This is a genomic window from Amycolatopsis ruanii, assembly GCF_003385175.1.
In the GTDB taxonomy this organism is placed as follows: Bacteria; Actinomycetota; Actinomycetes; order Mycobacteriales; family Pseudonocardiaceae; genus Amycolatopsis_E; species Amycolatopsis_E thermalba.
Map to the genome: position 1 here is coordinate 1 of NZ_PQHY01000012.1, position 56,548 is coordinate 56,548.

General features: G+C 71.5%; 53 protein-coding genes (1 of these 53 cut by a window edge). 23 read left to right on the top strand and 30 right to left on the bottom strand.

The window, feature by feature from the left end; translation table 11 throughout:
• On the bottom strand, positions 1–468 hold a 468-nt coding region (locus D0D28_RS08965; RefSeq protein WP_162831023.1), incomplete at its 3' end, for a transposase family protein.
• 391 nt (positions 469–859) lie between these two features.
• On the opposite strand from D0D28_RS08965, the gene D0D28_RS08970 reads away from it, so the two are divergent.
• Positions 860–1,126, top strand: a complete 267-nt coding sequence (locus tag D0D28_RS08970) for a hypothetical protein (protein WP_116110320.1) — start codon at positions 860–862, stop codon at positions 1,124–1,126.
• A gap of 152 nt (positions 1,127–1,278) precedes the next feature.
• Here the strand turns inward: D0D28_RS08970 and D0D28_RS08975 are convergent, their stop codons facing one another.
• Positions 1,279–1,986, bottom strand: coding sequence for a histidine phosphatase family protein (locus D0D28_RS08975; RefSeq protein ID WP_116110321.1), 708 nt, complete (start codon positions 1,984–1,986; stop codon positions 1,279–1,281).
• A 29-nt stretch (positions 1,987–2,015) separates the two neighbouring features.
• Positions 2,016–3,170 (bottom strand): PEP/pyruvate-binding domain-containing protein, encoded by a 1,155-nt coding sequence (locus tag D0D28_RS08980; RefSeq protein WP_116110322.1) that lies wholly within the window; start codon positions 3,168–3,170, stop codon positions 2,016–2,018.
• A 50-nt stretch (positions 3,171–3,220) separates the two neighbouring features.
• On the opposite strand from D0D28_RS08980, the gene D0D28_RS08985 reads away from it, so the two are divergent.
• Both D0D28_RS08985 and D0D28_RS08990 read left to right on the top strand, forming a co-directional pair.
• Complete coding sequence (locus D0D28_RS08985; protein ID WP_116110323.1) at positions 3,221–3,625, top strand: DNA-binding protein; 405 nt, start codon at positions 3,221–3,223, stop codon at positions 3,623–3,625.
• A complete protein-coding gene (locus tag D0D28_RS08990) occupies positions 3,622–4,095 on the top strand; it encodes a transcriptional regulator (RefSeq protein WP_116110324.1) in 474 nt (157 codons plus the stop codon). Before D0D28_RS08985 ends, D0D28_RS08990 begins: the two co-directional genes overlap by 4 nt.
• Before the next feature lie 35 nt (positions 4,096–4,130).
• Here the strand turns inward: D0D28_RS08990 and D0D28_RS08995 are convergent, their stop codons facing one another.
• The 3 genes from D0D28_RS08995 to D0D28_RS09005 are packed head-to-tail and all read right to left on the bottom strand — an operon-like array spanning position 4,131 to position 8,744.
• Positions 4,131–5,093, bottom strand: a complete 963-nt coding sequence (locus D0D28_RS08995) for a LysR substrate-binding domain-containing protein (protein ID WP_240323138.1) — start codon at positions 5,091–5,093, stop codon at positions 4,131–4,133.
• Between the two features lie 16 nt (positions 5,094–5,109).
• A complete protein-coding gene (locus D0D28_RS09000; protein WP_094008213.1) occupies positions 5,110–6,765 on the bottom strand; it encodes an amidohydrolase in 1,656 nt (551 codons plus the stop codon).
• An 11-nt stretch (positions 6,766–6,776) separates the two neighbouring features.
• Positions 6,777–8,744 (bottom strand): primary-amine oxidase, encoded by a 1,968-nt coding sequence (locus tag D0D28_RS09005; protein ID WP_275895891.1) that lies wholly within the window; start codon positions 8,742–8,744, stop codon positions 6,777–6,779.
• A 100-nt stretch (positions 8,745–8,844) separates the two neighbouring features.
• On the opposite strand from D0D28_RS09005, the gene D0D28_RS09010 reads away from it, so the two are divergent.
• Positions 8,845–9,462, top strand: coding sequence for a TetR/AcrR family transcriptional regulator (locus D0D28_RS09010; RefSeq protein WP_094008211.1), 618 nt, complete (start codon positions 8,845–8,847; stop codon positions 9,460–9,462).
• Here D0D28_RS09010 and D0D28_RS09015 read toward each other — a convergent pair.
• Positions 9,453–10,913: an aldehyde dehydrogenase gene (locus tag D0D28_RS09015; RefSeq protein WP_116110326.1), complete on the bottom strand. Its 1,461-nt coding sequence runs from the start codon at positions 10,911–10,913 to the stop codon at positions 9,453–9,455. The genes D0D28_RS09010 and D0D28_RS09015 overlap by 10 nt on opposite strands.
• 246 nt (positions 10,914–11,159) lie before the next feature.
• On the opposite strand from D0D28_RS09015, the gene D0D28_RS09020 reads away from it, so the two are divergent.
• The gene (locus D0D28_RS09020; RefSeq protein ID WP_094008209.1) at positions 11,160–12,602 is read left to right on the top strand and encodes a purine-cytosine permease family protein; all 1,443 of its coding nucleotides are present in this window, start codon (positions 11,160–11,162) and stop codon (positions 12,600–12,602) included.
• Positions 12,603–12,665: 63 nt separating this feature from the next.
• Here the strand turns inward: D0D28_RS09020 and D0D28_RS09025 are convergent, their stop codons facing one another.
• Positions 12,666–13,601 (bottom strand): helix-turn-helix domain-containing protein, encoded by a 936-nt coding sequence (locus D0D28_RS09025; RefSeq protein WP_116110327.1) that lies wholly within the window; start codon positions 13,599–13,601, stop codon positions 12,666–12,668.
• 100 nt (positions 13,602–13,701) lie between these two features.
• Between D0D28_RS09025 and D0D28_RS09030 the strand changes: the two genes are divergently transcribed.
• Both D0D28_RS09030 and D0D28_RS09035 read left to right on the top strand, forming a co-directional pair.
• A complete protein-coding gene (locus D0D28_RS09030) occupies positions 13,702–14,712 on the top strand; it encodes a saccharopine dehydrogenase family protein (RefSeq protein ID WP_116110328.1) in 1,011 nt (336 codons plus the stop codon).
• Between the two features lie 18 nt (positions 14,713–14,730).
• On the top strand, positions 14,731–14,910 hold the full coding sequence (locus D0D28_RS09035; RefSeq protein WP_205413209.1) for a hypothetical protein: 180 nt from the start codon (positions 14,731–14,733) through the stop codon (positions 14,908–14,910).
• A 34-nt stretch (positions 14,911–14,944) separates the two neighbouring features.
• Here the strand turns inward: D0D28_RS09035 and betA are convergent, their stop codons facing one another.
• The 3 genes from betA to D0D28_RS09050 are packed head-to-tail and all read right to left on the bottom strand — an operon-like array spanning position 14,945 to position 19,649.
• Complete coding sequence (gene betA, locus D0D28_RS09040; protein ID WP_094008206.1) at positions 14,945–16,603, bottom strand: choline dehydrogenase; 1,659 nt, start codon at positions 16,601–16,603, stop codon at positions 14,945–14,947.
• Between the two features lie 11 nt (positions 16,604–16,614).
• On the bottom strand, positions 16,615–18,135 hold the full coding sequence (locus D0D28_RS09045; protein ID WP_094008205.1) for an APC family permease: 1,521 nt from the start codon (positions 18,133–18,135) through the stop codon (positions 16,615–16,617).
• Between the two features lie 44 nt (positions 18,136–18,179).
• On the bottom strand, positions 18,180–19,649 hold the full coding sequence (locus tag D0D28_RS09050) for an aldehyde dehydrogenase family protein (RefSeq protein WP_094008204.1): 1,470 nt from the start codon (positions 19,647–19,649) through the stop codon (positions 18,180–18,182).
• Positions 19,650–19,816: 167 nt separating this feature from the next.
• Between D0D28_RS09050 and D0D28_RS09055 the strand changes: the two genes are divergently transcribed.
• On the top strand, positions 19,817–20,374 hold the full coding sequence (locus D0D28_RS09055) for a TetR/AcrR family transcriptional regulator (RefSeq protein WP_429727787.1): 558 nt from the start codon (positions 19,817–19,819) through the stop codon (positions 20,372–20,374).
• Between the two features lie 37 nt (positions 20,375–20,411).
• Here the strand turns inward: D0D28_RS09055 and D0D28_RS09060 are convergent, their stop codons facing one another.
• Positions 20,412–21,581 carry an NAD(P)/FAD-dependent oxidoreductase gene (locus tag D0D28_RS09060; RefSeq protein WP_116110330.1) on the bottom strand — a complete coding sequence of 390 codons (1,170 nt, stop codon included), beginning with the start codon at positions 21,579–21,581 and terminating at the stop codon, positions 20,412–20,414.
• Complete coding sequence (locus D0D28_RS09065) at positions 21,581–21,901, bottom strand: bifunctional 3-phenylpropionate/cinnamic acid dioxygenase ferredoxin subunit (protein WP_094008201.1); 321 nt, start codon at positions 21,899–21,901, stop codon at positions 21,581–21,583. Before D0D28_RS09065 ends, D0D28_RS09060 begins: the two co-directional genes overlap by 1 nt.
• Positions 21,902–22,021: 120 nt before the next feature.
• Between D0D28_RS09065 and D0D28_RS09070 the strand changes: the two genes are divergently transcribed.
• A complete protein-coding gene (locus tag D0D28_RS09070) occupies positions 22,022–22,810 on the top strand; it encodes an IclR family transcriptional regulator (RefSeq protein WP_094008200.1) in 789 nt (262 codons plus the stop codon).
• 104 nt (positions 22,811–22,914) lie between these two features.
• On the opposite strand, the gene purU is transcribed toward D0D28_RS09070, so the two are convergent.
• Both purU and D0D28_RS09080 read right to left on the bottom strand, forming a co-directional pair.
• Positions 22,915–23,763, bottom strand: coding sequence for a formyltetrahydrofolate deformylase (gene purU, locus D0D28_RS09075; RefSeq protein WP_094008199.1), 849 nt, complete (start codon positions 23,761–23,763; stop codon positions 22,915–22,917).
• Between the two features lie 10 nt (positions 23,764–23,773).
• A complete protein-coding gene (locus D0D28_RS09080) occupies positions 23,774–25,147 on the bottom strand; it encodes an L-serine ammonia-lyase (RefSeq protein WP_116110331.1) in 1,374 nt (457 codons plus the stop codon).
• Between the two features lie 61 nt (positions 25,148–25,208).
• Between D0D28_RS09080 and D0D28_RS09085 the strand changes: the two genes are divergently transcribed.
• Positions 25,209–25,883 (top strand): GntR family transcriptional regulator, encoded by a 675-nt coding sequence (locus tag D0D28_RS09085; protein WP_094008197.1) that lies wholly within the window; start codon positions 25,209–25,211, stop codon positions 25,881–25,883.
• 5 nt (positions 25,884–25,888) lie between these two features.
• On the opposite strand, the gene folP is transcribed toward D0D28_RS09085, so the two are convergent.
• Genes folP through glyA form a run of 9 tightly spaced genes read right to left on the bottom strand, consistent with a single transcriptional unit; the run spans position 25,889 to position 36,877 of the window.
• Positions 25,889–26,734, bottom strand: a complete 846-nt coding sequence (gene folP / locus D0D28_RS09090; RefSeq protein WP_116110332.1) for a dihydropteroate synthase — start codon at positions 26,732–26,734, stop codon at positions 25,889–25,891.
• Positions 26,735–26,741: 7 nt separating this feature from the next.
• The gene (locus tag D0D28_RS09095) at positions 26,742–27,581 is read right to left on the bottom strand and encodes a bifunctional 5,10-methylenetetrahydrofolate dehydrogenase/5,10-methenyltetrahydrofolate cyclohydrolase (protein WP_116110333.1); all 840 of its coding nucleotides are present in this window, start codon (positions 27,579–27,581) and stop codon (positions 26,742–26,744) included.
• The gene (locus D0D28_RS09100) at positions 27,578–28,198 is read right to left on the bottom strand and encodes a cyclodeaminase/cyclohydrolase family protein (RefSeq protein ID WP_116110334.1); all 621 of its coding nucleotides are present in this window, start codon (positions 28,196–28,198) and stop codon (positions 27,578–27,580) included. The genes D0D28_RS09095 and D0D28_RS09100 overlap by 4 nt, the downstream gene beginning before the upstream one ends.
• A gap of 11 nt (positions 28,199–28,209) precedes the next feature.
• The gene (locus tag D0D28_RS09105; protein ID WP_116110335.1) at positions 28,210–30,675 is read right to left on the bottom strand and encodes a GcvT family protein; all 2,466 of its coding nucleotides are present in this window, start codon (positions 30,673–30,675) and stop codon (positions 28,210–28,212) included.
• Between the two features lie 20 nt (positions 30,676–30,695).
• Positions 30,696–31,283: a sarcosine oxidase subunit gamma gene (locus D0D28_RS09110; protein WP_094008192.1), complete on the bottom strand. Its 588-nt coding sequence runs from the start codon at positions 31,281–31,283 to the stop codon at positions 30,696–30,698.
• Positions 31,276–34,056, bottom strand: coding sequence for a 2Fe-2S iron-sulfur cluster-binding protein (locus D0D28_RS09115; protein ID WP_116110336.1), 2,781 nt, complete (start codon positions 34,054–34,056; stop codon positions 31,276–31,278). Before D0D28_RS09115 ends, D0D28_RS09110 begins: the two co-directional genes overlap by 8 nt.
• Positions 34,053–34,334 (bottom strand): sarcosine oxidase subunit delta, encoded by a 282-nt coding sequence (locus D0D28_RS09120; protein ID WP_116110337.1) that lies wholly within the window; start codon positions 34,332–34,334, stop codon positions 34,053–34,055. Before D0D28_RS09120 ends, D0D28_RS09115 begins: the two co-directional genes overlap by 4 nt.
• A gap of 9 nt (positions 34,335–34,343) precedes the next feature.
• On the bottom strand, positions 34,344–35,579 hold the full coding sequence (locus tag D0D28_RS09125; protein ID WP_116110338.1) for a sarcosine oxidase subunit beta family protein: 1,236 nt from the start codon (positions 35,577–35,579) through the stop codon (positions 34,344–34,346).
• On the bottom strand, positions 35,576–36,877 hold the full coding sequence (gene glyA, locus D0D28_RS09130) for a serine hydroxymethyltransferase (protein WP_094008188.1): 1,302 nt from the start codon (positions 36,875–36,877) through the stop codon (positions 35,576–35,578). Before glyA ends, D0D28_RS09125 begins: the two co-directional genes overlap by 4 nt.
• A gap of 307 nt (positions 36,878–37,184) precedes the next feature.
• Here glyA and D0D28_RS09135 point away from each other — a divergent pair, with 307 nt between their 5' ends.
• Positions 37,185–38,342 (top strand): aromatic ring-hydroxylating oxygenase subunit alpha, encoded by a 1,158-nt coding sequence (locus D0D28_RS09135; RefSeq protein ID WP_116110339.1) that lies wholly within the window; start codon positions 37,185–37,187, stop codon positions 38,340–38,342.
• Positions 38,343–38,463: 121 nt separating this feature from the next.
• Positions 38,464–40,113, top strand: a complete 1,650-nt coding sequence (locus D0D28_RS09140; protein WP_116110340.1) for a BCCT family transporter — start codon at positions 38,464–38,466, stop codon at positions 40,111–40,113.
• A 32-nt stretch (positions 40,114–40,145) separates the two neighbouring features.
• On the opposite strand, the gene D0D28_RS09145 is transcribed toward D0D28_RS09140, so the two are convergent.
• The 3 genes from D0D28_RS09145 to D0D28_RS09155 are packed head-to-tail and all read right to left on the bottom strand — an operon-like array spanning position 40,146 to position 44,436.
• The gene (locus D0D28_RS09145) at positions 40,146–41,858 is read right to left on the bottom strand and encodes an ABC transporter ATP-binding protein (protein WP_116110341.1); all 1,713 of its coding nucleotides are present in this window, start codon (positions 41,856–41,858) and stop codon (positions 40,146–40,148) included.
• Positions 41,855–43,603: an ABC transporter ATP-binding protein gene (locus D0D28_RS09150; RefSeq protein ID WP_116110342.1), complete on the bottom strand. Its 1,749-nt coding sequence runs from the start codon at positions 43,601–43,603 to the stop codon at positions 41,855–41,857. The genes D0D28_RS09145 and D0D28_RS09150 overlap by 4 nt, the downstream gene beginning before the upstream one ends.
• Entirely contained in the window at positions 43,600–44,436 is an 837-nt protein-coding gene (locus D0D28_RS09155; RefSeq protein ID WP_116110343.1) for an alpha/beta fold hydrolase, read from the bottom strand. The genes D0D28_RS09150 and D0D28_RS09155 overlap by 4 nt, the downstream gene beginning before the upstream one ends.
• Before the next feature lie 94 nt (positions 44,437–44,530).
• On the opposite strand from D0D28_RS09155, the gene D0D28_RS36635 reads away from it, so the two are divergent.
• The 8 genes from D0D28_RS36635 (at position 44,531) to D0D28_RS09200 (ending at position 53,043) form a co-directional block, all read left to right on the top strand.
• The gene (locus D0D28_RS36635; protein ID WP_240323140.1) at positions 44,531–44,863 is read left to right on the top strand and encodes a transposase; all 333 of its coding nucleotides are present in this window, start codon (positions 44,531–44,533) and stop codon (positions 44,861–44,863) included.
• A gap of 242 nt (positions 44,864–45,105) precedes the next feature.
• The gene (locus D0D28_RS36640; RefSeq protein ID WP_240323141.1) at positions 45,106–45,285 is read left to right on the top strand and encodes a transposase; all 180 of its coding nucleotides are present in this window, start codon (positions 45,106–45,108) and stop codon (positions 45,283–45,285) included.
• Positions 45,286–45,294: 9 nt separating this feature from the next.
• Complete coding sequence (locus tag D0D28_RS09165; RefSeq protein ID WP_205413210.1) at positions 45,295–46,200, top strand: helix-turn-helix domain-containing protein; 906 nt, start codon at positions 45,295–45,297, stop codon at positions 46,198–46,200.
• 233 nt (positions 46,201–46,433) lie between these two features.
• The gene (locus D0D28_RS09175) at positions 46,434–48,275 is read left to right on the top strand and encodes an AMP-binding protein (RefSeq protein WP_162831016.1); all 1,842 of its coding nucleotides are present in this window, start codon (positions 46,434–46,436) and stop codon (positions 48,273–48,275) included.
• A gap of 3 nt (positions 48,276–48,278) precedes the next feature.
• Positions 48,279–49,583, top strand: coding sequence for a condensation domain-containing protein (locus D0D28_RS09180; protein ID WP_116110346.1), 1,305 nt, complete (start codon positions 48,279–48,281; stop codon positions 49,581–49,583).
• A 44-nt stretch (positions 49,584–49,627) separates the two neighbouring features.
• Entirely contained in the window at positions 49,628–50,980 is a 1,353-nt protein-coding gene (locus D0D28_RS09185; protein WP_143266241.1) for a condensation domain-containing protein, read from the top strand.
• 200 nt (positions 50,981–51,180) lie between these two features.
• Positions 51,181–51,999, top strand: a complete 819-nt coding sequence (locus D0D28_RS09190; RefSeq protein ID WP_162831017.1) for an alpha/beta hydrolase — start codon at positions 51,181–51,183, stop codon at positions 51,997–51,999.
• Between the two features lie 276 nt (positions 52,000–52,275).
• A complete protein-coding gene (locus D0D28_RS09200; protein ID WP_205413211.1) occupies positions 52,276–53,043 on the top strand; it encodes a glycosyltransferase family 2 protein in 768 nt (255 codons plus the stop codon).
• Between the two features lie 21 nt (positions 53,044–53,064).
• Here D0D28_RS09200 and D0D28_RS09205 read toward each other — a convergent pair whose 3' ends face one another.
• Entirely contained in the window at positions 53,065–53,361 is a 297-nt protein-coding gene (locus D0D28_RS09205; protein WP_094008176.1) for a hypothetical protein, read from the bottom strand.
• A 219-nt stretch (positions 53,362–53,580) separates the two neighbouring features.
• On the opposite strand from D0D28_RS09205, the gene D0D28_RS36090 reads away from it, so the two are divergent.
• Complete coding sequence (locus D0D28_RS36090; protein WP_205413212.1) at positions 53,581–54,366, top strand: enoyl-CoA hydratase-related protein; 786 nt, start codon at positions 53,581–53,583, stop codon at positions 54,364–54,366.
• A 90-nt stretch (positions 54,367–54,456) separates the two neighbouring features.
• The gene (locus tag D0D28_RS09220; RefSeq protein ID WP_116110350.1) at positions 54,457–54,912 is read left to right on the top strand and encodes an SRPBCC domain-containing protein; all 456 of its coding nucleotides are present in this window, start codon (positions 54,457–54,459) and stop codon (positions 54,910–54,912) included.
• A gap of 2 nt (positions 54,913–54,914) precedes the next feature.
• On the opposite strand, the gene msrA is transcribed toward D0D28_RS09220, so the two are convergent.
• Positions 54,915–55,436 carry a peptide-methionine (S)-S-oxide reductase MsrA gene (msrA, locus tag D0D28_RS09225; RefSeq protein WP_116110351.1) on the bottom strand — a complete coding sequence of 174 codons (522 nt, stop codon included), beginning with the start codon at positions 55,434–55,436 and terminating at the stop codon, positions 54,915–54,917.
• Positions 55,437–55,557: 121 nt separating this feature from the next.
• Positions 55,558–56,271 (bottom strand): ArsR/SmtB family transcription factor, encoded by a 714-nt coding sequence (locus D0D28_RS09230; protein WP_162831019.1) that lies wholly within the window; start codon positions 56,269–56,271, stop codon positions 55,558–55,560.
• Between the two features lie 55 nt (positions 56,272–56,326).
• On the opposite strand from D0D28_RS09230, the gene D0D28_RS09235 reads away from it, so the two are divergent.
• On the top strand, positions 56,327–56,548 hold the start of the coding sequence (locus D0D28_RS09235; protein WP_116110353.1) for an MFS transporter. 1,005 nt of this gene lie beyond the right edge of the window; only the first 222 of its 1,227 coding nucleotides appear in the window; its start codon is at positions 56,327–56,329; the stop codon falls past the right edge of the window.

The following is a 56,548-nucleotide window of genomic DNA, read 5'->3' on the forward strand; positions in this document are numbered from 1 at the left end:
GCGGCTGCCTGGTTGCGGGTCGCCGGTGGCGATCACCAGCCGGGTCTCGGGGTCGATCGCGACCTGCACGTTGGTGGAGTACCGGTAGTTCTTCGACGGCGTGGCCAGCCGGTGATCGCGGGTCGGGGCGAGGGTGCCGTCCACGATCGCGACCGCATCGATCCGGCGTTTGCGGACCGGGGCCAGCGCCGGCAGCGGTCCGACCGTGTCGATCATCCGATGAGCCGCGGAATGCGACACGCCGAACAGCGGCCCGATCTGGCGCATCGTCAGGTTCGTCCGCCAGTAGGTCGCCACCAGCAGAACGCGGTCGGCCAGCGGCAACGCCCACTGTCGGCCTGCTCGGCCGTCCGCGATTTCGTCCCCGCCTCGCTTGGCGACCAGCCGCACGAGCGTGCGGAACTGGGCCGGCTCCAGCCCGGTGAACGGGCCAATCCACTCCGGCCGCGATGCTGTGATCACCCGCACCACAGCATCATGATCAACTACCGGAGCAGCTAGCCCGGCACCGGGTTACGAGACATCCCTTAGAGCGGCATTAAACGGAATTGAACGGAACCGCACTGCCCCAAAGTGCCCCAGCCAACCAGGGAATCCTCCAAAGCCGCAGGTCAAGCGGTCTAGCGCACCACACTGGCAGTGTGAGGGGTCGGCGAGGTGGATCGCCAGGTGCTGGAGGTCAGTTCACGTTCAGCTGGAATGTAGTGGCGCTGCAATAGGGTGGATGGGAAGCGTGCGCCTCGTCGATTGCAAGATCAGCAGGCGGGAGCAATTTGGAGTGAGGCTCAGGACGTCAAGGAGGCAGGACCGTGGGGGAGCTACACTGATGTCGAAGTCATCTTCACCGGATAACAGTGGCGTGGACGAGGCATTCACTGAGGCCGGGCGGATGGTCGTAGCCGGCGGTTCGCTTGCCGAACTGATCTCGTACATGAGATCGGCGCCGTTCGCGGCTACGCCCTTCAATCTCCTCAGGGTGCTTACTCAGGAGGTTGGTATTCCCCTTGCGCGTGCCAGAGAAGTGCTGACTCTCATCGATCAGGACCTCGGGTCTGCGGAGGGACGCGACGCCGAACGGGAGTGGGATGCCATCGTGGGGCAATACCGGACCGGCCAGGTCCGGTGACCCAGCGGCCGCGCGAACCGGTGCGGTCGCCGGCCGAGTTCACCAATGGGGGAGCGGGAGCGAAACCAGCGCGCGCGGTGTTCCACGCCGACCCAGACCAGCGCGACTGTGCCGCAACTGCCCCATGCTGTACTGGGAAATTCTCTATTTTCTCAGGGGCAGCGGCCCGTTATCCAGGTAGACGGGCCGCTGCGTCTTTCTATGCGAGAACTGCCCAGGGCGTGCCACCGCCGGCGTCGCCGTGATTGTCTTTGCCGTTCAGGGGCGCGGTGTCTTGGGGAACCCGTCCATCGGAGGTCGGGGGGTAGGTGGCTCATCTCGTTGAACATGACGACGCTCGGCGGTAGCTTGGGCCGGTTCTCGATGACCGTCAGCGCCGCGTTGGCGCTGCTGAGTCCCAGCCACCGCACCGCTGGGGCGGCCAAGGCGTGGCGGACGAGCCACGCGATCGGGTAGGCGTGGGTGATCAGCACTTCGTGAACGTCGTCGTCCTGGTCGGGGGCGGTGGCGAACCTCGCGGTGAGGCTTTGGGCGATCTTGTGGCCCGCCGCGGCCTCGTCGGCGTCGTAGCCGTCGAAGAACGGCACCCAGGACGGTGGGGTTTCCTCCGGCGCCGGCACGTAGGGCACGTGGTCGATCAGTTCGGCCGCCTCACCGACAGGGGCACTGCCGCTGAGGAAGATGTTCAGTTCCCGTGCACTGTCGGCAGCGCGGGGCAGCGGGGAATGCCACACGGCGTCAATGGGTAAGTGCGCCAGGCGCCGGCCGAGCAGGCGGACTTGCCGTCGCCCGGTGTCGGTGAGATTTCCGAAGGCGTCGGCGTCACCGTGGCGGGCGATGTAGAGGTATCTGGTTGCCACGAGCGTGTCCTTTCCGCGGGTGGGCCGGGTCAGCGGACGGTGATGGTTCCGGCTGTCCCGTCGAGCGCGATCCGGTCACCGTTGCCGATGCGGGTGGTGGCATCCGCGACACCGAGGACGGCGGGGATGCCGTACTCCCGGGCGACGATCGCGGCGTGCGACAGCGCGCCGCCGGTCTCGGTGACGACACCGGCGGCGATGGTGAACAGCGGCGTCCAAGCGGGATCGGTGTAGGGGTAGACGACGATTTCACCGGGGCGCACGCGCGGGAAGTCCGAGGGACCGCGCACGATCCGCGCCGCCGCGGTGACCGCTCCGTGGGAGCCGGGCGTTCCGCTCAGTGATCCGATCGCGCCGGGCACGCGGCTCGGGGGCAAGGGCGCGGTGATGGGGCGTGCCTGCAGAATCCACACCGCACCTTCGGCGACCGCCCATTCGATGTCTTGCGGGGTTCCGAGAATCCCCGCTACGCGCGCGCCCAAATCCGTCAGCGTCGCTGCCGTGGCGTCATCCAGTGCTCGCGCGGCCTGCTTGTCCGGTGCGACCGTGCTGGTGACGACGCCGCTGTGCTCGTGGTCGAGGTCCGTTCGAGTCCGTTTGCTTCCGACCCAGCAGCCGATGGTTCCGTCGGGCGCGACCTCGTAGGTGTCGGGGGTGACGGTGCCGCCCACGACGGCCAGGCCCAGACCCCACGATGCGTCGATCCGAGTCGGTGCTCCCGGCTGTTGGGGTGTGAACAAGACGCCGGACACCTCCGCCTCGATCACGCGCTGCACGAGCACCGCCATGCCGGGAACGAGGTGTGCGGTGCGGCCGGCTGTCCGGCTCCAGTACTCGCCCACCCGCGTGGCGCGGACCGACTCCCAGCAGGCCGCTATCGCCTCACACACGTCGTCGACACCCCGAGCGCCGATGACGCTCTCGTACTGGCCCGCCGCCGAAGCACCGGCGGTGTCCTCGTCCGTCGCGGAAGAACGCACCGCCACCACCGGGTCACCCAGCCGCGCAAGCTCCCGGGCGATCGCGTCGCGTAGCGAGCGCCCGACCGCGGAACCGGGCTGCTGCCGGCCGCAGGGCACCACGAACCCATCCGGCACCGGCAACCCCTCGCGCAGCAGCACACCGAGCGTTGCGGCCTTGCCTCCCGAGTTCGCGCGGGTCGCGTCAGTGAGCGCCGCCGGCATCAACACGCCTATCAACGAAACGTTGACAACAATATGTTGATAGTAGCAGGATGGTTGTCGTGGAACGGAAGCGCGATCTCGAACGACGCGTCAGCGCCGAGCATGCGCAGGCTCAGCGTGAGCGCGACGCCCAAGACGTCCTGCTCGAACTGGGCGCGGACGAACTCGAACCGCGCCCGTGGCGACCCGCGCCGGTCCCGCCGACGGCGGTCGATCTGACGCAGTACGCGCTCTGGCGCTCAGCCGACCTGACCCCCGATGAGCTCCTGGCCGCGCTGGCACTGCTCCCGGCGGCTCGGGCCGAGGTCGAGGGTGTGGAGATCGGTCTGCTCTTCACCGCGCGAAACCAGGGGCTGACGTGGGCGCAGATCGCGGAGGCCATGGGTTTCCGCTCCCCGCAGGCGTGCCAGCAATACGTGAACCGGCTCAGCGCCAGACAGGACAAATCGCCATGACCGATCAGTCGTTGCTGGAACTGCCCGTCCTGCACGCGGTACGCCTCCTGGGGTTCGCGAACAGCCGGGCAGTAGCCGAGCGTGCCGGAACGAACCATGACGAGGCACTGCGGGTGCTGCGCGAGTCTGAGCGCGCGGGCTGGGTGCAGCATGGCGCGTTCGCCGACATCGACGGGTGGTCGGAAGACGTGGTAGCGGCTGTCTACCGCGAGTTCCTGCCGCTCAACGCGCGCCTGCTGCGGGCCGTAACGGACTGGCAGATCAAACCGGCCGGGACGGACCGGTTCGCTCCCAACGGCCACAGTGACAGGGCCTACCGATCGGCGCTGCGCAAGGCCAGAAGCGGGCAGCACAACTGGATCGGCAAGACCGATGTGGACTCCTGCCACCGGGTCTGGTTCCAACTCCACGAAGACCTCGTCGCCACCCTCGGCATCGACCGGCTGACCGAAAGCCAGGCTCCGAAGTAGACGAAGACCAGCCGGCGTCCGGACCAGGGCCCGGATCAACCGCCCGCAACCGCGGGGAACTCGTCGGCGCAGCCGGGAAATCCGTGAGCCGTCGGGTCCTCGGTGACCGCCGGGCGGCATCGCGCGTACATCTGCCGGCAGAGTGTGATGAACTCCTGCGCCCTGCGGGTCGTGCGGGCGCCCCGCATCCACGCCACCACGATGTCCAGCGGCTGGACGTCGTCGCTCAGTTCCAAGGGGACCGCGCGTGCTCCGGCGTACGTGGTCTCCGCTGGGGGGCGCTGGTTGAGCAGCGCGAAGCCCTGACCGTGCGCCACCAGGGCCCGCACGGTTTCGTAACCGGCGCTGCGGTGCCGGATGCGCGGTTCCACCCCCGCCTCGCGCAGGATCGACTGGAGGTACTCCCGGCTGTTGGGCAGGTCGAGCAGCACCATGGGCTCTCCGGCGAGCTGCGCCAGCGACACCGTGCCGCTCCCGGCCAGTGGGTGGTCGGGGCCCACGAGGGCGTACGGCGGCGCGGTGTCCACCACGACGTGATCGATGTCGTCGTCGAGGTCGTAGCCGTACAGCAGCGCGACCTCGTACTCCCCGCCCCGCAGCGCGGCCTTGATCGCGGAGTGCTCGCCTTCCCGCACGGACACCACCACCCGCGGGTGCCGGTGTTCGAACTCGGCCAGCAGGCCCGGCAGGCGGAACGGCGCGAGCGTGGCGAAGCAGCCGACCGTCAGCGTGCCCACCAGCTCCGTACCCGCCTGTCGCGCCGCCTCGACGAGTTCGGCGCCGTGGGCCAGGAAGTCGAGGACCCGCCGGTGGAACGCCTGCCCCGCCGTGGTCAGGCTCAGCCCACGAGCGTGGTGGCGCAGCAGCAGCTGCACCCCCAGCTCCCGTTCGAGCTGGGCGACCGCGGTGGAGACCGCCGACTGCGACACCATCAGCTCGCGTGAGGCGGCGGTCATGCTCAGGTGCCGGGCCGCCGCCTCGAAGTACCGCAGCTGCACGAGGGTGAAGGAGGGCTCAGATATCGCGATGCACCTCCTCGCCCCCCACGAGCGTGAGCACCGTCTTCGCGGCGCTGACCTGCTCACCGGACAGGATCGGCCGGTCCAGCAGGGCGAGGTCGGCGAGCATGCCCGGCGCGATCACTCCCGTCTCGCCGTCCGCGTGGTTGGCGTAGGCCGAGCCCGCCGTGTACGCCGCCAGCGCCACCCGCAGGTCGATGGCCTGCACCGGTTCCAGCGGCTCGGACAGCACACCCTCGCCGACCGCGTGCGGGTCCTCCGGCGGGCCGAGCCGGGTGGCGGCCGTGTAGATCGCCCACAGCGGGTTCGGGTCGGTGACCGGCCAGTCGCTGCCCATCGCCAGCCGCGCCCCGGCCCGGTGCAGCGCTCCGAACGGGAAGTGGTGCGGCTCCCGGTGCGGGCCGAGCAGTGGCAGCTTGCGCTCGACGATCTCCCGGTCCCGCCGCGCCCACAGCGCCTGGATGTTGGCGATGACCCCGAGCTCGGCGAACCGCGGCACGTCGTCGGGGGAGACCACGTCCACGTGCGCGATCTGGTGCCGGTTGTCGTGCCCGGGGCCGGCGGCGCGGGCGGCTTCCAGCGCGTCGAGGCATTCCCGGACGGCCCGGTCGCCGACCGCGTGCATGTGGATCTGGAACCGGCGCCGGTCCAGCTCCACGCAGATCCGCTTCAGCTGCTCCGGATCGATGAACGACAGCCCCGACTCCGTGCCGTGGTGGAAGTTGCCGGCGTACGGTTCGAGCATCGCGCCCGTGCAGTTCTCGCACACACCGTCCTGCATGATCTTCACCGTCGTGGCGCGGAACCGGCCGACGGTGCCTGCCGCCCGCCGTTCTTCCAGCGAATCCAGCTGGCCGAGACCGTCCTCCGCCGACCACCACAGCGCGCCGGCGACCCGTGCGGTCAGCCGGCCCTCGCCCGCGAGCTTCAGGTAGGTCGGCAGCGGGTCCGGCAGCCCCCACAGCGAACCGACGCACGCGTCCTGCCACCCGGTGACACCCATCGAGTGCAGGTGCCGCTGAGCGGCCAGCAGCGCGGCTTCGGCGAACTCCGCGGTGATCGGCGGCAGCAGCGAGGTGATGAGATCGCCCGCGCGTTCGACGAGCACCCCGGTGGGGCGCCCGTCCGGATCCCGGTTGATCCGGCCGTTGGGCGGGTCGGGGGTCTGCTCGCCGATCCCGGCGCGTTCGAGGGCCCGGCTGTTGGCCCACACGCCGTGCCCGTCGTGGCTGACGAAGACGGCGGGCCGGTCCGGCAGGATCTCGTCGAGGAAGTCGCGGTGCGGCAGCCCGCCCGGGAAGGTGTCGCCGAACCAGCCGTTGCCGCTGATCCACTCGAGCCCGGGATGGTCCTCGGCGTAGGCCCGGATCGCCGCCCGGTACCGCTCGGGTGAGTGCGGCAGCCGGGACAGGTCGCACGTCAGCAACTGGACGCCGGCGGCCAGCGGGTGGACGTGGGCGTCGGTGAACCCGGGCAGCAGCGTCGCGCCGCGGGCGTCGACGACCTCGGTGCGCGGACCGGCCAGCTCGTCCAGGGGTGCCCGGCCGACCGCCTGGATGCGCCCGCCGCTGATCGCCACCGAGGTGGCGCCCGGTGCGGCCGAGAACACCTCGGCGTTGACGATGACCAGGTCGGGATGGCTGGTGCTCACGGTGGCCCCCGTCACTGCTGGGCCGGGTGGCAGCAGGAGGCGTGGCGCGGCTGCGGGGCGGGTGTGTCGAGCGCCGGGTTGGTGTCGAAGAAGCCGGTCGGCTTGAGCACGAACCCGGTGTGGTCCACCGGCATGATGGGCCAGTCCTCGGTGCGCGGGTAGTGGGTGAGCCCGAAGGTGTGCCACACCACCACGTCGGCGCCGTCGAGGTCGCGGTCGGCGCGGACCCAGGTGTCGATCCCGGTCCGGCCGTCGTTCTGGTTCACGTACTCGCCCGACGGGAACCGCTCGTTCTCGTCGTAGGCGGTGACCCACAGGTGCTTGCGGGTGAACGCCGCCCGGCGCGCGATGGACGACTGATCGTCGGCCAGCAACGTCGGCAGGCCCTCCGGGTGCAGCGTGTAGGCGACGGGCCGGCCGAGCGCGTTGCGCCGTTCGGTGTTGCTGATCCGCCACACGCGGCCCCGGTTGCCGTCGGCCAGCCGCGCGGCCTCGGACTCCTTGGCCAGGCGCGTGATCCTGCGGGTGAACCCGTTGCCGTACGGGTTGGACGGTCCCATCGGGACGCGCTGGACGTCGATTTCGTCGACGGCGTTGGTCAGGCCGTCGACCATCATGTCCAGCCGGGCGGAGAACAGGTGCTGGTGGTAGGGCGCCCCCACGCCGGGCGCGATCTCGCTCGCCCACGGGTACTCGGCGCCGTCCGGCCCGTCACCGGGGTAGGCGGAGGCGAACACGATGCCGGTGGCCTTGCACTCCAGCTCGATCGTGCCGTCGAGGTAGAAGTACCAGTAGAAGCCGTAGTCGTAGTTGCCGACGGTCACGAAGAACGACACGACCATCCGGCGCTGGCGGCGGGTGGAGACGCTGCCGTTGTAGCCGTCGGTGTGCTTCCACAGCACGCCGGCGTCCTCCTCGTGCATGCAGATCGCGTTGCGGATCGTGCGCGGGTGGCCGTCGTCGTCGTGCAGCGTGGCGTCGAGGTAGTGGATCTCGCCCAGGCAGTCGCAGCCCAGCGTCAGCGAGTTGGCCTCCTTGCCCAGCGAGTACTCGCCGGCGTCGAAGTAGTTCTGCCAGAACCGCACCGGGCCGGGGTCGCCGTAGGGCACGACCATCTCCGCGACCGAGGCCCGGTAGACGATCGGCCGCACCCGGTCGCCGTCGGCGAAGCCGATCTGGTGCAGGGTCAGGCCCTCGACGGCGTTGAAGCCGACGCGGAACTGCCACTTCTCCCACGTCACGACGTCGCCGTCGACGGTGAAGCTGGGCCCTTCGGGCTGGGTGATCTCGATCGGCTTCTGCGTGGTCCGCGACGGCCGGGCCGGGTCGTCCAGGTGGTAGTCGTAGGCGGTCACCGGGATCTCCACCGGGCCCTCGTCGATGAGGTCGTGCACGCGGCGGCCGATCAGGTCGACGTAGGCCACGACCCCGTCGATCGGGTGCGCCCAGATGTTGTCGTCCTCGTTCAGCTGCAGGAACGCCAGGCAGCGCACCAGGCGCAGGCCCTCCTCCCCGGGGATGCCGAAGCAGCCGGCGCTCAGGGCGGACACCCGGACCGAGCGCGGTTCGGTGATGCCGCGCCGCCGCATGGCCGCGTTCCAGGCCTCGTCCTTCCAGAGGATCTCCTCGACCAGGTCGAACTCCTCGTGCAGGATCGGTGGCTGCCCCTCGGCGACCACGGCGACGACCCGGTCGGCCAGCACGCGGCCCTCGGTCACCGAGACCAGCACCTCGCGTACCTCCCCGGTGCGGCGGTCGAGCAGCAGCGACCGGACCCGCCGGTCCAGCGCCTGGCCGGGGGCCCACGCCAGCACCTCCGCCTTCGCGGGCTCGTGCAGCGACACCAGGGCGAAGCGGGTGTCGGCGGTGGCGATCCCGGCGTCGTGGAGCAGCTCGCGGTTGCGGGCGACCTCATCGCGGGTCAGGCGGGCGAGGGGGTGGTTCATGCGCGTCTCCGTATTCTTTGCGACGTAGCGCAAAGAATGACCGCAAGGCAGCCAGATGTGCAAGACTTGCGCCCAGGAACTTCGGCGAGAGGCGGCGTGAGTTTTTTGATGCAGACCATCAAGAATTCAGATCGTGGCACGACCTAAGGACCAGGCGAAGCGCCGCGACGAGATCGTGGCCGCGGCAGGCCGAGCCATCCTGCGCCGGGGCCTGACCGGGCTGCGCGTGCGGGACGTGGCCGAGGAGGCCGGTCTGTCGGCCGGGCTGGTCAGCTACTACTACCGCGACCTCGACGAGCTGCTGCTCGAGGTGCACCAGGACGCGGTCGACCGGTTCTACTGGGGACGCGCGGAGGCGGCGGACAGCGAGACCGATCCGCGGGGCCGTCTCGTGCGGATCGTCGAGGCCGGGCTGCCCGCCGACGAGAACGACCCGGTGTGCCGGGTGCTGTACGAGACGCACGTCCACGCCTCGCGCAGCCGGACCCACGCCGCGCTGATGACGGCGCTGTGGGACCGCGAGGTGTCGCTGTACTCCGCCGCGCTCGCGCACGGCCGCGACGCCGGCGTGTTCCGGCTGCGGGGGCCGGTCGCCGACGTCGCCGCCAACGCGGTCGCCCTGGAGGACGCCTACGGGTTGCACGTCGTGGGCCGGAATTCGAGCGTGTCGGTGCCCCGGGCGCGGGCGCTGGTGTTGCGTTACCTGGAGACCGAGACCGGCTGCGAGCTCACCGGCGGCGGTCAGGCGTAGGCGGTCCAGACGGTCTTGAGCCCGGTGTACTTGTCGAAGGAGTGCACCGACAGGTCCCGGCCGAAGCCGGACTGCTTGAACCCGCCGAACGGAGTGGCCGTGCTCAGCGCGTCGACGGTGTTGACCGACACGGTGCCGGCGTGGATCTCCCCGGACACCCGGTGGGCCCGGGCGAGGTCGCGGGTCCACACCGAAGCGGCGAGCCCGAAGGGGGTGTCGTTGGCGAGACGGATCGCCTCGGCCTCGGAGTCGAACGTCAGCGCCGCCAGCACGGGGCCGAAGAGCTCCTCGGCCACGAGCGGGTCCTCCGGGCGCAGCCCGGAGACGACGGCCGGATCCAGGAAGGCGCCGCGCCGGGATCCTCCGATGTGGACGGTTCCGGTGCTCTCGGTGACGGCGCGCTGGACGCGGATCGCGGCGGCTTCGTCCACCATCGGCCCGAGCTTCGTGGCCGGGTCCAGCGGGTCGCCGGGCACCCACTTCCGCACCTCGGCCACGAGCCGGTCGAGGAAGTCCGCGGCGATCGACCGCTGGACCAGCAGGCGGGTGGTGGCCGAGCAGACCTGGCCGGAGTTGGCGCAGAACCCGAACGCGACCAGGCCGGCCGCCGCGTCGAGATCGGCGTCGTCGAACACGACCACCGGGCTCTTGCCGCCGCATTCCAGCCAGACCTGCTTGAGGTTGGACTCCCCGGCGTAGCGCAGGAAGAGCCCGCCCACCGGGGTCGAGCCGGTGAACGCGAGCACGTCGACGTCCGGGTGCCTGCCCAGCGCCTGCCCGGCGGTCTCGCCGAGACCGGGCACGACGTTGAGCACGCCGTCCGGAATGCCCGCTTCGACGGCCAGCTCGGCCAGGCGCAGCGCGGACAGCGGGGACTGCTCGGCGGGCTTGAGCACCACGCTGTTGCCCGCGGCCAGCGCCGGCGCGAGCTTCCAGCCGGCGATGTCGAGCGGGAAGTTCCACGGCACGACGGCGCCGACGACGCCCAGCGGCACGCGGCGGATGACCGCGAAGTTGCCCGGGGGAGTGGGCGCGACCTCGTCGTAGAGCTTGTCGATGGCCTCGGCGTACCAGGCGAAGCAGTCCGCGGTGGCGGGCACGTCCATGCCGGACGTGTCGGCGATCGGCCTGCCGACGTCGGCCGTGTCGCACAGCGCCAGCTCGTCCGCGTTGTCCCGGATCAGCCCGGCGAGGGCGAGCAGCCGCCGCTTCCGCTCGGCGACCGCCAGCCGCGACCACCGGCCGTCCTCGAACGCCCGCCGCGCCGCGGAGACCGCGAGGTCGATCTCGTCGGCCTCACACGCGACGACCTCGGCGACGACCTGTCCGGTCGCGGGGTTGGTGTCGGTGAAGGTCTTGCCGGACTTCGCCTCGACCCAGTCGCCGTCGACGAAGGCCGCGGTCCGCGGCCGCAGCCGCGCCGCCGCACGCACCCAGTCGCCATGGTTCATCACGTGGACACCTTTCGTCGGAGCTGCGTCTACTATCGCCACCAGCGGGAGGCCGGGAAAGCGGAGGTTTCCGGCGGTGTGCATCGGAAACGCCGATGCAGGCTTGAATCTGAACGGCAGATGCAGAGTGTCGATTAATACGATTTTACAGAAGCCAGGGTGCGATCTAGCGTTTCCCCAACGGCAGGCTGTGTGACGGCCGGATTTCCGGGCAACGGTGCCCGAATTCGCCAGGGAAGGCTGGAAATGGCGCCCAACGAGACCCTCCAGGTCGAGAAGCATTCGATCGATTTCGTCCCCCATTCCGAACGGTACGGGAAGGCGCGCGGCCTCTTCCCGATCTGGTTCACCGTCAACGCGAACATGCTCACCATCGCCACCGGCGCGGTCGCGGTGGCGCTGGGACTGCCGCTCGCGTGGGCGATCGTCGCGGCGGTGGCCGGTCACGGCATCGGCGCGGTCTTCATGGCCGCGCACTCCGCGCAGGGACCGGTGCTCGGCATCCCGCAGATGATCCAGAGCCGCGCGCAGTTCGGGTACCGCGGCGCGGTGCTCCCGCTCGTGCTCGTCGTGCTCATGTACCTCGGCTACATCGCCAGCGGCGCGGTGCTCGCCGGCAACGCCCTCGCCGAGTTGCTGGGCTGGGACGTCGACGTCAGCATCGTCCTGACGACCGTCGCCGCGACGGTGATCGCGATCTTCGGCTACCGGTTGATGCAGGTGTGGGTCAACGCGGTCTCCTGGGTGACGGCGATCGCGTTCGCCGTCCTGACCATCGGGTTCTTCTTCCGCAACGACGTCGGCGGCGCCTTCGCCACCGGCGAGTTCAGCTGGGGCGTGTTCCTGCTCGCGGTCACGCTGTCGGCGACCTGGCAGCTGACCTACGCCCCGTACGTCGCCGACTACAGCCGCTACCTGCCCGCCCGCACCTCGGCCAAGGCGACGTTCTGGTGGACCTACGCCGGCTCGGTCGTCTCCTCGGTGTGGATGTTCGTCTTCGGCGCACTCCTGGCCGCCGCGGCCCCGGAGGCCTTCGGCGGTGGCTCGGTCCGCTTCGTCGCCGAGCAGGCGGGGTTCGCGCCGTGGCTGTTCCTCGCGATCATGGTGCTGAGCAGCCTGCCGATTCTCGCGGTCGACCTGTACGGCGCGTTCATGTCGCTGGTCACGATCACCGGGGCGCTGCGCCACGCCCGCACGATCTCCAAGCGCGGCCGGGTCCTCACGGTCTCGCTGCTCTCGGCGACCGGTGTGCTGATCGCCATCCTCGGCCGCGGCGACTTCCTCGACAACCTCGAGAACTTCATCGTGCTGCTGGCGGTGGTCCTCGTCCCGTGGACCTCGATCAACCTCGTCGACTTCTACTTCGTGCGCAAGGAGCGGTACGACGTCGCCGACATCTTCAACCCGGCCGGCCGGTACCAGGGGACCGACTGGCGCGCCATCACCGCCTACGCCGTGGGCGTCGCCGTCGAGGTCCCGTTCATGAGCACGGCCCTCTACACCGGACCGCTGGTCGAGGTCCTGGGCGGGGCGGACATCTCCTGGCTCGTCGGGCTGGTCGTGTCGGCGGTGGCGTTCTACGTCCTGATGAAGCGCTACCCGGTGCGCCGGGGTTACGCGCCGGTCCCGGAGGGCCCCGAGCTCAGTCAGGCACGCGCCGGTGCCCCGTCTCCCGGCGTGCCTTCGTAGCGCCGGCGGATGACGCCGGAGGACCTCGACGTGGCCGGCCAGCGCGTCCAGCACCGGGCGCGGTCACGCGCGGAACGTGCGGCGGTAGGTGTCCGGCGGCACGCCGATCGTGCGCTGGAAGTGGCGCCGCAGTGTGGTCGCGGTGCCCATGCCCGCCGCCGCGGCGATGGTGTCGATGCTGTCGTCCGTGGTCTCCAGCAGCTCCTGTGCGCGGCGGATCCGTTGCGCCAGCAGCCATCGCAGCGGGGTGGTGCCGGTGACCGCGTGGAACTGGCGGGCCAGGTGGCGTGAGCTGAGGTTCGCGCGGCGGGCCAGGTCCTCGACCGTCAACGGCTGGTCCAGCCGGCTCATCACCCACGGCAGCAGCTCGGCCAGGGGATGGCCGTCCGGCTCGGGCACCGGGGTGCTGACGAACTGGGCCTGGCCGCCGTCGCGCTGCGGCGGCACGACCAGGCGGCGGGCCACCACGTTGGCGATCGCCGAGCCGTGGTCGAGGCGGACCAGGTGCAGGCACAGGTCCATCGCCGCGGCCTTGCCCGCGGACGTCAGCACGCGGCCGTTGTCGACGTAGAGCACGTCCGGGTCGACCGTCACCCGCGGGTAGCGCGCGGCCAGCTCGCCGGTGTGGGCCCAGTGGGTGGTCGCGCGCAACCCGTCCAGCAGGCCGGCGGCGGCGAGCACGAACGCGCCGGTGCACAGGGACACCACTCGCGCGCCGGCCGCGTGGGCGGCGCGCACCGCCTCGACCAGGCCGGCCGGCGGGTCCTCGTCGACGTCGGCCAGCGCGGGCACGACCACGGTGCCCGCGCGCGCCAGCCGGTCGAACCCGTCGTCCGGCTCGACCAGGAACCGGCCCGCCCGCACCGGGTGCGTGCCGCACACGCTGAGGTCGTACCAGGGCACCCGCACCGCGGCGGGCGCCGAGCCGAAGACCTCGCAGGCCAGCGCCAGCTCGAAGTGCAGCATCCCGTCGGTGGCGGCGACCGCGACAGATCTCATGTCGGAAAGTGTATGGGTCGTGTCGTTCCGGACACTGGGCAGTCGCCGGACGGTCGGACAGGATTTCCGCAACGGATCACTTCGAGCGGGTGGAGCGGGCATGGGACGAGTTGCGGTGTACGGCGCGTACGGGCACACCGGGCGGTTCGTGGTCGCGGAGCTGCGTGAGCGCGGGTACGTCCCGCTGCTGCTGGGCCGCGACCGGGAGAAGCTGCTGGCGATGGCGGAACCGGGGCTGGAGGCGCGGCCGGCATCGGTGGACGACCCGGTGGCGCTCGACCGCGCCCTGGCCGGTGCGGCGGCGGTGATCAACTGCGCCGGCCCGTTCGCGACGACCGCCGCCCCGCTGATCGAGGCGGCGTTGCGCGCGGGCATCCCGTACGTGGACGTGGCGGCCGAGATCGAGGCGAACGCGGACACGTTCGCGCAGTTCGCCGAGCGTGCCGGGGACACCGTGGTGGTCCCGGCGATGGCGTTCTTCGGCGGTCTCGGCGACCTGCTGGTCACCGCCGCGATGGGGGACTGGACGGCGGCCGACGAGGTGCGCATCGCCTACGGCCTGAGCAGCTGGCACCCGACCGCCGGAACGCTCGCCGCGGGCGCGGTGTCGCGCGAGCGGCGGGCCGACCGCCGGGTCCGCTACAGCGGCGGACGGCTGCGGTACCACGACGACGCCCTGCCGACGCTGGCGTGGGAGTTCCCGGCGCCACTCGGGCGGCAGGACGTCATCGCGGAGTTCAGCATGGCCGACATCGTCACGGTGCCGAGCCACCTGGCGGTCCCGGAGGTGCGCACGTACATGACGACGACGGCGGCCGCGGACCTGGCCGCGCCCGACGCGGCGGCACCGGCCCCCGTCGACGAGCGAGGCCGGTCCGCGCAGACGTTCGTCGTCGACGTGGTCGTCCGCTCCGGTGACGCGGAACGCCGGATCTCCGCCGCGGGGCGGGACATCTATGCGATCAGTGCGCCGCTGGCGGTGGAGGCGGTGGAGCGGGTCCTGACCGGGCGGACGCGGGCCGTGGGGGTGGTGTCGGCGGGTGCGGCGTTCGACGCGCCGGAGTTTCTGCGTGCGCTGGCGCCGCACCTGTCGGTGCAGGCGGGCGCCTGAGCGGGCGAGGACCGTCGCGTGCCCGCCGCGGGGCGGGACATCTATGCGATCAGTGCGCCGCTGGCGGTGGAGGCGGTGGAGCGGGTCCTGACCGGGCGGACGCGGGCCGTGGGGGTGGTGTCGGCGGGTGCGGCGTTCGACGCGCCGGAGTTTCTGCGTGCGCTGGCGCCGCACCTGTCGGTGCAGGCGGGCGCCTGAGCGGTCCTCGCCCCGCTCAGGCGCCCCGCGTCCCTCAGCCGGCGTTGTGCCGGTAGAACGGCTCCTTGATCGGCGCCAGCGGGGTGTTGCCGAGGATCAGGTCCGCCGCCTTCTCCGCGGTCATGATCACCGGCGCGTAGATGTTGCCGTTGGTGATGTAGGGCATCACCGACGCGTCCACGACCCGCAGGCCCTCGACGCCGTGCACCCGCATCGAACCGGGGTCCACGACGGACATCTCGTCCACACCCATCTTCGCCGTGCAGGACGGGTGCAGCGCCGTCTCCGCGTCCTTGGCCACCCAGTCCAGGATCTGCTCGTCGGTCTCCACGGCCGGGCCGGGGGAGATCTCGCCGCCGTTGAAGCGGTCCAGCGCGGGCTGGTTGAGGATCTTCCGGGCCACCCGCACGGCCTCCACCCACTCCCGCCGGTCGTTCTCGGTGGACAGGTAGTTGAACCGCAGCGCCGGGTGCCGCCGCGGGTCGGTCGAGGTGATCTTCACGCTGCCGCGCGTGTCGGCGTACATCGGTCCCACGTGGACCTGGTAGCCGTGCCCGCCCGCCGGCACCGACCCGTCGTAGCGGATCGCGATCGGCAGGAAGTGGAACATCAGGTTCGGATAGGCCACGGTGTCGTTGCTGCGCACGAACCCGCCGCCCTCGAAGTGGTTCGTGGCGCCCGGACCGGACCGCAGGAACAGCCACTGCGCCCCGATCAGCGGACGCCGCCACGTCGCCAGGTGCGGCTGCATCGACACCGGCTCCTTGCACGCGTACTGGATGTACACCTCGAGGTGGTCCTGCAGGTTCTCCCCGACACCGGGCAGATCGCGCACCACGTCGATGCCGAGCCGGCCCAGCTCGGCCGCGTTGCCCACGCCGGACAGCTGCAGCAGCTGCGGCGTGTTGATCGCCCCGCCGCACAGCACGACCTCCTTGCCGTACACCTCACGCGGCGCGCCCCGCCCGGTCGAGTACTCGACCCCGACGGCGCGGGTGCCGCGGAACAGGATCTGCGACACGAACGCGCGGGTCTGCACGGTCAGGTTCTTCCGGTGCCGCACCGGGTGCAGGTAGGCGCGCGCGGCCGACAGCCGGCGGCCGCGGCGCACGTTCCGGTCGAACGGCCCGAACCCCTCCTGCCGGTAGCCGTTCACGTCGTCCGTGCGCGGGTACCCGGCCTGCTCGGCGGCGTCGAAGAACGCCTGGAACAACGGGTTCGACGCCGGGCCGCGCTCCAGCTCCAGCGGGCCGTCGTGCCCGCGCCACGGCCCGTCCGGCGGATCGGCCAGGCAGTTCTCCATGCGCTGGAAGTAGGGCAGGCAGTGCGCGTAGTCCCACTCGGCCATGCCGGGATCGGCCGCCCAGCGCTCGTAGTCCATCGGGTTGCCCCGCTGGAAGATCATGCCGTTGATGCTGCTCGACCCGCCGAGGATCTTGCCGCGCGCGTGGTAGATGCGCCGCCGGTTCATGAACGGCTCCGGCTCGCTGCGGTAGCCCCAGTCGTAGAAGCGGCTGCCGATCGGGAAGGTCAGCGCGGCGGGCATGTGCACGAACACGTCCCACTTCGCGTCCGACCGGCCCGCCTCCAGCACCAGCACCTTCACCTTCGGATCGGCCGACAGCCGGTTGGCCAGCACGCACCCGGCCGAGCCGCCGCCGACGATGATGAAGTCGTAGTTCTCCGTGCTCACGTTCGTCCTCCTCAGGAAAGCTCGTCGACGAGCCGGTTGTCGCGGTCGGCCTGGTGTTCGGGGAGCGTGCCCAGGCGGTGGCGGCCCCGCAGCCGGAACCACGCCAGGCCGATCGCGGCGACGAGCCCGATGAACATCAGGGCCATCCAGCGGAGCGGGCCGCTGCCGTAGATCTGCTCGCGCGGCCACGCGAGGTTCACGGCCATCCCGGCGCCCCACAGCACCGCCACGATGTTGATCGGCAGGCCCAGCCGCCCGAGCGAGAAGTGACCGCCGGCGTCGCGGCCCGGCCACCCGCCGCGCAGCCGCTTGACCAGCATCGGCACGGTGACCAGGAGGTAGGCGAAGTAGATCATGACCACGGCGACGCTGGTGACCGCGGTGAAGATCTCCGGGGTGCCGATGTTGACCACCAGGATCAGCACCGCGACGGCTCCGATCAGGATCGCCGGGATCACCGGCGTGCCGGTCTTGGCGTTGATCCGCGCCAGCCGCACCCCGAACGGCAGGGCGTTGTCCCGGGCCATCGCGAACATCAGCCGGATCCCTGCCGTGTGCACGGCCAGCGCGCACACCGTGATGGCGACGACGATGCAGCCCAGGAACACCTTGCCCAGCGGCCCGCCGAGCACCTGCAGCACGATCAGCTGCAGCCCGCCCGCCGACGTGCCCAGCCGCGGGTCGGACAGATCCGGCGCGGCCATGATGGCGAACAGCAGGATCAGCCCGCCGATCACGAACGACGCGATGACCGCCCGCAGGATCGCGGCGGGCGCGGTGCGCCGCGGGTTGACCGTCTCCTCGCCCAGCGAGCTCGCCGTGTCGAAGCCGTACATGACGTAGGCGGAGGCGATCGCGGCGACCAGGAACACGCCGGCGTAGCCACCGGTGTGCCCCTCGCCGAGCCCGTGCGTGTCGACGAAGACACCCGGCCCGCGCACCACGTTCACCGCGAGGATCACGACCAGCAGGACCGCCGCGATCAGCTCGATGAACACGCCGATGCTGTTGATGCGCGCCATCAGCTTGACGCCGAAGGCGTTGACCAGGGTGGTGAACAGGATCAGCACGGCGCCCCAGATGACCGCGGAGATCGCGAAGTCGTGGGCGCCGCTGCCGTCGCCCACCAGCTGGAAGCCGGGCCACAGCTGCGGCAGCGTCACCTGGTAGGCCAGCACCACGCTCGCCAGGGTGACCACGGAGGCGGTGAACATCATCCACCCGGCGAGCCACGACGTGGTGCGCCCGGCGAGTCTCTTGGACCAGTTGTAGACCGAACCGGCGACGGGGTAGCGGGCGGCGAGCTCGGCGAAGCACAGGGCCACCGCGATCTGCCCGACGAAGACCATCGGCCAGGACCACCAGTAGGCCGGCCCGCCGGTGCCGAACCCGAAGTAGAACAGCTGGAACGTGCCGGTGAGGATGGAGATGTAGCTGACGCCGGCGGCGAAACTGGCGAACTTGCCGATGCTGCGGTCGAGTGACTGCCGATACCCGAACTCGGACAGTCCGTGGTCGTTGCTGGTGCTCACGCGCGCCTCCTCTTCAGTACTGCGGCGTGGAGAGGGAATCCCGGTCAGCCCTTGAACCAGTGCTGCGGCCGGGGATCGATGTTGTGGTAGATGTGCTTGGTCTCGCGGTACTCGTGCAGGCCGGACGGGCCGAGTTCCCGGCCGATGCCGGACTTGCCGAAGCCGCCCCACTCCGCCTGCGGCAGGTACGGGTGGTAGTCGTTGATCCAGACCGTGCCGTGGCGCAGCGCCCCGGCCACGCGCTGGGCGCGCCCGGCGTCGGACGTCCACACCGCGCCGGCCAGGCCGTAGTCGGTGTCGTTGGCCAGCTCGACGGCCTCCTCCTCGGTCGCGAACCTCTCGACGGTCACGACCGGGCCGAAGACTTCCTCGCGCACCACGGCCATGTCCCGGGTGCAGTCGCTGAACACGGTCGGGCGGAGGAAGAAACCGTTGCGCAGCGCGGGATCCTCCGGCCGCGTGCCGCCCGCGCGCAGGGTGGCCCCGGCGGCGAGCGCCCCGGCGATGTAGCCCTCCACCTTCGCGCGGTGCTGCGCGGAGATGAGCGGACCGGTCTCGGTGGCGGGGTCGAGCCCGTTGCCCAGCCGGATGCGGTCGGCGCGCGCGGCCAGCTCGTCGACGAACCGGTCGTGGATCCCGTTCTGCACGATCAGCCGGGCCCCCGCCGAGCAGACCTGTCCGGAGTGGACGAACGCGGCGTTGAGGGCCTGGTCCACGGCGGTGTCGAAGTCGGCGTCGTCGAAGACCACGTTGGGGTTCTTGCCGCCCAGCTCCAGCGCCACCCGGCGGACCCCGCGCGCCGCGGCGGCCATGATCTTCTCGCCGGTCGCGAGCCCGCCGGTGAACGACACCAGGTCGACCCCGGGGTGCTCGACCATCGCGGCGCCGACCGCGCCCGGCCCGAGCAGCAGGTTCACCACGCCCGGCGGCACACCGGCCTCCTCGGCGAGCGCGACGAGCCGGATGGTGGTCAGCGGGGTCAGCTCGCTCGGCTTGAGCACCATCGTGTTGCCCGCCGCCAGTGCCGGGGCGATCTTCCAGGAGATCTGCAGCAGCGGGTAGTTCCACGGGGCGATCAGCGCGCACACCCCCACCGGCTCGTGCACGATCCGGCTGATCGCGCCCGGGTCGCCGGTGTCCACCACGCGGCCGGCCTCCTGGGCGATCGCCGCGGCGTAGTAGCGGAACACCGCGACCACGTCGTCGACGTCGACGCGGCCCTCGGCGAGGGTCTTGCCGGTGTCCAGGCTTTCCGTGCGGGCGAGCTCCTCGCGGTCGCGGACCAGCAGGTCCGCGATGCGGCGGAGCAGCTCGGCGCGCTCGCCCGCGGTGGTGCGGCGCCACGGTGAGCCGGGGCGGAACGCCCGGCGCGCGGCGGTGACGGCCAGGTCGACGTCGGCGGGCCCGGCGAGGGCGACCGACTGGATGACGGAGGCGTCGTAGGGGTTGAGGACGTCGGTGCGGGACCCGTCGCGCCCCTCGGTCCAGTTTCCGTCGATGTACAGGTCCTTCATGAGCCCTTTCCGATGTGGTAGCGGGCAAGCCGGCGCTGGTGATGTGATGCGCGGCACTTTCAGTGCGTACATTTGTACATGAGAGTGCGTACGGATGTCCATACTCGTCGGCTACGATCGTGTTAACCGGGAGTCTTCGCGGGTGGGGGTGTGCGGTGGTGTCACAGGTGGCCGGTTCGCGCCGGCAGCGTCCCAACGATCCCGAGCGTCGCGCGAAGATCGCGCGGGCGGCCATCGACGTGGTCGCCGAGCGGGGGATCGACGGGCTGACCCACCGGGCGGTCGCCGCGGCCGCGGGGGTGCCGCTGGGGTCGACGACGTACCACTTCCGCACCCTGGACGACCTGCTGGAGGTGGCGCTGAAGCAGGCGGCCGAGGACAACGTCCGGCGCCTGCGGGAGTGGGAGCGGACCGTGCCGGCGGATGCGGACTTCGCGGCCGCGCTGGCGGAGCTGGTGATGCGGTACGTGCGTGACGAGGGGCCGCACACGGTGGTCGAGTACGACCTGTACGTGGCGGCGATGCACCGGCCCCGGCTGCGGCCGCTGAGCGCGGCGTGGGACGACGCGCTGATCGAGCTGTTCGGCTCGCGGACGGACGCGCTGACCGGACGCGTGCTGGCGGGGTTGTTCTGCGGGCTGCTGATGCAGCTGGCCATCACCGACGACGCACCGTCCTCTTCGGACGTCGAAGCGATCTTCCGCCGGGCGGTCCACGGGCCGTGAGTCCTGGCCGCCGCGGGGGCGGCCAGGACCGGTGCGGCTACGGCTGGGCCACCGGTTCCGGCGCGGTGCTCAGCTCGCGGCGCCGGCGGCCGAAGACCTTCGGCTGGTTCATCGCGAACACGGCCACCGCGCGATCGCCGCGGCGGTACACCGCGGTGAACCGCCGGGCGGCCGGGTCGCCGTCGACGATCTCCATCCGGTCGCCCTCCCGGCGGTGCCCCGCGAACTGCAGGCGCGTGCCGTACTGGTCGGACCAGAAGTAGGGCGCGCGGGTGCTCGGCACGGACTCGTGGCCGAGCAGCGTCGCCGCGGCGGTGGCCGGTTGCTCGAGCGCGTTCGTCCAGTGTTCGAGCCGGATCTCCGCCCCGGCGAACGGGTTGTGCGCCACCGCGCAGTCACCGGCCGCCACCACCGACGGGATGCCGGTCGCGCACCGGGCGTCGGTGCGCACGCCCCGGGTCGCGTCCAGCCCGGAACCGGCCAGCCACTCGGTGTTGGGCACCGCGCCGACGCCCACCACGACGACGTCCGCAGGCAGCTCGCGGCCGTCGGTCAGGTGGACCGAACTCACCCGGCCGGCCCCGGCCAGCGCCGCGACACCGACGCCGGTGATCAGCTCGACGCCGTGGTCGCCGTGCAGTGCCGCGCAGACCGAGCCCAGTTCGACGCCGAGCGGGCCCGCGAGCGGCACCGCCTGCTGCTCGACCACGGTGACCGCCAGCCCGAGCCCGCGGGCGGTGGAGGCGACCTCGGCCCCGATGAACCCGGCGCCGATCACGACCAGCCGCGCGCCCGGAACCAGGGCGGCGCGCAACGCGACCGCGTCGTCCAGGGTGCGCAACGTGTGCACGCCCGCCGGCGCCGGGCCGGGCAGGCGGCGGGCCCGCGCGCCGGTCGCCAGCACCGCGCCGTCGCAGACGATCCGCTCGCCCGAATCGAGCTCGACGGTGCGCAGCGCCGGGATGAGGGCGACCGCGCGCCGTCCCAGGCGCCAGTCCGCGTCCAGGTCCTCGTCGTCGCTCTCCAGCGCCAGGTCGGCCGCCGACATCGCGCCGGCGAGGAACTCCTTCGACAGCGGCGGCCGGTCGTAGGGCCGGTGCGGGCCGACGCCGACGACGACCAGGCGCCCGTCGAAGCCGCGTTCGCGCAGGGCCCGCGCCGTGGACAGGCCGGCCAGCGACGCGCCCGCGATGGCGATCGTGCGCATCAGACCCCCATCCGCTCGGGCGCCTTGACGTTGACGTAGACCTGCCCGTCGACCACGACGACCTCGTGCGTGCGCACCGGCTTCTTCGCCGGCGGCCCGCTCGGGATGCCCGTGCGCAGGTCGAAACAGGAGGCGTGCAGGGGGCACTCCACCGCGCAGCCCTCCAGCCAGCCGTCGGCCAGCGAGGCGTCCTGGTGGGTGCAGGTGTCGTCGATCGCGTACAGCGTGCCGTCGACGTTGAACACCGCGATCGGCACCTCGCCGTCGATGCGGACGGCTTCGCCGACGGGGAGGTCCTGGAGAGCGCAGACGGGAATCATGAGGCGGCTCCGTTGTGTAATGCACAACTACACGTGCTATCCGCAACAGAGTGCGGCAGCGAACCGGGAGCGGTCAAGGCCTGGAAGTGGGAAATTGTGTCATGTGAGTAGAGTTGCGGTATGCGGAACAACGAGCGCTCGACGAACGGGTCCGCGAGCCAGGTCCAGTCGGTGGACCGGGCGATCGCCATCCTGGACATCCTGGCCAGACGCGGGGAGGCGGGGGTCACCGAGATCGCGCAGGAACTGGATGTGCACAAGTCGACCGCGTTCCGCCTCGTCGGCGCGCTCGAGGCGTGGCAGCTGGTGGAACAGGTCAGCGAGCGCGGCAAGTACCGCCTCGGGTTCGGCATCGTCCGCCTGGCCGGCGCCACCACGGCACGGCTGGACCTGTCCCGGGAGAGCCGGGCGGTGTGCGAGCGGCTCGCCGCGGAACTCGACGAGACCGTGAACGTCGCCGTGGTGGACCAGGGCCAGGCGACCAACATCATGCAGGTCTACGGCTCGGCGGCGGTGACCGCGCGGAACTGGATCGGCCAGCGCACGCCGCTGCACGCCACCTCCAGCGGCAAGGTCCTGCTGGCCTGGGCCGCCGACGACGTCCGGGAGGCCGCCCTGGCCGAGCTGACCCCGTTCACCCCGAACACGCGCACCGACCGGGCCAAGCTCACCGAGGAGCTGGCGCAGGTCCGCGAGCGCGGCTGGGCGTGCACGGTGGAGGAGCTGGAGGTCGGCCTCAACGCGGTGGCCGCCCCGATCCGCGCCGCGAACGGGGACGTGATCGCGGCGCTGTCGGTCTCCGGCCCGGCGTACCGGATGGAACCGTCGTCCTATGCGGACGTCGCGGAGAAGATCGTCGCGGGCGCGGAGGAGATCAGCTTCCGCGTCGGCTACCTCGGCCCCCGCTGACGTCGGGACACGCGCCGCGGGTCAGGGGAACACCACCGTGCTGTTGCCGTTGAGCAGTACGGGTCGTCCACAGTGCACGGAGCGGCCGGTCCGCGGGCCCCGGCTCAGGGGAACACCACCGTGCTGTTGCCGTTCAGCAGTACGCGCCGTTCGCAGTGCCAGCGGACTGCCCGGGACAGCGCCAGCGCCTCCGCGTCGCGGCCCACCGTTTGCAGCGCGCGCGGGTCGTAGGTGTGGTCGATGCGGATGACCTCCTGCTCGATGATCGGGCCCTCGTCCAGGTCGGGCGTCACGTAGTGCGCGGTCGCCCCGACCAGCTTCACGCCCCGGTCGTAGGCCTGGTGGTAGGGCTTGGCGCCCTTGAACCCGGGCAGGAACGAGTGGTGGATGTTGATCGCGCGGCCGTGCAGCGCCTTGCACAGCTGGTCGGACAGCACCTGCATGTACCGGGCCAGCACCACCAGCTCCGCCTCGTACTCCTCCACCACCTCCAGCAGCCGCGCCTCGGCCTGGGGCTTGGTTTCCGGGGTCACCGGGATGTGCAGGAACGGCAATCCGGCCGCCTCCGCCATCGGCCGCAGATCGTCGTGATTGGACACCACCGCGACGATGTCCGCGCCCAGGCTGCCCGCGCGCCAGCGGAAGATGAGGTCGTTGAGGCAGTGCCCCTGCTTGGACACCATGACCAGGATGCGCGCGTTGCGGTCCGGGTGGAACGCGTACGACATGGCGAAGTCCGCGGCGACCGGCTCGAACCCGCGGGACAGCTCGCCGAGGTCCACCTCGTGGTCGGTGGTCACCTTGGTGCGCAGGAACAACCGCTTGCGCACCGGGTCGTCGAACTGCTGGTACTCCTCGATGTTGCCGCCGTGCTCGACGAGGTAGGCGCTGACGGCGTGGACGATCCCGGTCCGGTTCGGGCAGTCCAGGGTGAGCGTGAACGAACGGGTCATCGTTGTCTCCTCAGCATTCCACGATGTTGAGAGCCAGCCCGCCGCGGGCGGTCTCCTTGTACTTGTCCTTCATGTCGGCGCCGGTCTCGCGCATCGTCTTGATGGCCTTGTCCAGCGACACGTGGTGGCGGCCGTCGCCGCGCACCGCCATCCGCGCGGCGGTGATCGCCTTCACCGAGGCGATGGCGTTGCGCTCGATGCACGGGATCTGCACGAGCCCGCCGACCGGATCGCAGGTGAGGCCGAGGTTGTGCTCGATGCCGATTTCGGCCGCGTTCTCCACCTGTTCCGGGGTGGCACCGATGATCTCCGCCAGCCCGGCCGCGGCCATCGAGCACGCCGAGCCGACCTCGCCCTGGCACCCGACCTCGGCGCCGGAGATCGAGGCGTTCTCCTTGAACAGCGACCCGATCGCCCCGGCGGTGAGCAGGAACCGCACGGCCGCGTCGTCGTCGAAGCCGGACAGGAACTTCTCCGCGTAGTGCAGCACCGCGGGCACGATCCCGGCCGCGCCGTTGGTCGGCGCGGTGACCACCCGCCCGCCCGCGGCGTTCTCCTCGTTGACGGCCAGCGCGAACAGGGTGACCCACTCCATGGCGTGCAGCGCGTCCGGCTCACCGGAGTCGCGTTCCAGCCGCTCCCGCAGGTCGTTGGCGCGCCGGCGCACCTTCAGCCCGCCGGGCAGCACGCCGCCGGTGTGCGTGCCGCGGTGCACGCATTCGCGCATCACCGACCAGATCCGCAGCAGCCCGGCCCGGATTTCCGCCTCACCGCGCCAGGACAGCTCGTTGGCCAGCATGAGATCGCTGATGCGCAGGCCCGTTTCGCGGGTGAGGGCGAGCAGCCCGTCGGCGGTGGTGAACGGGTAGCGCACCGGGGTGGGATCCGGCACCAGCGCCCGGCGGCCGGTCTCGTCCTCGTCGAGCACGAACCCGCCGCCGACGGAGTAGTACTCGCGGGCGTCGAGGATCTCGCCGTCCTCGCCGAAGGCGGTGAACACCATGCCGTTGCTGTGGAAGTCCAGCCGCTTCCGGCGGTGCAGCACGATGTCCTCGTCGACGGCGAACGCGATCCGGTGCTTGCCGAGCAGGGCGATCGCGCCGTCCGCCCGCGCCGCGGTCACCGCGGGCTCGGCGGCGACGGGGACGACCAGGTGCGGCTGCTCCCCGGACAGGCCCAGCACGACCGCCTTGACGCTGCCGTGCCCGTGCCCGGTAGCGCCCAGCGAGCCGAACAGCTCGCAGCGCAGCCGCGCCGTGCGCGCCAGGAGGCCGGTGTCGGCCAGGCGGGAGGCGAACAGGTACGCGGCCCGCATCGGGCCCACCGTGTGCGAACTGGACGGACCGATGCCGACCTTGAAGAGGTCGAAGACGGAGACCGTCATGGTCCCTCCTGATGTAGGGTTGATATACCAGAGTGACGAGTCGTGGTTTTCAGGCGTTAGGATGGGGTTCGTGACCGCTCAACCGCAGGAACTCGAGGGCCCGCCGGTCTCGCTGGCCGAGCGCGCCTACACGGCGATCCAGGACCGGCTGATCATGCTGGACATCCCGCCGATGGCGCCGATCGACGACACCGCGCTGTCCGCGTCGCTCGGACTCGGCCGCACGCCGGTGCGGGAGGCGCTCAAACGGCTGGAGGTGGACCGGCTGGTGATCTCCTACCCGCGGCGCGGCACGTTCGCCACCGGGGTCGACATCACCGACCTGGCCTACATCTCGGAGATCCGCGTCCAGCTCGAACCGCTCGCCGCCCGGCGTGCCGCCGAGACCGCCGCGGCGGCGGTGAAGTCCGGGCTGGCCGAGCTCGCCGACGAGGTCGCGGACCTGGACGTGCGGGCGCTCGACCGCACCGGGCTGATGCGCTGCGACCTGCGGGTGCACCGCGCGATCTACCGCGCCGCGGGCAACCCGCACCTGGAGGACACGCTGGTCCGCTACGACAACCTGGCGACCCGCATCTTCTGCCTGTTCCTCGACCGGATGCCGCACTTCGACCGGCACGTGGGCGAGCACGCGGCGCTGCTGCGGGCGATCGCCGACGGCGACGGCGACACCGCCGCCGACCTGGCCCTCACCCACGTGACCGGCTTCGAGAAGGCGATCCGCGCGATCATCTGACCGGTTCATCGCAGCGCCGCCAGGATGGCGAGGCCGTCGCGCGTGGCGGCGACGTCGTGCACCCGCACGATCTTCGCGCCGCGCTCGGCGGCCAGCACGGCGGCGGTCACCGACGCCACCGTGCGCTGCCCGACCGGACGGCCGGTGAGCCGGCCGAGCATCGCCTTGCGGGACAGGCCGGCCATGACCGGTACCCCGAGCGCGCGGAACTCCGGCAGCGCGCCGAGCAGGGCGAGGTTGTGCTCCAGCGTCTTGCCGAACCCGAACCCCGGGTCGGCGATCAGGTGCCCGGCCGGGATGCCGGCCGCCAGGCAGGCCTCGATACGGGCCCGCAGGAAGTCCCGTACCTCGGCGACCACGTCGGTGTAGCGCGGGTCGCGCTGCATCAGGTGCGGTGGCCGGAGCATGTGGGTCAGGCACACCGGCACCCCGAGCTCAGCCGCGGCCGGCAGAGCCCCGGGGTGGCGCAGCGCCCGCACGTCGTTGATCATCGCGGCCCCGGCGTCCACCGCGGCCCGCATGACCTCGGGCCGGGACGTGTCGACCGAGATCGGCACGTCCACCACGCGGGCCAGCCGGGCGATCACCGGCACGACCCGGTCCAGTTCCTCCTCCAGCGCGGGCGGATGGGCGCCGGGCCGGGTGGACTCGCCGCCCACGTCCAGCAGGTCGGCGCCCTCGGCCACGAGCCGTTCGCCGTGCGCGACCGCGGCCCCGGAGTCGTGGAAGGCGCCGCCGTCGGAGAACGAATCGGGCGTCACGTTCACGATGCCGCACACCAGCGTGCGCGGCCGCGCCAGCAGCTCCGGCACCGGTGTGCGGACGGCGGCGGAGTTCCCGGTCCTGGTCATGACTGTCCTAACGGGACGCGGCGGTGATGGTGTGCCGCAACAGCAGCGCGGTGGTGACCGGGCCGACCCCGCCCGGCACCGGCGTCAGCGCGGCGACCCGGCCGGACAGCGATCCAGCGTCGGCGTCACCGGCGAGACCACCGTCCGGAGTCGGGTTGGTGCCCACGTCGACGACCACCGCGTGCGGGGCGGCGTGCTCGGCGGTGATCAGCCCGGCCCGGCCCACGGCCACCACGAGGACGTCCGCCTCGCGCGTGCAGGCGGCGAGGTCCGCGGTGTGGCGGTGGCAGATCGTCACGGTCGCGTCCCGGGCCAGCAGGAGCTGCGCCGCGGGCTTGCCGACCACGGTGGAGCGCCCGACCACCACGGCGCGGCGCCCGGCCAGGGGCACCTCGTAGTGGTCGAGCAGCGCCAGCACCGCCGCGGCCGTGGCCGGCGGGTGCGCGGGCAGGCCCGCCGTGAGACGGCCCAGCGACACCGGGTTCGCCCCGTCCACGTCCTTGGCCGGGTCGATGGCGGTGGCCAGCTCCTCCAGCCGGGCGCCGCCGGGCAGCGGCGTCTGCAGGATGATCCCGTGCACCGCCGGATCGGCGCTCAGCCGCTCCAGCTCGGCGGTGATCCCGGCGGGGGTGGCGCCCGCGCCGAGGTCCACCACATCGCACTGCACACCGCTGCGGGCCGCGGTCTTCGCGATCGAGCGCACGTACCAGGCGCTGGACTCGTCGTCGGTGGCGACCACCACGGCCAGGCGGGGGTGGACGCCCCGCTCGGACAGGGACGCGCCGGCGGCCGAGACGCCGGCGCGGATCAGCCGGCCCAGCTCGGTTCCACTGAGGACGGCCGTCATCGCGTGATCTGCTTCCGCACGGCGGCGGTCACGTCGTCCGCGCGCGCCATCGCCTGGTCCACCGTGGCGATCGCCGCGCCCAGCTCGTCACGCGCCGGGCCCTCGGCGATGCCGGCCAGGTTGATCTCGACGTTCACCCGCGCCGTGGACAGCGCCGCCTTCGCCGCGTCGGCCGCGGCGGCGACGTCGCTGATCACGTTGCGGTTGCCGATCGGCTGGAGGCGTTCGGTGAGGTTGACGATCTGCTTGGCGACCGCGATGACCCGCGCCGGGACCCGCCCGGCCTCCACCAGGGCCGCGCCGATCGCCCGCGACCGGGCCAGCTTCTCGCCCTCGGTGGTTTTCGGCAGCGCGTAGGCGCGGGTGACGGCCTGGAAGGCGGCGGCGTCCTTCTCCGCCAGTGCCAGGGCGAGGGTGCGCAGATCGTCGGCGTTGTCCCGGATCTGCGTGATCGCCTCGGCGTCCTGCCGGTACTTCTCGCCGTCGCTGTAGCGGGCCACCATCGCGACCAGCGCGGCGCCCTGGGCGGCGTGCAGCGCGGCGGTGGCGCCCCCGCCCGGGGCGGGCACCCGGGCGGCGAGCGCGTCGAGGAAGGCTTCGAGGGTGAGGGTGCGCATGGGGTCCTTCCTCAGCGCCGGATGCGCAGCATCTCGGGGTCGACGAGTGGTTCGGCGGCCACGGTGGCGCGCACCCGGCGGCCGAAGTAGCCGATCTCGACCGGCGTGCCGGGGGTGGCGGTGGCGGGCAGCCACGCGTAGGCGATCGGCACACCGAGGGTGTGGGCGAACGCCGCGGAGGTGACGTACCCGGCGGGCTCGCCGTCGACGAACACCGGCTCGGAACCGAGCACCACGCTGCGGCCGTCGTCGACGGTCAGGCACGACAGCCGGCGCGTCACGGTCTCGTCGGTGACCCCGGCGATCGCGTCCCGGCCGACGAAGTCGCCCTTCTGCTTGCGCACCGCGAACCCGAGCCCGGCTTCGTACGGGTTGTGCTCGGTGGTCATGTCCGCGCCCCACGACCGGTAGCCCTTCTCCAGCCGCAGGCTGTTGAACGCGGCGCGGCCCGCGGCGACCACCCCGAGCGGGCGGCCGGCCTCGAACAGCACGTCCCACAGCCGCTGCCCGTACTCGGCGCTGGTGTAGATCTCCCAGCCGAGTTCGCCCACATAGGACAGTCGCATCGCGGTGACCGGGATCCCGGCGATGTGCGCGGGCGTGCAGCGGAAGTACTTCAGCGCCTCGTGCGAGAAGTCGTCCCGGCTCAGTGGCTGCACGAGGTCGCGCGCCAGCGGTCCCCACACGCCGATGCAGCAGGTGCCGCCGGTGATGTCGCGGACCTGCACGTCACCACCGGCCTCGGACCGGAAGTAGGCCAGGTCCAGGTTGCCGTTGGCGCCGACCTGGAAGCGGTCCTCGCCCAGCCGCGCCACCGTGAGGTCGCTGCGGATGCCGCCGGCGTCGTCCAGGGCGAGTGTGTAGGTCACCGAGCCGACCGACTTGTCCATCTTGCCGGTGGTGAGCCGGTCCAGGAACGCCAGCGCCCCCGGGCCGGACACCTCCAGGCGCTTGAGCGGCGTCATGTCGTAGAGGGCGACCGCGGTGCGGGTCTTCCACGCCTCGGCCGCGGCGATCGGGGAGTGGAACATCGCCGACCACGCGTCCCGCGACGGCGGCTGCCACTCCGGCGGCAGGTCCTTGACCAGGTGCGCGTTGGCCTCGTACCAGTGCGGGCGTTCCCAGCCGTGCGCCTCCAGGAAGAACGCGCCCAGCTCCTTCTGCCGCGCGTGGAACGGGCTGACCCGCAGGTCGCGCGGCGACAGCTTCGGCTGCAGCGGGTGCAGCACGTCGTAGATCTCCACGAAGTTGCGCTGCGCGGTCTCGTCCACGTAGGCGTCGGTGGTCTCGATCTCGTCGAACCGGTGCACGTCGCAGCCGTGCAGGGAGATCTCGCTGCGGCCGTCGACCAGCAGCTGCGCGACCGAGCGCGCCACGCCGGAGGAGTGCGTCACCCACACCGCCTCGGCGATCCAGAACCCGGCGACGTCGGGCGACTCGCCGATCAGCGGGCCGCCGTCCGGGGTGAAGGAGAAGATCCCGTTGAACCCGGTCTCGATCTTGGCCGACCGCAGCGACGGCAGCAGCTGACGGCTGTGCTCCCAGGAGGGCGCGAAGTCCTCCTCGGTGAACGGCAGCATGGACGGCATCGCCGCCTCGGTCAGGTCGTCGTCGGAGACCTCGGGCAGGTCGGACAGGCGCACCGGCATCGGGCGGTGCGCGTAGGAGCCGATGCCCAGGCAGTCCACGTGCTCCCGGTAGTACAGGTCGCGGTCCTGGTGGCGCAGGATCGGCAGCCCGGCCTCGGTCAGCTCGTCGTTGCGGCCCACCAGGTCCGCCACCTGGCCGGTGCGCACGTACTGGTGCGCCAGTGGCAGCAGCGGCACCCGCATGCCGACCATCTCGCCGATCGCCTGGCCCCAGAACCCGGCGCAGGACACCACGATGTCGGCCGGGAAGTCACCGGCGGTGGTCCGCACCCCGGTGACGCGGCCGCCGCTGTGCGCGATGCCGGTGACCCGGACGCTGCCGTGGAATTCGGCGCCGCGGGATTCCGCCCGCCGGCGCAGGGCCACCACGGCGCGGGCGGCCTTCGCGAGCCCGTCGGTCGGGGTGTGGAACCCGCCGAGGATCTGCTCGGGGTCGAGCAGCGGGTGCAGCCGCACGCACTCCTCGGGGCCGACGACCTCACCGGGCACGCCCCACGACGTGGCCCAGCCCTGCTTGCGGTGCAGGTCGGCCAGGCGTTCCGGGGTGGTGGCGACCTCCAGGCCGCCGACCTGGTTGAAGCACCAGGCGCCGTCCACGGCGAGGCTCTTCAGCTTGTTCACCGTGTAGGTGGCGAACTCGGTCATCGTCTTCGACGGGTTCGTCTGGTACACCAGGCCGGGCGCGTGCGAGGTCGAGCCGCCGGTGAGCGGGAGCGGACCCTGGTCCAGGACCGTGATCCGGGTCCACCCGCGTTCGGTCAGCTCGTCGGCCAGGTTCGCGCCGACGATGCCGGCGCCGATGATGACAACCCGGGGTGTGGTGCTCATCGTGGTCTCCTGTCTGTGGTCTACGAGGTGGTCCCGGCGGGCTGGAACTCCAGCGCCGCGTCGAGGAGCCAGTCGGCGAGGTATCCGGCGAACGAGGGCCGCACGAACACCCGGAAGTCGTCGCCGGTGCCCAGCGCGAGCAGCAGCACCGGGGCCTGGCCGAGCGTGGTCTGCGCGGCCCGCCCGGACGGGAACGCCAGCGGGTGCAGGTCCAGCGAGCAGCCGGTGGCCAGGACATCCCGCGCGTGCCGTCCGCTGATCCGGATTCCGGTGCGCTGCGCGGACACGTCGACGGCGGCCCCGCCGCGCGGCCGGACCGCGGCGCCCAGCCGCGCCTCCAGCTCGTGCCCGTCCGCGGCGGTGCTGGTGACGAGCCACTCGTCCGGGCCGAGCCAGACGATCTGCCCGTCGGCGGCGTAGACCCAGGTGTTCGGCTCGGTGGGCAGCGGGGTGCCGAGCACGTCGGCCGGTGGCGTCACCCGCAGATCGACCGCGGCCACCGGCGGCTCGGCCTCCAGGTTCAGGCCGGTCGCGTTGCGCGAGGCGGCCGCCAGCGCGGGAATCCACTGCTGCAGCGGATGCGTGGGGTAGAGACGGGGCTCAGCCATCGCGGCGTGCTCCTTCCGGGTCGACCAGCACGATCCCGCCGATCTCGGCCGGCACCAGGGTGCCGTCGACCGGGACGTGCACGGTTTCGCCGATGCGGGCCTGCCCGCCCTTGACCAGGGCCAGCGCGAACGGGCGGCCCAGCTCGGCGCTGTGGTAGCTGGAGGTGACGTGGCCGAGCATCGGCACCGGCGGCGGGGGCAGGGTGCCGTCCGGGCGGAACTCCACGACCTGCGAGCCCTCCGGCAGCTTGGTGCGGGCGTCGGCGGGCAGCAGCGACACGAGCTGCTTGCGCAGCGGGTTGGTGTTCTCCGCCCGGGTGAACGACCGCTTGCCGACGAAGTCCCGCTTCTTCTTCGACACCGCCCAGCCCAGGCCGAGGTCGTGCGGGCTGACCGTGCCGTCGGTGTCCTGCCCGACGATCGGGTAGCCCTTCTCCGCCCGCAGCACGTGCATGGTCTCGGTGCCGTACGGGGTGATGTGCCAGCGCGCGCCGGCCGAGAGCAGGCGCAGCCACATCGCCCTGGCGTACCAGGAGTTCACGTTGACCTCGAAGGCCAGCTCACCGGAGAACGAGATGCGCGCGATGCGCACCGGCACGCCGTCGAGTTCGGTGTCCTGCCAGGACATGAACGGGAACGCGTCGTTGGACACGTCCAGGTGCGGGAAGGTCGCGGCGATCACGTCCCGCGAGCGCGGCCCGACCACCGGGAACACCGACCACTGCTCGGTCACCGAGGTCAGGTGCACGCGCAGGTCCGGCCACTCGGTCTGCAGCCACTCCTCCATCCAGTCCAGCACGCGGGCCGCGCCGCCGGTGGTGGTGACGACCAGGAACCGGTCCTCGGCCAGCCGCAGCACCGTGCCGTCGTCGAACACCATGCCGTCGTTGCCGCACATGACGCCGTAGCGCACGCGCCCGACCTTGAGGGTGCTCATCATGTTGGTGTAGAGCCGGTCGAGCAGCACGGCGGCGTCCGGGCCCTGCACGTCGATCTTGCCCAGCGTGGAGCCGTCCAGGATGCCGACCCCGCCGCGGACCGCGGCGCACTCGCGCAGCACGGCGGTGTCCATGTTCTCGTGTGGCGCCGGGTAGTAGCGGGCCCGTTTCCACTGCCCGACGTCCTCGAACACCGCCCCGGCGGCGACGTGCCAGCTGTGCAGCGAGGTGATCCGCTCGGGGTCGAACAGCTTGCCGCGCTCGCGCCCGGCCAGCGCGGCGAACGCCACCGGGGTGTAGGGCGGGCGGAACGTCGTGGTGCCGGTGTCCTCGACCGGTTTCCCGAGCAGCTCGGCGACGATGCCGGAGGCGATCACCCCGGACGTCTTGCCCTGGTCGTGGGCGGTGCCGATGGTGGTGTAGCGCTTGACGTGCTCGACCGACCACAGCCCGGCGCCCACCGCCCGCTCGATGTCGGCGACCGTGGCGTCGCGCTGGATGTCCACGAACTGGCGGGCCGGGTCGCCTTCGGTGCGCCACAGCACCAGCGGCGGCGTGGCTTCCGGCTCCGCGGGGGTGGCGGGCGCGTCGTCCCCGGCACCGTCGCGCAGGCACCCGGCGAGGTCGAACGTGCCGTTGGCGGCGCCGATCACCGACACCCCGGGAACCGGCTCGGCCGGGCGGAAGGCGCCCAGCGCCGGGTCGTAGCGCAGCGCGCCGCGGACGTGGCTGAACAGGTGCGCGGCCGGGTTCCAGCCGCCGGAGGTCAGCAGCAGGTCGCACGGCAGCGACTCGGGCTTGCCCGCGGTGACCGTGTCCACGCCGGTGATCCGGCCGTCGCCGGTGGCGCCCACGACGGCGCTGGCCGGACGGACGGCGATCGACCGCTCCCGGCACAGCGCGGCCCAGTACTCCGGCGCGCTCGGGCGGGCGTCCAGGACGACGACCCGCGCCCCGGCGTGCTCCAGGTCGAGCGCGGCCGCGTAGGCGGAGTCGCCGGTGGTGAACACGACGACCTCGCGTCCGGCGAGCACCCCGTAGCGGTGCAGGTAGTCGCGCGCCGCGGAGGCGAGCATGATGCCCGGCCGGTCGTTGTCGGCGAACACCACCGGCCGTTCGTGCGCGCCGGTGGCGACGACGATGTGCCGGGCGCGGATCCGGTGCACGCGCTGACGCGAGACATTGCGCGGCGCGGCGGTGCCGAGGTGGTCGGTGCGCCGTTCCAGCGCCAGCACGAACCCGTCGTCGTAGTGCCCGAACGCCGTGGTGCGCTGCAGGTGCAGCACCTCCGGCGTGGCGGCCAGCTCGGCCACGACGTCGGCGACGAACTCCCGCGAGGGCCGCCCGTCGATCACCTCGGTGCCGGTCAGGGACCCGCCCGCGTCGGCCCGGTCGTCGACGAGCACGACCCGTTCCCCGCGCCGCGCGGCGGCGCGTGCGGCCAGCAATCCGGCCGGGCCCGCGCCCACGACGAGCGTGTCGCAGTGCGTGTGCTTGCGGTCGTAGCGGGCGGTGTCGGCCACCTCGGCGAGCCGGCCCTGCCCGGCGAGCCCGCGCGCGACGAGCCCGTCGGTCAGCTCCACGGTCGTGGCGAGCAGCATCGGCTCCGGGAACGGCTCCTCGATCTGCACCAGCCCGGTCGGGTCCTCGACCCACGCCGCGCCGATCCCGCGCGGGCGGCCGAACTTCACGCTCGTGCCGACCGCGTGCACGCCGTGCGCGAGCAGCGGCGACGCCAGCGTGTCGCCCGGGTGCCCGGTGTAGGTGACGCCGTCGAAGGTGAACCCGACGGTGCGGGTGCGGTCGATCCGGCCGTAGCCCTTGATGCGGCTCATGACGCCACCTCCGGTGCGGACTGGCCCATCGGGTACACGGCCAGGAACTGATAGGTCCGGGTGTCGCGGACCGCGTTGAACCAGCGACGGCAGCCGGTGGCGTGGCTCCAGCGCTCGGCGAACGGGCCCTTGGGGTTGTCCCGGAAGAAGACGAAGTGCGCCCACTCCTCGTCGGACAACGCGGCGGGGTCGTCCGGGTAGGCGACGTGGGCCTGGCCGCCGTAGTGGAACTCCACTTCCTCGCGCGGCCCGCACCACGGGCAGGTGATGAGTTGCATGCGTGGCTCCTAGTGGGCGACGGCGGCGGCGCCGTGCTCGTCGACGAGCGCGCCGGTGACGAAGCGGTCCAGGCCGAACGGCGCCACGTACGGGTGCGGTTCGCCGTTGGCGATCGTGTCGGCCAGGCACCAGCCGAGCCCCGGGGTGGCCTTGAAGCCGCCGGTGCCCCAGCCGCAGTTGAGGTAGACGTTGTCGTAGGGCGTGCGGCCGATGATCGGCGAGGCGTCCGGGGTGACGTCGACGATCCCGGCCCAGCTGCGCAGCAGGTGCGCACGGGCGAACACGGGGAACAGCTCCACCGCGGCGGCCATCTGCCGCTCGATGATGTGGAACGCGCCGCGCTGGCCGTACCCGTTGTAGGAGTCGACACCGGCGCCCATCACCAGCTCGCCCTTGTGCGCCTGGGACACGTAGACGTGCACGGCGTTGGACATCACGATCGTCGGGTGCACCGGCTCCAGCAGCTCCGACACCAGCGCCTGCAGCGGGTGCGACTGGAGCGGCGCGCGCACGCCCAGCTCGTCCAGCAGCACCGAGGTGTGCCCGGCCGCGCACAGGGCGACGGTGCCGCAGGCGATGTCGCCGCGGCTGGTCCGCACACCGGTGACCCGGTCACCGTCCACGGTGAACCCGGTGACCTCGCAGTCCTGGATCAGGTCGATCCCGGCTTCGTCGGCCCGCCGGGCGAACCCCCAGGCGACGTAGTCGTGCTTGGCGATGCCCGCGCGCGGCTGGTAGGTCGCGCCCAGCACCGGGTACCGGATGTCGCCGGAGACGTTGACGATCGGGCAGACCTTGGCGACCTCGTCGGGGGAGAGCCATTCGGCGTCGATGCCGTTGAGCTTGTTGGCCTCCACCCGCCGCACGCTGTCGCGGACGTCCTGTTCGGTGTGCGCGAGGTTGAGCACGCCGCGCTGGGAGAACAGGATCGGGTAGCCCAGGTCGTCTTCGAGGCCCTCCCACAGCTTCAGGGCGTGCTCGTAGATCGCCGCCGATTCGTCCCACAGGTAGTTGGAGCGGATCAGCGTGGTGTTGCGGGCCATGTTCCCGCCGGCCAGCCAGCCGCGCTCCAGGACCGCGACGTTGGTGATGCCGTGGTTGCGCGCGAGGTAGTGCGCGGTGGCCAGGCCGTGCCCGCCGCCGCCCACGATCACGACGTCGTAGCTGCGCTTCGGTTCCGGGTTGCGCCACAGGAAGTCCGGGTGGTCGGGCAGGTGCGCGCCCGGCGGCTGGGTGGGGGTCATGCCGTCAGCTCCGGGTAGAGGGGGTGGCGGGCGGTGAGGTCGGCGACGCGGGCGGAGAGCTTGTCCAGGTCGGCGGCGGAGGCGTCCGGCCGCAGGGCCAGCGCGGCGATGTCGGCGACCTCGGCGAAGTCGTCGTCGCCGAACCCGCGGGCGGCCAGCGCGGGCGTGCCGAACCGCAGGCCGGAACTGATCATCGGCGGACGCGGGTCGAACGGGACCGCGTTGCGGTTGACCGTGATGCCGACCTCGTGCAGCCGGTCCTCGGCCTGCTTGCCGTCCAGTTCGGACTCCCGCAGGTCGGCCAGCACCAGGTGCACGTCGGTGCCGCCGGTCAGCACCCCGATCGTGTCCTCGCGCAGCAAGCGCTCGGCGAGGATCTTCGCGCCGCGCAGGGTGCGTTCCTGGCGCTCCCGGAACTCCGGCTCGGCGGCCAGTTTGAACGCCACCGCCTTCCCGGCGATCACGTGCTCCAGCGGCCCGCCCTGCTGGCCGGGGAACACGCTGCTGTTGAGCTTCTTCGCCAGTGCCCGCTCGGCCAGGATCACGCCGCCGCGCGGGCCGCCGAGGGTCTTGTGCGTGGTCGAGGTGACGACGTGCGCGTGCGGCACGGGGGAGGGGTGCAGGCCCGCCGCGACCAGGCCGGCGAAGTGCGCCATGTCGACCATCAGGTACGCGCCGACCTCGTCGGCGATCCGGCGGAACGCGGCGAAGTCCAGGTGCCGCGGGTAGGCCGACCAGCCGGCCACGATCAGCTTCGGCCTGCGCTCCCGGGCCAGCCGCTCGACCTCGTCCAGGTCGACGCGGTGGTCCCCGGCGCGCACGTGGTAGGCGGCCACGTCGTAGAGGCGGCCGGAGAAGTTGAGCTTCATCCCGTGCGTCAGATGCCCGCCGTGCGCGAGGTCCAGGCCGAGGATCGTGTCCCCGGGTTCCAGCAGCGCGGCCATCGCGGCGGCGTTGGCCTGCGCGCCGGAGTGCGGCTGCACGTTGGCGTACTCGGCGCCGAAGAGCGCCTTGAGCCGGTCGATCGCCAGCGTCTCGATCTCGTCGACGTGCTCGCAGCCGCCGTAGTAGCGGCGGCCGGCGTAGCCCTCGGCGTACTTGTTGGTCAGCACCGACCCCTGCGCCTGCATCACCGCCAGCGGCGCGAAGTTCTCGCTCGCGATCATCTCCAGGGTGTCCCGCTGCCGGGCGAGCTCGCGCCCGATCGCCGCGTGCACCTCCGGGTCGGTCTCCGGCAGGGAACGCCCGAGCACGCGCTGGGGGCTGAGTGCGCCAGCGCGGCCGATGGCCACCGACATGCTGCCTCCCTGTCTCATACCTCTGTTCGCCGACTGATATATCAACTGGCGGCCACGCTACGGCCGGTGTCCGGCGGGGTCAAGAGCCGATTCCGGGGAACCCGTTGTTACTCGTGAGTTCCTTGTCCGGCAGGCATTTCCCGGTTCGTGTTTCGGGTTCGCAAACTCCTCGCCATCGCCGGTTCAGGTCTTGACAGAACCGGCGGGCAAGCCGCACTGTGGTCCGCATCGCAGTTGCATATCGCGCAGGTGTTGCGCAAGAAGCAACAACTAGTCCCCGGTCACTCACACCACCACGGAGCGTTCGTTGACCGAGAACACCACCACCGCGCCGGCCACCGACCAGCCCGGGCTCCCGTCGAGCCTGATCCCCACGCTCGCCGGGATCACCTACACCGACGAGACGATCTTCGCGCTGGAGCAGGAGAAGATCTTCGAGCAGATGTGGTTCTGCGCTGTCCGCAGCGCCGACCTGCCGAAACCCGGCGACTTCCGCACCGTCCAGGTCGGCCGCGAGAGCGTGCTGGTGACCCGGTCGCGGGACGGCGCCCTGCGGGCCTTCCTCAACATCTGCCGCCACCGCGGCGCGCGCCTGTGCGTGGAGGAGTCCGGCACGGTCAAGCGGAACTTCCAGTGCCCCTACCACGCGTGGACCTACGGCCTGGACGGCAAGCTCGTCGCGGCGCCGAACCTGACCTCGATGCCGGACATCGACCGCACCGAGTACGGCCTCAAGCCGGTGCACCTGCGGGAGTGGCTCGGCTACGCGTGGCTGTGCCTGGCGCCGGAGCCACCCTCGTTCGAGGAGACGGTGCAGGCGGACGTGGCCGGCCGGCTCGGGCAGCTCGACGCGATCGGCAACTACGGCATCGAGGACCTGGCCCTGGGGCGGCGCATCACCTACGACGTCAAGGCCAACTGGAAGCTCATCATCGAGAACTTCATGGAGTGCTACCACTGCGCGACGATCCACCCCGAGCTGACCGAGGTGCTGCCGGAGTTCGCCGACGGGTACGCCGCGCAGTACTACGTCGGCCACGGCGCCGAGTTCGGCGAGGAGGTCAGCGGGTTCACCGTGGACGGCAGCGCCGGGTTCGACCGGCTCGGCGGGGTGGACGAGCACCAGGACCGCCGGTACTACGCGATCACGATCCGGCCGCAGGTGTTCGTCAACCTCGTGCCCGACCACGTGATCATCCACCGGATGTTCCCGATGGCCGCCGACCGCACGATCGTGGAATGCGACTGGCTCTACGCCCGGGAAGTGGTGGAATCCGGCCGCGACGTGTCACACTCGGTCGAGCTGTTCCACCGCGTGAACCAGCAGGACTTCGACGCCTGCGAGCGTTGCCAGCCGGCGATGTCCTCGCGGGCCTACGCCCAGGGCGGGGTCCTGGTGCCGTCCGAACACCACATCGGCGAATTCCACCAGTGGGTCGAGCGGACACTGGCCGGCGGGCGGTGACGCGGTGACCATCTCGCAGAGCGCAGGGGGGCAACCGGACAACCAACTCGAGCAAGAGGCGGTGAGCGTCGTGCCCGGTGAGCAAGCAGCGACCCGGCCGGAACCCAGGGCTCGCGGCGGGATGGATCGCGTGGTGTTCGTCGTCGCGGCGGTGGTCGCGGCGGGATTCCTGGCCTGGGGGGTGTTCGCCACCGACAGCCTCTCCAGCGTCTCGGCCGGCGTGCTGGACTGGCTGATCCGCAACACCGGCTGGGCGTTCCTGCTCGCCGCGACCGGGTTCGTCCTGTTCGCGATCTGGCTGGCGTTCAGCCGGTACGGCAAGATCCCGCTCGGCCACGACGGCGAGCGGCCGGAGTTCCGCACGATCTCGTGGATCGCGATGATGTTCAGCGCCGGCATGGGCATCGGGCTGATGTTCTACGGGGTCGCCGAACCGCTGTCGCACTTCGTGGAACCGCCGCCGGGCACGGTCGAGGGCAGCACCGACGCCGCCGTGGAGACCGCGATGGCCACCTCGCTGTTCCACTGGGCCATCCACCCGTGGTCGATGTACGCGGTCGTCGGGCTGGCCATCGCCTACGGCACCTTCCGGCGCGGCCGCAAGCAGCTGATCAGTTCGGCGTTCGCGCCGTTGTTCGGGGAGCGGGTGAGCGAGGGCCCGCTGGGCAGGCTCATCGACATCCTGGCGATCTTCGCGACGCTGTTCGGGTCGGCCGCGTCGCTCGGGCTGGGCGCGCTGCAGATCGGCAGCGGGCTGGTGCAGCGCGGCTGGCTGTCGGACAACCCGGGCACCGGCCTGCTCATCGGCGTGATCGCGGTGCTGACGGTGGCGTTCGTGGCCTCCGCCGTGTCCGGGGTCGCGAAGGGCATCCAGTGGCTGTCCAACATCAACATGGTGCTGGCGGCCGTGCTCGCCGTGTTCGTCTTCGTGGTCGGGCCGACGATCTTCATCCTCAACCTGGTGCCCTCGACGATCGGCGACTACTTCCGCGAGATGGGCGAGATGATCTCGCGGTCGGGCGCGTCCGGCGGCGAGAACATGGAGAGCTGGCTGTCCTCGTGGACGATCTTCTACTGGGCGTGGTGGATCTCGTGGACGCCGTTCGTGGGCATGTTCATCGCGCGGATCAGCCGCGGCCGCACGATCAAGCAGTTCGTGGTCGGCGTGATCCTCGTTCCGTCCGTGGTGAGCCTGGCGTGGTTCAGCATCATGGGCGGTACCGCGATCACGCTGCAGCGCGGCGGCACCGATCTGGCGAGCGCGGGCAGCGCGCAGTCGCAGATGTTCGGGGTGCTGGACCAGTTGCCGCTGGCCGCCGTGGCGAGTGTCGTGGTGATGGTGCTGGTGGCGATCTTCTTCGTGTCCGGCGCGGACGCCGCGTCGCTGGTGATGGGATCGCTGTCGCAACGCGGCGCGATCGAACCGAAGCGCTGGCTGGTGGTGTTCTGGGGCGTGGCGACCGGCGGCGTGGCGGCGGTGATGCTGCTGGTCGGCGGCGGCGGTGACGAGGCGCTGACCGGGCTGCAGAACCTGACGATCATCGCGGCGGCGCCGGCCGCGCTGGTGATGGTGGTGCTGTGCGTGGCGCTCGCGAAGGACCTGCGCAGCGACCCGATGATCCGGCGGGAGGAGAAGAGCGCGGAGATCGTGGAGCAGGCCGTGCTGACCGGCAACCGCCACTACGACGGCGACTTCTGCCTGCAGGTCGCCCCGGCGAACGAGGCGGGCCCGGCCGGGAACGGCCGCGCACCGGTGGAGAAGGTGGACTGAGGGAGGGGCGCCCGCCCCGGCGGGCGCCCACCTCAGTCGTGCGCCGGCTCCAGGGACAGGTCCCAGAACCCCGCGTAGCGGCCGCCGCGCCGGAGGAGCTCCTCGTGGGTGCCGTCTTCGGTGATCCGGCCGTGCTCCAGGACGACGATGCGGTCGGCGCGCCGGACCGTGCGCAGCCGGTGCGCCACCATCACCACCGTGCGGCCGGCCATCAGCCGCTCGATGCCGTCCTGCACCGCGGTTTCGTTCACCGGGTCCAGCGCGGAGGTCACCTCGTCCAGCAGCACGACCGGGGCGTCCTTCAACAACGCGCGGGCGATCGACACCCGCTGGCGCTCGCCGCCGGACAGCAGGGCACCACCTTCCCCGACGGTCGCCGACCAGCCCCCGGGCAGGCGCTCGACCACCTCGTCCAGCCGGGCCGCCGTCGCCGCCGCGCGGACCTCCGCCGCGGTCGCGTCCGGACGGCCCAGGCGCACGTTCTCCTCGATCGTGCCGTCGAACAGGTACACGTCCTGGAACACGATCGCGATCCGGGACATCAGCTCCGCGGCCGCCATCGCCCGCACGTCCACGCCGCCGACGCGCACCGCGCCCGCGTCCACGTCGTGGAACCGCGCGATCAGCTGCAGCAACGTGCTCTTCCCCGCGCCCGAGGGGCCGACCACCGCGAGCCGCTGCCCCTCCCGAACGGACAGTGACACACCGTCGACCACCGTCCGGTCGCCGTGCCGGAAGGTGACCGCGTCGAACTCCAGGTCGTGGCGCTCCGGCACGACCGGGTCGGCCGGTTCCGGCAGCGGCTCGGTGCGCAGCACCGCGTCGAGCCGGGCCAGTTCGGCGCGTGCGGCGCGCAGCTTGCCCCCGGTTTCGGCCAGCGACAGCAGCGGATCCGCGCACCGCGCCGCCAGCACGAGGATCGACAGGACCTCCGCCGCGCCGATGCGCGCGCCGAGCGCGAGGGCGGCGCCCAGGACCAGCACTCCGGTGAACATCGCCTGCACCACCAGCGTCAGGCCCACCGCGGCGGGCAGCGCCGACAGCGTGGACCGGCGCGACGCGCGCTGCACGTCCCGCAGCGAGTCGTCCAGCAAGCGGAACCGTTCGGCGGTCCGGCCGCCCGCCCGCAGCACCGGCTGCGCCTGCAGGAACTCGATCACCCGCGCGGTGGCCTGCTGGTCGCGTTCGTGGCGTTCCGCGTCCGCGGCGGCCATCGCGCGTCCCGACCAGACCTGGATCGCCACCACCAGCGGCGCGGCGGCCAGCGCGGCCAGCCCCAGCCACCAGTCGAACGCGAGCATCACGGCGACGACCGTCAGGGGAGTCACGCAGGCCGAGACGAACGGGGCCAGCAGGTGCGCGATCACGCTCATCGCCTGCAGCACGCCGCGACTGGCCAGCACGGACACCTCGCCGACCCGCCCGGCGCCGTACCAGCCGAGCGGCAACCGGGCCAGGTGGTCGCCGAGCCGGTGGTACATGCCGCGCAGCAGCGTGCTCCCGACCCGGAAACCGGCGAGGTCGCCGGCGTAGCGCAGCACCGCGTAGACCGCCACCGCGGCGCCGAACCCGGCCAGCCACGGCCAGACCTCCCCGGGTGTGCCGCCGAAGAGCGCCCGCAGCACCGGCACCAGCAGGGCGTAGGACAAGCCCTCGGCGATCGCGGTGACGGTCATCAGGGCGACGGTGCGCCGCACCGGGCGGGCGTAGTCGCGGCCCAGCACGCGCAACAGCGTGGCGATCATCGTGGTTCCTCTCCCCGGGCCCGCCAGAACGCGGCGAACTTCCCGTTGTGCGCCAGCAGTTCGGCGGGCTTGCCGTGCTCGGTGATCGACCCGTTCTCCAGCATCACCACGGTGTCGGCGCCGGCGATCGTCTCCAGCCGGTGGGCGATCACCAGGATCGTGCGGTCGCCCTTCAGCGTCGCCAGCGCGCGGCGCACCGCGTGTTCGGTCCGCGGATCGGCGAAGGCGGTGGCCTCGTCGAGCACCAGGACGGGCGCGCCGGCGAGCAGCGCACGGGCGATCGCGATGCGCTGTGCTTCGCCGCCGGACAGCCCGGCTTCCTCGCCGAGAACCGTGTCGTAGCCGCGCGGGAGTTCCAGGATCCGGTCGTGGATGTTCGCCAGCCGCGCGGCGCGGACGACATCCGCACGATCGGCCCGCGGCACCGCGAGCGCGATGTTGTCCGCGACGGAGGCCCGCAGCAGGGACGTCTCCTGGAAGACGAACGACACCATCCGGTGGAGCCGGTCGCTGCCGATCTCGCGCAGGTCCACGCCGCCGAGCGTGACCGAGCCGGAGTCCGGGTCGGCGAACCGCGGCAGCAACCGGACCACAGTGGACTTGCCGCTGCCCGACGGGCCGACCAGCGCGGTGACCGTGCCCGGTTCGAGCACCAGATCGATGCCGTGCAGCACCTCGTGGCCCTCGACGTGGGAGAACCGGACGTCACGCAGTTCCACCCGGTGTCCCCGCGGTGCGACGGGGTGTGTGGGTTCCGGCAGCGGCGGCACCGCGAGGACCTCCCGGATCCGGCCGACCGCGCGCCCGGCGGCCTGCAGGTCGTCGAACCCGTGGCCCAGCGCGGCGACCGGGGCGGTCAGGCCCAGCCCGAGCAGCAGGAAGGGCAGCAGGTCGGCCGGGGCCAGGCTGCCCGAGGTGATCAGGGCCGCGCCGCCGACGAGCACGACCACCAGCACGAACGGCGGCGACAGGGCGAGCTGCATCGCCGCGGCGATCCCCGACATGCCACGCACCCAGCGGAGGAAGGTGGCGACGAAGTCGTCGGTGGCGGTGCGGAACGTGCGGTGGGCGCGCTCGGACCCGCCGAACGCCTTGACCACCGCGATGCCGCGCACGAACTCGACGACGGAACTCGCGATGCGGCCCATGGCGGCGTCGAACTCCCGCTGTTCACGCTGCCGGGTGGTGGTCGTCATGAGCGGGACCATCGCCACCGCCAGCACCACCGGGATCAGGGTGATCAGCGTGAGCCGCCAGTCGATCGAGACCAGGTAGACCAGCGACACCAGCGGCACGACGAACGCGGAGACGAGCTCGCCCGGGGTGTGGGCGAGGAACGGGTGCACGGCGCTGACGTCGTCGCCGACCACCTTGGCCAGCTCACCGGTGCGGCGGCGGGCGAACCAGGCGATCGGCGCCCGGCCGAGCCGCGCGGCGAGGTGACGGCGGAAGGACAGCTGCACCCGGCCATCCAGCACGTGCGCGATCCCCGAGGAGGCGGCGGTGCACAGCAGCCGGACGAGCAGGCCGCCCGCGCCCGCGAGGACGACCGTCCACACGCGACCGCTGTCGGCGGGCCCCGGCGCGAGCAGGGCACGGCCGAGTTCGGCGACCGCCAGCAGCGGCGCGAGGCCCGCCAGCGCGCCGGCGACCTGCAGCACCACCACGGCGGCGAAGGCGGGGAGGTGCGGCCGCAGCAGCCGCCCGAGACCGGCCGGTGCGGCCTCCACCGGGGCGGTGGTCATCGAGCCTCCTTACCGCTGGCGGGCGACGAGCGGGCGTCGGTTCGGCTGATCCGGGCGGTGAAGGCCAGCAGGGCCGCGGCGGTCCGCGGCGGGTCTTCGAGGATGGGTGAGTGCCCGAGCCCCGGCAGCATCTCGACGGTGGCACCGGGAACGGCGCGGTACCGCGCCGCGGACGACGGCCGCCACCGCCGGTCTTCCGCGCCGAAGAGCACCAGGAGCGGCTTGCCGAGCGCGGCCAGCCGGTCCGGCAGCGGCTGCTGCTCCAGGTAGGCGAGGGAGGCGCGCATCGTCCGGCGCAACGCGTCGTGGTTGACCGCGCGCGCGTCGTCCACGAGCTGTTGCGGGATCTCGAAACCCGCGTGGAAGGCGGGACTCAGGGCCTGCCGGATCCGGTCGTCGGTCAGGTGCGCCCACTGTTCCGCGCTGATGGCGGGTTCCGCCGCGATGAGATCGCTCGTCCGCGGGCCGGTGTTGACGAGCGCGAGCGCGGTCACCAGGCCGGGCCGCAGCTCGGCGAGGGCGGTGGCGACCGCGCCGCCGGCGGAATGGCCGGCGACGACGGCGTGCTCCACGCCGAGCCGGTCCAGTGCCTCACCGACCCGGCGGCCCTGCTCCGGGATCTCGTAGCCGGGATCGGGCGAGGGGGCTGAACGGCCGTGGCCGGGCAGGTCCACCCGGATGACGCGGTGGGACGCGGTCAGCAGTGGAACCAGCGGCGCCCACGACCGGCTCGATGCGCCCGAGCCGTGGACGAGCAGGAGCGCGGGCCGGCCGGGTGGGCCGTCCTGGCGCACGGACAGATGGTCGGGCGCGGGATGGTCGTGACGGGTCATGGGCACACCCTCGCCGCCTGCGCGCCCCGGTGGCTTGGACGAATGTTCCCCTCCCCGGCTCGCCTAGGGCGTGTCTGGCAAGGTTGTGGCTGGGATGGTGCTGGTTGTGTCGCGGTGTGAGTTGCTGTCGGATGGGCAGTGGGAGTTGATCGAGGGCTTGTTGCCGGTGCGGACGGGTAGGCCTGGTTGGCCGTTTTCGGGTGCGCGGGCGATGGTGGAGGGGGTCATCTTCCGGTATCGGGGGGTTGCGTGGCGGGATGTGCCGGTGGTGTTTGGGCCTTGGCAGACGATCTGGACCTGGCACCGCCGCCTGGCCCGCGAGGGCAGGTGGGATGTGGTGCTGGCCCGGCTGCTGGCCGCGGCGGAGGCGGCCGGGCTGATCGGCTGGGCGGTCTCGGTGGGTTCCACGATCGCCGGTGCTCATTAGCACGCCACCGATATCACCCGCCACGCAGGGGGCTGGATCGAACTACACGACACCCGGGATCGAGCCGCCTGACCATGCCATCGGCCGCCCCCGCACCCGGCCCGACCGAGTGCGCGGCGACAAGGCCTACCCCTCCCGCGCCATCGGCAACCACCTGCGCCGCCGCGGAATCCGCGCCGTCATACCGGAACCCGCCGACCAGATCGGGCACCGCGTCCGCCGCGGGTCCCGCGGCGGACGCGGTGCCCGTCTTCGACGCCCAGGACTACCGCGGCCGCAACGTCATCGAACGCAGCTTCGACCAGCTCAAACAATGGCGCGGCACCGCCACCCGCTACGACGAACTCGCCACCCTCTACCGCGCCGCCATCCTCATCCACGACACCATCACCTGGACAAAGGCATTGCCAGACACGCCCTAGGATGGGCACGTGGGGCGAGGTGACGATGCGGCGGTGTGGGAGGTCACGCGCCCGGCGCGGCCCGGCGTCGTCGCCGGTGTCACCATCGCCGGTTTCCGGCGCGGCGCGAGTGGCGCCGAGCACCGGCTGGTGCCGCACGCGGTGGTGACCCTAAGCGTGGACTTCGGCGCCGAACCGGTCATCGTGGACGACGCGACGGGCGTCCGGCGCCGAGGGAGCCTGGCCGTCGGTCTCGGTTTCGGCGGCGCGGTGTGGGTGCGGGGCGCGAACATCGAGTGCGTGCACGTCCGGCTGTCCCCGTTGGCCGCCCGCGCCGTCCTGGGCTTCGACCCGGCGGATCTGGCGGGCGGGATCGTCGCCCTGGACGACCTGTGGGGCCGGGACGCCGCCCGGCTCGGTGAGCGGCTCAGCGCCACCGCGGCGTGGCAGGACCGCTTCGCGGTGATCGGCGGCTGGCTGGCGCGCCGGCACGAGGCCGGGGCGCCGGTCGAGCCGGAGGTCGCCTGGGCGTGGCGGCGGATGGTGGCCGGCCGCGGTCAGGTCCGGGTCGACCGGCTGGCGGCCGAGCTCGGGTGGAGCCGCAAACGCTTGTGGTCCCGGTTCCACGCGCAGATCGGCCTGCCACCGAAACGCGCCGCGAAACTGGTCCGCTTCGACCACGCCGCCCACCGCCTCGCCGAGGGCCAGGACCCGGCCCAGGTCGCGGCCGAGAGCGGCTACACCGACCAGTCCCACCTGCACCGCGACATCGCGGCCTTGGCCGGAACCACACCCGCGGCGTTGGCCCGGGAAAGCCGCGAGGCCACCGCAGCGCTCACAACCCCCGGACAGGAGGGAACACTCCTGGCCCCAGCGTGGGCGATGTGCACGCCGGGCCCCGGAGCGGCCGCGGTCAGAGGAGGTACACCCCGTTGAGCCACTGTCCGCTCGCGTCGTCGGAGTAGACGCCGAAGTTGAAGTCGTAGTTGCCGTGGCGGTTCTGCCACAGGTGGCCGGACGCCCTCGCGGGGCCCGGAGTACGTGACTGAACTGCCTGAATGCGCGTAGCGGACAAGACCGTGCGCGGTACGGATGACCGAGGCCCACCCGGCCTCGCTAGCTTGGTGACCCAGCCCTGTTGGGACACATCTTCCTGGAACAGGAAAACAATGTACCGCCACACGGAACAATTCGCGCCTGGACCGAAGACCGTGCCGGCCCGGCTGGCAGCACGCGCGGCAGATCGTCCGGACGAGATCGCCCTCCTGGTCCCCGGTCAGGGATCGTTGACGTTCGCCGAATGGGATCAGAGATCCCGCTCGGCGGCACAACACCTCGTGAGTCACGGCATCAGGCGCGGTGACCGAGTCGTCCTGCCCTGCAGTCCGTCCGACTGGATCGGATACGCGACAGCGTACGTAGCTGTTCAAAAAGCGGGCGCCGTCGCTGTCCCGGTGATCGAAAAGCTCGGCCGACGGCACCTCAACGCGGTTGTGAAATCGTCGAATGCGGCCGCGGTCGTCACCGAGCGCGCCGACGGGATCGAGGCGGAGCGGATTCTGAGCTTCGGTGGTGTGCCGCCGGCCACGATGAGCGATGGGCCGGCGATCGAAGTCGGCCCCGCCGACGACGCCGAAATAATCTTCAGCTCGGGCACGACCGGCGCTCCGAAGGGCATCGTCGCCACGCACGAGAACTTGCTTTTCACGCATGCGGAAACAGCGAACACCAGCGAGTGCAAAACAGTGATCCACGCCCTGCCGCCGGGGGCTCTCGCCGGGCAGGGGCTCCTGCTGCAACCGTTGGATGCGAGGCCGCACCGGGTCGTCGCGATGCCGGAATTCGACGACGAAACGTTCCTGTCCGCGATCGCGGAGTACGGAGCGACCGATGTCGTAATAGTTCCGACACTGGCCCTGTCACTGATCGACTACTCGCGGACCCACGAGTTCGACTTCTCCTCGGTGCGAGCAGTGCGCACGATGAGCGCCCCCATCGCTCCGGCGACATTGCGTCAGTTGCAGGACGTGTTCCACGGTGCCGAGATAGCCAACATGTACACGACCACCGAGTCCTGGCCTGCCCGGATCAGGACCAGGTACGACGTCAGCCATCCCGACTCCGTCGGCCGCAGCCGGACGACCGGCCAGGTGCGGATCACCGACGCCGACGGGGCCGAGCAGCCTGCCGGGGTCGACGGGTTCATCGAACTCCGGTCCCCAGGGGCACCTCAGCGGAGATACCTCGATCCTCCGGCAGGTGCCACGGATGTCTTCAAGCGAGACGGGTGGGTGCGTACCGGTGACATCGGGCACGTCGACGAGGACGGCTACCTGTACCTCGTGGACCGCAGCGCCGACCTGATCATTTCCGGCGGGATGAACATCTCCACGATCGAGCTGGAGAAGGTGATCATCGAGTTCGACGGGATCTCCGAGGTTGCTGTCGTCGGGATTCCCCATCCCCTGCTCGGCGAGCTCGTCGCCGCCGCTGTCCGCACGAGTGGTGACGTATCGCTCAGCGCCCTGCGCGAACACGTGCGAGACAGGCTCGGCCACCCCAAGACGCCGCGCCACATCGTGGTGGTCGAGGAGTTCCCGCGAAACCCCATGGGCAAGATCGTCAAAGCGAAGTTGAGGGACAGCCTCGCCGCATCGGTGGCTGCCGGCGCTGCAACGGAGCAGGCAGACCTCGCCGGACGGGTGCGCGCGCTCTGGCAGGTGGCCCTCGGAGACCAGGTCGCCGACGACCGCGCCGGCTTCACCGATCTCGGCGGCGGCTCTCTGGCGGCCATCGAACTGGTCAGCCGGATCCGCACCGACCTGCACCGGCGCATCACGCAACGAGACGTGTTCGATGCGGCGAACGTCCACGATTTCACGGCCATGGTCGAGAAAGCGCCGTTGATCGAGAACGCCGGCGCCGGCCGGATCAGACCGGTGCGGCGGCGAGTCCGGGATGCCGGGCCGACCTCGCCGGCGCTCGGGAACGAACCCGCGAGCGAGTCCTGAACCATGCGCACAGAGGCATCTCCCGGATTCTGCTTCCCCGCCACGTTCCGGCAGGAGTGGTACTTCCGGACGACCAACGGCGGGTGGTCCGATTTCAACAACGGGATCGTGCTCGAAGCGCGGGAGGTGCTCAACAGGGCGGCGCTCGACGACGCTGTCCGATGTCTTGGTCATCGGCACGAGGCCCTGCGGACCAGTTTTCGCCGGCAGGAACGCGCGGTGGTCCAGGTAGTCGACGAATCGCGCACGCCGCGACTGGATTTCGTCGAGCACCCGATCGAGGGCGAGCGAGACGAAACGCTGTCGCGGGCAGTTCTCGAACCTTTCCGCCTCGATGGTGGCCCCCTCGTCCGGATCGCGCTGTACCACGACACGAAGGCACGCGAATACGTCGTGATCGCGTTGCATCACGCGGTGTGCGACGGGTGGTCGCGCGGGTTGCTGATTCACGACCTCACCGAGCTTTACCGATCGCGTGCCGAGAACCGCCCGGCCCGTCTCGCACCGGTCGAAATCCAGCCGGCGGACTACGCCGTGTGGGAGAGGGAGACCACGGTCGCACGCGATGTCGAACGCTGGTACCGCCGGCTCGCGTTGGATCAGGACGGCCTGCGGCTCGACGACAGCCACCGTGTCACCGGCGGGATGTTCCAGGTCTTCTCGGTAGCCGACATCGACAGCCGGGTCGCGGGAAAGCTGGGCGGACAGGCGCGGAACCGGGGCACGACGCTACCGCGTCTGCTGGGTGCTGCCACCGTCAGGTCGGTGACCGAACTCGCGCGCGACTCCCTGCGCGTCGGCTTCGTGACCGCGAACAGGCACCTGCCGGAGCTGCGCCGAACTGTCGGGGAAATCGAGGACACGCTGCCCCTGAGACTGGCGACCGCGCCGGACCTGACATGGAGCGAACTCATCGGCCGCTTCGACCGTGAAGTATCGGAAGCTTATGACCGGCAGATCACGCTCAGTGCCATCCATTCACTGAGCAACGAAAGGCTGACGGACGTCAACCACCACCTTGTCGACGTGACCGTCAACTGCAGGGACTACCAACGTCATCCATCGGGCAACGTCGGCGAGGTATCGGTCCTGTTCGACGAGCTGACTCTCAGAATGGACGGCCGACGAATCCGGCTCCCCAACGGAGCGGGCCTGATGGGCGCGTTGAACTTCCAGTTCGACTTCCCCGCCGGCGGGGGACTCGGCGTATCGCTGATCGTGAACACAGCGGCGATCCCGGATGACGTCGCACGCGCGGCCGGACGAAGGCTTCTGACTTGCCTCGACGAGCTCGCCTGCTCGCAGTGACGGCGAATCTCTCGACGCACACGAACTCCGACCCGGGGGTTTCGATGACCGACGATCCGGAAATCCGTTGTCCGGCGTCGTACCTGCAGGAGTCCTGGTACCGGGCGCACCGGTCCATCCAGTCCAGCCACAACCTTCCCCTGATCATCGAGGTGACCGGTTGTGCCGATCCGGATGTGCTCGTACGCACACTTCATCTTCTCGCCGATCGGCACGAGATACTGCGAACATCTTTCGCCGCTCGCGACGATCAGGTGTGCCAGGTGGTGCGCAACGCTGCTGACGTCACCTTCTGGTCTGCAGACCTGTCGCGATCCGGTTCGCCGTGGGACGAGCTGCTGCACCTCGCCGCGCCACACTGGCAGGCCGGGTTTTCCCTGTCGGCCGGCTCGCCGTGGAGGGCGGGTGTCGTGAAGCTCGCGGAGCGACGGCATGTCGTGGTGCTGACCCTGCACCACGTGCTGGCCGACGCGTGGTCCACCGCCATCGTGGCGCGGGACTTCGAACGGATCTGCAGAAGCCTGACCGCGGCCTGCGACGCAACGCTGCCGCCCATGGAGATTCAGTTCGGCGACTACGCCAGCTGGGAACGCGCCCTTTCGGCGGACGACTTCGACGAACGGTACTTCGAGGCGCTTCGGTCCTGCGGCGTCAAGCAGCAACGCTTGCCGAACTGGGCCGACGACGGCTTCGAGATGGTGCCACAGCCGGCTCCCGCGGTCCGGCCGGACGCGGTTTCTCAGCTCTATCGGGCGTTCAGTGGCAGCGATTGGATTCTCGCCTCGTCGGTTCTTACCGCGGTGTCGGCGACCCTTTACCCGTATCTCGGCGGCGCGATCCTGATCGGATTCGTCTCGGCGAACCGAGCGCGGCCCGAACTGCTGCCCCTTGTCGGGCCGGTGTTCAACTACGTGACCCTGCCTTGCGAGTTGCGGGCCGGAGCGACAGTGGGCGAGGCGGTGGGGCTCGCTCGCCGCGAAGTGGCCAGAGCTTCGCACCTTCAGGTCCCGCTCGGCTTGGTCGAGCGTTCCCTGGGAGCGGACCAGGCCACCATCTTCGACGTGACCGTCAACGTCATGAAGGCGCACCAAGACGGGCGGCAGGCGATGCCGCCTCCGGCGGATGATCCTACTTTCCGGGTTCGTCCGTTTCCGCTGAGCGCGTGGTCGCTCACTGGTGACGGAAGACGGTTCGCGGCGACCAGTGGGCTCAACTTCAACGTGAACATGAACCCGGACGGGTCGCTGTCGCCGGGGATCCGCTACAACTCCCAGCTCGTCGGTACCGACCTCGCGGTTCGACTCGGCGTCAGTTTCTCGCGCGCACTCGAACTGGTCGCCACGTCGCCTCAGTGCGGGGTGTCCGAGCTGCTCGATCATCTGATCGAACCGAAGTGAGCCGACGAGTGGCGAGGGACGGGAGCCCTGGCCGCCGACCGCCGCTGTGATGGACCTGTGACACTGAGCTCCGACTGCGCGGCGCCCGCTGGAGCGCGGGTTGCGACGACGCATGTGCACGTCTAAATTCTACTGGTTGAGGCCGCTGGTCCAGCAGATGAAACGGCCCGTAGGATGACGTGTCTCGCCCGGAGGTCGCCATGCTCGCTCCCGCTCCGCAGGCTGTCACCACTGCTGAATCAATCCCCGGCCTCGACGCAATACGGGAGAATACGCTGATCCGCGAGGTCGACGGCGTCAAAGTCACCGGTGAGGTCATCGAGCCCGCCGGGCGCGGACCGCACCCCGTCCTGTTGTACCTCCACGGTGGTGGGTTCAGCAGTGGTTGCTCGCGGGACTACCGGAACGTCACCCTTCGTTTCGCGCAAGCGGGATTCCTGGTCGCTGGAGTGGACTACCGGCTGTGTCCACAGTATCCCTTTCCGGCGGCTTTCGAGGACTGTACGTACGCTGTGCACTGGGTCGCGCAGGTCGCATCGAGTTACCACGCAGACCCTCGACGCCTCGTCATCGCCGGCGATTCGGCGGGTGCCAATCTTGGTGCCGCCGTTGCCGCGCAACTCGCGTCGGCTCGGAGTGACCTGAGAATATCCGCCGCGGCGTTCGCATACGGTGTGTTCGACCTCGAATACCTGATCGGGAGTGCCGCGGATGATCGCGCCGCCACCCGTCTGGCCTCCTATGTCGACGTGACCACCGAGAGGCTGCGAGATCCCCGGGTCAGCCCGATTCGTTCGGCGCACGTCCTGCCGCCGACCTACCTCGTCGTCGGTTCCGACGATTCCGTGTACCGGCCGCAATCGGAACTTCTGGCGGCCCGCCTGAAGGATGCTTCGATAGAGCACCAGTTCACCGTTGCGGACGGCTTGTCGCACGCCTTTCTCACGACGGAGGCGTGCCGCTCCTCCGTCTCGGCCGTGGTCCAAGAGATGACCGACTTCCTGGCCGACCATGTGTGATCGGCCGAAGCTGACGGGTATTTCTCGCATGCACCGTGAGGTTCTGGCGTTCGCCGGGGCCAGGGGCCGTCGCGGCTGCCACAGGTAGCCGGGCGGGCCGGACGCCGCCTCGGCGTCGCAGATGATGTCGTCGGTGCGCAGCGTCAGCGTCGGGATGTCGCCGGAGAAGTTGCCGGTTCCCGCGAGGGGCGCGCCGACGACCGGGGGGCGCCCTGACGTGCGTTGACCCCGAGCGGGACGGCCGGGTAGCCGACGCGCCGGCCGGGACCTGGTTTGATGGGCGGACATCGTCTCGATCTGGGGGATTCGTTGCCGAAGGTCAGCGTGATCACGGCCGTCCACCGCGGGGGGCACCACTTCCTGCGGCAGGCCTACGCCTCGCTGCGGGACCAGGTGCTCCCGTCCGGCTGGGAGTGGGAGTGGTGCCTGCAGGAGGACGGCGACAGCGGCGTGCTCGACGCCCTGCCGCCCGACGACCGGGTGCTGCCCGGGTCCGGGTTGCCCGGTCGTGCGGCGGTGGCCCGGACGATGGCGCTCGCGCGCGCGACCGGCTCGGTGGTGCGCACCCTGGACGCCGACGACGTCCTGCTGCCCGGCGCCCTGGCCCGCGACATCGAGGCGCTGGGCCGGGTGGCGTGGTGCACGTCGGCGTGTGTCGACCTGCTGCCGGACGGTTCGACGCGGCCCGGCCCCTACGACCCGCCCGCCGGACCGGTGGCGCCCGGCCGGTTCTACGCCGAACAGGCCGGCGACCGGTTGTCCGTGCAGGCCAACACGTTCGCCGCGCACACGGACCTGGTCCGCGCCCTGGGCGGGTGGCCGGCGCTGACCGGTGCGGAGACCGTCGGGCTGCTGCTGGCGGCCGAGGCGGTGGCGCCGGGGGAGTTCATCGCGGAGCCCAGCGTGCTCTACCGCAAGCACGACGCCCAGACGACGGCCGCCGACCGCTACTGGGACGAGGCCGAGGCCGCGGCGCGGATGGAGAGCGTGCTGGCCCGCGCGGAGACGCTGCGCCGGGCGGGCTGGCGTTGGCGGTCCGCGTAGGACGGTTCGCGCACCGGTCGGTCAGAGGCGTTCGTCCCGTACCACGTCCAGGTTGTGGAACACCGGTTCGCCCTCACACAGCTGCATCATCTCCTTCGCGAACCGGTCGGTCTCCGGCAGCGACGAGTTGCGCATGGCGTCCTCATAGGACGGGAACTCGACGAACTCCATGTAGGTGCCCGGGTGTTCCCGGTCGCTCATCAGGACCGCGTGGGTGGCCGTCCGCTTGCCCTGCGTCTCGGCCAGCCAGCGGTCCAGCATGTCGCTCATGCGTTCCGGCTGCGTGGTCTTGTACTCGATGACCTGAACGAAAGTCATGTCCCGCTCCTTCACAGACTCGGGAGAGGCCATCGTCCGCCCGCCCGCACCGCGGGTCAACACCTACGCGCGCGTCAAGGATCCGCGAGCAGGTCGATCCACTTTTCGTGTCCGAGCCCATTCCCACCACCGGCACGCTCCCCACGGGAGAGCCGCAGCTGTGGTCGGCCAGATACCCGATTACCGGGTGATCGCCCAGCCGCGCCCTCCGAAGCTCTGGTGCTGGAAGGACATCCGCTCATCCCGGTCGAGGCCGGTCACAGCGACTCCACCGTGCTGCACGTGCCCGACCTCGGGCTGGTCACGGCCGGCGACGTCGCCCACGAAACTGTGCACCAGTACCCCGCCGACGGCGGGCTCGGCGGCGGCATCGACGCGTGGCTGCGGGCCCTCGACAAGGTGCGCGGCCTGGCGCCGGTGGCTGTGGTCGCCGGCCACGGCGCGTTCGACCTCGCGATGCTGCATGACCCCTCCCGTGCCTACGCCCTGCTCGAGTCGGACGATGGCCTGCGCTGTGGTGTGCTGTTCGCGCGCGGCGAGCACTTCACCGCCGGGCTGGACCTGGCCGACGTTGGCCGGGCGATCCAGGCGGGCACCGGGCTCTCCCCGGACGGCGGCCGCGATCCGTGGCGCCTGGACGGGAACTCGACCACCCCGGCGGTCGCTGCGCAGGGGTGGGTGCTCACGCTCGGCATCGAGCTGCTCCTTGCCGCCGGCATCCGGGTCGCGAGCCGCGACGCCCGCTTATCCCAGCTCGAGGTCCGCCGCGGCATCTACCCGTTCGGCGGCGCAACCCTGCGTTTTCCCGCGAAACTGGCTGGGGCAACGCCATGCGCTGGATGCTCACCGGCGACGAGTTCGACGCCGCCGAGACCCACCGCCTCGGTCTCGTCCAGGAAGTCGCCGCCGCCATCGACCAGTCACGCGCCTGTTCGCCACGGCCGACGGAAGGAAGGCAACCGGTCGTTCCTCGAGCGGCGCAAGGCCGCCTTCGCCGGCCGCTAGGTGCGGTGCCCTCCGCGGCAGCGGGTCGCGCACCGGGGCGAACGCGGGCAGCGGCTGGACACCAGCGGGCCGTCGCGCCAAGGTGTTGCCGTGACATCGACGAGCGTTTCCGGCTTCGTGCGTGCACCGCGCGCCGAGGTCTACCGTGCCCTGGTCGACGCCGCGGCGATCGCCACCTGGCGGGTCCCGGACGGGATGACCGCTCGGGTGCACGAGTTCGAGCCGCGGGAAGGCGGGCGGTTCCGGGTCTCGCTGATCTACGACGACCCCGGCCGCCAAGGCAAGTCCGGCGCCCGCACCGACACCTACACCGGCCACTTCGCCGCGCTCGAACCCGGGCGGCGCGTGGTCGAGGTCATCGAGTTCGAGAGCCCCGACCCGGCGTCCCGGGGCGCGATGACGATGACGACCACCTTGGCCGACGCCGACGGCGGCACCGAGGTCGTGATCCGGCACGACGGGATCCCGGCCTCGGTCGCCCCCGCGGACAACGAGACCGGGACCCGGATGGCGCTGGCCAAGCTCGCCGCGTTCGTCGAGCGCTGAGGTCAGATCACGTACTGCGCGAAGGACTGGCGCACCTTGTTCACCTTCGGCAGCGCGACCGCGAGGCAGTAGCCCTGGCCGGGGTTCTTCGCGAAGAAGTCCTGGTGGTACTCCTCGGCCCGGTGGAACTCGCCCAGCGGCTCCAGCGTCGTGACGATCTCGCCGTCCCACCAGTCGCCGGCGCGCTTGATCGCGGCCTCGAACTCGGCGCGCTGCTGGTCGTCGGCGGGGAACATCGCCGAGCGGTACTGCGTGCCGACGTCGGCGCCCTGGCGGTTGAGCTGCCGCGGGTCGTGCAGGGTGAAGAAGACGTCGAGGATGGCCTCGGCCGGGATGACCGTCTCGTCGAACGTCACCGCGACCGCCTCCGCGTGCCCGGTGCGCCCGGTGCACACCTGCTCGTACGTCGGCTGTGCCGTCTCGCCACCGGTGTAGCCGGACACCACGTCCTGCACCCCGCGCAGCGTCCGGTAGACCGCGTCCAGGCACCAGAAGCACCCGCCGGCCAGCACGAACGTCCGCATCTCGCATCACCTCTCACCGAGTAGTCCGGCTCGCACCCGGTCAACCCCGGGTCTGGGTCCAGTATTCCGGTGCCGCCCCGCGGGAGCCGGGAGGCGGACCTGTCCGTGTGGACCGGCGGCCTCACCGCTCCAAGGTCAGGCCCGGGAGCAGCCCGGCCAGCCGCTCGGGGGCGCCGGGGCGGAGGGTGAGCGTCCGGCCGTCCTGGTCGATCTCCACCAGCTTCTCCGCGCGGAGCCGCGCCAGGATCGCCTCCCCCAGCGCGCCGCCCAGGTGCGGCCGGCGCAGCGTCCGGTCCAGGCAGCTCGTCGCCGTCTTGCGGCGGCTTCCGGCCAGCTCGGCCGCGTCGATCCCCAGGCGGTCCAGCACCTGCGCCGCCCGCGGGCCCAGCTCCAGCTCGTCGGTGTCGGCCCGGCGGCGCAGCGCGTCCGCGGCCAGCAGGTGGTCCAGCACGGCCACCCCGAGCCGCCCCGCCGCGTGGTCGTAGCACAGCCGCTCCGGCGGCGCCGCCGGGCCGGGCACGGGGAGCGCACCGCCCGCGTAGTCGGCCAGCGCGTCCAGCACCGCGGTGATCGACGGGTCCTTCAGGCGGTACGTGACGTGCCGCCCGCTCTGCGAGGTGACCACCAGCCCGGCCTGGCGCAGCTTCGCCAGGTGGTTGCCCAGCCGCGCCGGCGTCACGCCGAGGATGTCCGCCAGCTGGGTCATGCCGTGCGGCCCCTCGTGCGCGAGCAGCTGCAGCACGGTCAGCCGGATCGGGTCCGCCAGCTCGCGCGCCAGCCCGGTCACCGTCGCCACCACCGGCTGTTCCGCGCTCGTCCATCCGAGGGAGGTCACCCCCACAGCCTACCATCGACTTTCACGTTTCACGGATACGTGATAGGTCTATGTGATGCTACGACGCTACTGGCAGGAGCAGATCCCGCCGCCCGGCCCGTTCCGGGTGCTGGCCCTCGGCGTGCTGGTCACCACCGCGGGCGGCGGCGCCTGGTACACGACGTGGGCGGTCTACTTCACGACCGTCGCCGGGCTGCCCGCCCCGGTCGTCGGCCTCGGGCTGATGCTCGCCGGCGGCGCGGGCCTGCTCGCGGCGACTCCGGTCGGCGCGCTCGCG

Excerpts from the sequence above, each read along its gene's own strand:
- D0D28_RS09120 (WP_116110337.1), bottom strand. The coding sequence starts at position 34,334 with ATGCAACTCATCACCTGCCCGTGGTGCGGGCCGCGCGAGGAAGTGGAG.
- D0D28_RS09125 (WP_116110338.1), bottom strand. The coding sequence starts at position 35,579 with ATGACCCCCACCCAGCCGCCGGGCGCGCACCTGCCCGACCACCCGGAC.
- D0D28_RS09050 (WP_094008204.1), bottom strand. The coding sequence starts at position 19,649 with ATGAAGGACCTGTACATCGACGGAAACTGGACCGAGGGGCGCGACGGG.
- D0D28_RS09140 (WP_116110340.1), top strand. The coding sequence starts at position 38,464 with ATGGATCGCGTGGTGTTCGTCGTCGCGGCGGTGGTCGCGGCGGGATTC.
- D0D28_RS09085 (WP_094008197.1), top strand. The coding sequence starts at position 25,209 with ATGGGGTTCGTGACCGCTCAACCGCAGGAACTCGAGGGCCCGCCGGTC.
- D0D28_RS09030 (WP_116110328.1), top strand. The coding sequence starts at position 13,702 with ATGGGACGAGTTGCGGTGTACGGCGCGTACGGGCACACCGGGCGGTTC.
- D0D28_RS09205 (WP_094008176.1), bottom strand. The coding sequence starts at position 53,361 with ATGACTTTCGTTCAGGTCATCGAGTACAAGACCACGCAGCCGGAACGC.
- D0D28_RS08990 (WP_116110324.1), top strand. The coding sequence starts at position 3,622 with ATGACCGATCAGTCGTTGCTGGAACTGCCCGTCCTGCACGCGGTACGC.
- D0D28_RS09060 (WP_116110330.1), bottom strand. The coding sequence starts at position 21,581 with ATGCGCACGATCGCCATCGCGGGCGCGTCGCTGGCCGGCCTGTCCACG.
- D0D28_RS09105 (WP_116110335.1), bottom strand. The coding sequence starts at position 30,675 with ATGAGCACCACACCCCGGGTTGTCATCATCGGCGCCGGCATCGTCGGC.
- D0D28_RS09155 (WP_116110343.1), bottom strand. The coding sequence starts at position 44,436 with ATGACCCGTCACGACCATCCCGCGCCCGACCATCTGTCCGTGCGCCAG.
- D0D28_RS09070 (WP_094008200.1), top strand. The coding sequence starts at position 22,022 with ATGCGGAACAACGAGCGCTCGACGAACGGGTCCGCGAGCCAGGTCCAG.
- glyA (WP_094008188.1), bottom strand. The coding sequence starts at position 36,877 with ATGTCGGTGGCCATCGGCCGCGCTGGCGCACTCAGCCCCCAGCGCGTG.
- D0D28_RS09025 (WP_116110327.1), bottom strand. The coding sequence starts at position 13,601 with ATGAGATCTGTCGCGGTCGCCGCCACCGACGGGATGCTGCACTTCGAG.
- D0D28_RS09190 (WP_162831017.1), top strand. The coding sequence starts at position 51,181 with ATGCTCGCTCCCGCTCCGCAGGCTGTCACCACTGCTGAATCAATCCCC.
- D0D28_RS09200 (WP_205413211.1), top strand. The coding sequence starts at position 52,276 with ATGGGCGGACATCGTCTCGATCTGGGGGATTCGTTGCCGAAGGTCAGC.
- D0D28_RS09095 (WP_116110333.1), bottom strand. The coding sequence starts at position 27,581 with ATGACGGCCGTCCTCAGTGGAACCGAGCTGGGCCGGCTGATCCGCGCC.
- D0D28_RS09175 (WP_162831016.1), top strand. The coding sequence starts at position 46,434 with ATGTACCGCCACACGGAACAATTCGCGCCTGGACCGAAGACCGTGCCG.
- D0D28_RS09145 (WP_116110341.1), bottom strand. The coding sequence starts at position 41,858 with ATGATCGCCACGCTGTTGCGCGTGCTGGGCCGCGACTACGCCCGCCCG.
- D0D28_RS09150 (WP_116110342.1), bottom strand. The coding sequence starts at position 43,603 with ATGACCACCGCCCCGGTGGAGGCCGCACCGGCCGGTCTCGGGCGGCTG.
- msrA (WP_116110351.1), bottom strand. The coding sequence starts at position 55,436 with ATGCGGACGTTCGTGCTGGCCGGCGGGTGCTTCTGGTGCCTGGACGCG.
- D0D28_RS08980 (WP_116110322.1), bottom strand. The coding sequence starts at position 3,170 with ATGCCGGCGGCGCTCACTGACGCGACCCGCGCGAACTCGGGAGGCAAG.
- D0D28_RS09080 (WP_116110331.1), bottom strand. The coding sequence starts at position 25,147 with ATGACGGTCTCCGTCTTCGACCTCTTCAAGGTCGGCATCGGTCCGTCC.
- D0D28_RS09015 (WP_116110326.1), bottom strand. The coding sequence starts at position 10,913 with ATGAACCATGGCGACTGGGTGCGTGCGGCGGCGCGGCTGCGGCCGCGG.
- D0D28_RS36635 (WP_240323140.1), top strand. The coding sequence starts at position 44,531 with ATGGTGCTGGTTGTGTCGCGGTGTGAGTTGCTGTCGGATGGGCAGTGG.
- purU (WP_094008199.1), bottom strand. The coding sequence starts at position 23,763 with ATGACCCGTTCGTTCACGCTCACCCTGGACTGCCCGAACCGGACCGGG.
- folP (WP_116110332.1), bottom strand. The coding sequence starts at position 26,734 with ATGACCAGGACCGGGAACTCCGCCGCCGTCCGCACACCGGTGCCGGAG.
- D0D28_RS09180 (WP_116110346.1), top strand. The coding sequence starts at position 48,279 with ATGCGCACAGAGGCATCTCCCGGATTCTGCTTCCCCGCCACGTTCCGG.
- D0D28_RS08985 (WP_116110323.1), top strand. The coding sequence starts at position 3,221 with ATGGTTGTCGTGGAACGGAAGCGCGATCTCGAACGACGCGTCAGCGCC.
- D0D28_RS09065 (WP_094008201.1), bottom strand. The coding sequence starts at position 21,901 with ATGATTCCCGTCTGCGCTCTCCAGGACCTCCCCGTCGGCGAAGCCGTC.
- D0D28_RS09100 (WP_116110334.1), bottom strand. The coding sequence starts at position 28,198 with ATGCGCACCCTCACCCTCGAAGCCTTCCTCGACGCGCTCGCCGCCCGG.
- D0D28_RS09185 (WP_143266241.1), top strand. The coding sequence starts at position 49,628 with ATGACCGACGATCCGGAAATCCGTTGTCCGGCGTCGTACCTGCAGGAG.
- D0D28_RS09110 (WP_094008192.1), bottom strand. The coding sequence starts at position 31,283 with ATGGCTGAGCCCCGTCTCTACCCCACGCATCCGCTGCAGCAGTGGATT.
- D0D28_RS09115 (WP_116110336.1), bottom strand. The coding sequence starts at position 34,056 with ATGAGCCGCATCAAGGGCTACGGCCGGATCGACCGCACCCGCACCGTC.
- D0D28_RS09020 (WP_094008209.1), top strand. The coding sequence starts at position 11,160 with ATGGCGCCCAACGAGACCCTCCAGGTCGAGAAGCATTCGATCGATTTC.